The organism is Sinorhizobium glycinis, from assembly GCF_001651865.1.
In the GTDB taxonomy this organism is placed as follows: domain Bacteria; phylum Pseudomonadota; class Alphaproteobacteria; order Rhizobiales; family Rhizobiaceae; genus Sinorhizobium; species Sinorhizobium glycinis.
Map to the genome: position 1 here is coordinate 1 of NZ_LPUX01000066.1, position 57,671 is coordinate 57,671.

General features: G+C 60.5%; 44 protein-coding genes and 3 pseudogenes (1 of these 47 running past the window's edge). 20 read left to right on the top strand and 27 right to left on the bottom strand.

The genetic code is table 11. The features are described from left to right. The first annotated feature begins 181 nt into the window (after positions 1-181). Positions 182-3,634, top strand: a complete 3,453-nt coding sequence (locus AU381_RS24105) for an NACHT domain-containing protein (protein WP_144051999.1) — start codon at positions 182-184, stop codon at positions 3,632-3,634. A gap of 133 nt (positions 3,635-3,767) precedes the next feature. Here the strand turns inward: AU381_RS24105 and AU381_RS24110 are convergent, their stop codons facing one another. Then, the gene (locus AU381_RS24110) at positions 3,768-4,295 is read right to left on the bottom strand and encodes a hypothetical protein (RefSeq protein WP_015633601.1); all 528 of its coding nucleotides are present in this window, start codon (positions 4,293-4,295) and stop codon (positions 3,768-3,770) included. Positions 4,296-4,551: 256 nt separating this feature from the next. On the opposite strand from AU381_RS24110, the gene AU381_RS30370 reads away from it, so the two are divergent. From AU381_RS30370 to tnpA, 6 genes and pseudogenes are all read left to right on the top strand, one after another. Further along, on the top strand, positions 4,552-4,704 hold the full coding sequence (locus AU381_RS30370; protein WP_014857766.1) for a hypothetical protein: 153 nt from the start codon (positions 4,552-4,554) through the stop codon (positions 4,702-4,704). 140 nt (positions 4,705-4,844) lie between these two features. Then, complete coding sequence (locus tag AU381_RS24115; protein ID WP_015633602.1) at positions 4,845-6,038, top strand: radical SAM/SPASM domain-containing protein; 1,194 nt, start codon at positions 4,845-4,847, stop codon at positions 6,036-6,038. A 42-nt stretch (positions 6,039-6,080) separates the two neighbouring features. Beyond that, positions 6,081-6,986 (top strand): agmatinase family protein, encoded by a 906-nt coding sequence (locus AU381_RS24120; RefSeq protein WP_219731943.1) that lies wholly within the window; start codon positions 6,081-6,083, stop codon positions 6,984-6,986. 30 nt (positions 6,987-7,016) lie between these two features. Next, complete coding sequence (locus AU381_RS29010; protein WP_014857769.1) at positions 7,017-8,621, top strand: hypothetical protein; 1,605 nt, start codon at positions 7,017-7,019, stop codon at positions 8,619-8,621. A gap of 18 nt (positions 8,622-8,639) precedes the next feature. After that, positions 8,640-9,878 (top strand): ATP-grasp domain-containing protein, encoded by a 1,239-nt coding sequence (locus AU381_RS24130; protein ID WP_014857770.1) that lies wholly within the window; start codon positions 8,640-8,642, stop codon positions 9,876-9,878. A 408-nt stretch (positions 9,879-10,286) separates the two neighbouring features. Continuing rightward, positions 10,287-10,613, top strand: a pseudogene (tnpA, locus tag AU381_RS31275) (IS66-like element accessory protein TnpA); the annotation flags it as partial. A 65-nt stretch (positions 10,614-10,678) separates the two neighbouring features. Here the strand turns inward: tnpA and AU381_RS24140 are convergent. The 3 genes from AU381_RS24140 to AU381_RS24150 all read right to left on the bottom strand — a co-directional run bounded on the left by AU381_RS24140 (position 10,679) and on the right by AU381_RS24150 (position 14,642). Then, complete coding sequence (locus AU381_RS24140) at positions 10,679-11,620, bottom strand: sensor histidine kinase (RefSeq protein WP_015633567.1); 942 nt, start codon at positions 11,618-11,620, stop codon at positions 10,679-10,681. A gap of 393 nt (positions 11,621-12,013) precedes the next feature. Continuing rightward, the gene (locus tag AU381_RS24145; RefSeq protein WP_014857699.1) at positions 12,014-13,039 is read right to left on the bottom strand and encodes an RcgR family putative quorum lactone hydrolase; all 1,026 of its coding nucleotides are present in this window, start codon (positions 13,037-13,039) and stop codon (positions 12,014-12,016) included. Further along, positions 13,029-14,642 (bottom strand): RcgA family putative transporter, encoded by a 1,614-nt coding sequence (locus AU381_RS24150; RefSeq protein WP_015633565.1) that lies wholly within the window; start codon positions 14,640-14,642, stop codon positions 13,029-13,031. Before AU381_RS24150 ends, AU381_RS24145 begins: the two co-directional genes overlap by 11 nt. A gap of 623 nt (positions 14,643-15,265) precedes the next feature. Between AU381_RS24150 and rctB the strand changes: the two genes are divergently transcribed. Next, on the top strand, positions 15,266-15,613 hold the full coding sequence (gene rctB / locus AU381_RS24155; RefSeq protein WP_420377204.1) for an SMa0974 family conjugal transfer regulator: 348 nt from the start codon (positions 15,266-15,268) through the stop codon (positions 15,611-15,613). Positions 15,614-15,647: 34 nt separating this feature from the next. Here rctB and AU381_RS24160 read toward each other — a convergent pair whose 3' ends face one another. From AU381_RS24160 to traA, 3 genes are read right to left on the bottom strand one after another with little or no spacing between them, the layout of a single operon-like run. Continuing rightward, positions 15,648-18,122: a zeta toxin family protein gene (locus tag AU381_RS24160; RefSeq protein WP_014857694.1), complete on the bottom strand. Its 2,475-nt coding sequence runs from the start codon at positions 18,120-18,122 to the stop codon at positions 15,648-15,650. Positions 18,123-18,124: 2 nt separating this feature from the next. Then, positions 18,125-18,394 (bottom strand): hypothetical protein, encoded by a 270-nt coding sequence (locus AU381_RS24165; protein WP_014857693.1) that lies wholly within the window; start codon positions 18,392-18,394, stop codon positions 18,125-18,127. Between the two features lie 30 nt (positions 18,395-18,424). Beyond that, entirely contained in the window at positions 18,425-23,044 is a 4,620-nt protein-coding gene (gene traA, locus AU381_RS24170) for a Ti-type conjugative transfer relaxase TraA (protein WP_015633563.1), read from the bottom strand. A 224-nt stretch (positions 23,045-23,268) separates the two neighbouring features. Between traA and AU381_RS24175 the strand changes: the two genes are divergently transcribed. Genes AU381_RS24175 through traG form a run of 3 tightly spaced genes read left to right on the top strand, consistent with a single transcriptional unit; the run spans position 23,269 to position 25,695 of the window. Next, complete coding sequence (locus AU381_RS24175; RefSeq protein WP_015633561.1) at positions 23,269-23,556, top strand: TraC family protein; 288 nt, start codon at positions 23,269-23,271, stop codon at positions 23,554-23,556. Further along, complete coding sequence (locus AU381_RS24180) at positions 23,546-23,785, top strand: conjugal transfer protein TraD (protein ID WP_014857690.1); 240 nt, start codon at positions 23,546-23,548, stop codon at positions 23,783-23,785. Before AU381_RS24175 ends, AU381_RS24180 begins: the two co-directional genes overlap by 11 nt. Next, positions 23,776-25,695, top strand: a complete 1,920-nt coding sequence (gene traG, locus AU381_RS24185; protein ID WP_014857689.1) for a Ti-type conjugative transfer system protein TraG — start codon at positions 23,776-23,778, stop codon at positions 25,693-25,695. Before AU381_RS24180 ends, traG begins: the two co-directional genes overlap by 10 nt. 30 nt (positions 25,696-25,725) lie before the next feature. Here the strand turns inward: traG and AU381_RS30460 are convergent, their stop codons facing one another. After that, complete coding sequence (locus tag AU381_RS30460) at positions 25,726-26,121, bottom strand: hypothetical protein (RefSeq protein ID WP_014857688.1); 396 nt, start codon at positions 26,119-26,121, stop codon at positions 25,726-25,728. 359 nt (positions 26,122-26,480) lie between these two features. Here AU381_RS30460 and AU381_RS24195 point away from each other — a divergent pair, with 359 nt between their 5' ends. Beyond that, entirely contained in the window at positions 26,481-26,789 is a 309-nt protein-coding gene (locus AU381_RS24195; protein ID WP_014857686.1) for a WGR domain-containing protein, read from the top strand. An 81-nt stretch (positions 26,790-26,870) separates the two neighbouring features. Here AU381_RS24195 and AU381_RS30375 read toward each other — a convergent pair whose 3' ends face one another. The 8 genes from AU381_RS30375 to AU381_RS24235 all read right to left on the bottom strand — a co-directional run bounded on the left by AU381_RS30375 (position 26,871) and on the right by AU381_RS24235 (position 36,288). After that, positions 26,871-27,038: a hypothetical protein gene (locus AU381_RS30375; RefSeq protein ID WP_015633560.1), complete on the bottom strand. Its 168-nt coding sequence runs from the start codon at positions 27,036-27,038 to the stop codon at positions 26,871-26,873. Positions 27,039-27,372: 334 nt separating this feature from the next. Beyond that, a complete protein-coding gene (locus tag AU381_RS24200) occupies positions 27,373-27,696 on the bottom strand; it encodes a DUF736 domain-containing protein (protein WP_014857684.1) in 324 nt (107 codons plus the stop codon). Between the two features lie 615 nt (positions 27,697-28,311). Continuing rightward, positions 28,312-28,710 (bottom strand): type II toxin-antitoxin system VapC family toxin, encoded by a 399-nt coding sequence (locus AU381_RS24205; protein ID WP_014857681.1) that lies wholly within the window; start codon positions 28,708-28,710, stop codon positions 28,312-28,314. Further along, positions 28,707-28,973, bottom strand: coding sequence for a type II toxin-antitoxin system Phd/YefM family antitoxin (locus AU381_RS24210; RefSeq protein WP_015633558.1), 267 nt, complete (start codon positions 28,971-28,973; stop codon positions 28,707-28,709). Before AU381_RS24210 ends, AU381_RS24205 begins: the two co-directional genes overlap by 4 nt. Positions 28,974-29,057: 84 nt before the next feature. Further along, positions 29,058-29,999, bottom strand: coding sequence for a DUF2493 domain-containing protein (locus AU381_RS24215; RefSeq protein ID WP_015633557.1), 942 nt, complete (start codon positions 29,997-29,999; stop codon positions 29,058-29,060). A 381-nt stretch (positions 30,000-30,380) separates the two neighbouring features. Further along, positions 30,381-31,421, bottom strand: a complete 1,041-nt coding sequence (locus tag AU381_RS24225) for a DUF7146 domain-containing protein (RefSeq protein ID WP_015633556.1) — start codon at positions 31,419-31,421, stop codon at positions 30,381-30,383. Continuing rightward, positions 31,418-35,854, bottom strand: coding sequence for a strawberry notch-like NTP hydrolase domain-containing protein (locus tag AU381_RS24230; RefSeq protein ID WP_014858018.1), 4,437 nt, complete (start codon positions 35,852-35,854; stop codon positions 31,418-31,420). Before AU381_RS24230 ends, AU381_RS24225 begins: the two co-directional genes overlap by 4 nt. Positions 35,855-35,973: 119 nt before the next feature. Continuing rightward, positions 35,974-36,288 (bottom strand): hypothetical protein, encoded by a 315-nt coding sequence (locus tag AU381_RS24235; protein ID WP_014858017.1) that lies wholly within the window; start codon positions 36,286-36,288, stop codon positions 35,974-35,976. A 501-nt stretch (positions 36,289-36,789) separates the two neighbouring features. Here AU381_RS24235 and AU381_RS24245 point away from each other — a divergent pair. From AU381_RS24245 to AU381_RS29910, 3 genes are all read left to right on the top strand, one after another. After that, a complete protein-coding gene (locus AU381_RS24245; protein ID WP_014858015.1) occupies positions 36,790-37,470 on the top strand; it encodes a ZinT family metal-binding protein in 681 nt (226 codons plus the stop codon). Positions 37,471-37,775: 305 nt separating this feature from the next. Continuing rightward, positions 37,776-38,966: a DUF1173 domain-containing protein gene (locus AU381_RS24250; RefSeq protein ID WP_014858014.1), complete on the top strand. Its 1,191-nt coding sequence runs from the start codon at positions 37,776-37,778 to the stop codon at positions 38,964-38,966. A 94-nt stretch (positions 38,967-39,060) separates the two neighbouring features. Next, the gene (locus tag AU381_RS29910) at positions 39,061-39,270 is read left to right on the top strand and encodes a hypothetical protein (RefSeq protein WP_037462502.1); all 210 of its coding nucleotides are present in this window, start codon (positions 39,061-39,063) and stop codon (positions 39,268-39,270) included. On the opposite strand, the gene AU381_RS24260 is transcribed toward AU381_RS29910, so the two are convergent. The 6 genes from AU381_RS24260 to AU381_RS24285 form a co-directional block, all read right to left on the bottom strand. Further along, positions 39,260-39,562 (bottom strand): hypothetical protein, encoded by a 303-nt coding sequence (locus tag AU381_RS24260; protein ID WP_014858012.1) that lies wholly within the window; start codon positions 39,560-39,562, stop codon positions 39,260-39,262. The two genes, AU381_RS29910 and AU381_RS24260, sit on opposite strands and share 11 nt — an antisense overlap. A gap of 123 nt (positions 39,563-39,685) precedes the next feature. After that, positions 39,686-39,970, bottom strand: coding sequence for a hypothetical protein (locus AU381_RS24265; RefSeq protein WP_141322091.1), 285 nt, complete (start codon positions 39,968-39,970; stop codon positions 39,686-39,688). Next, positions 39,931-40,662 carry a hypothetical protein gene (locus AU381_RS30845; protein ID WP_223843485.1) on the bottom strand — a complete coding sequence of 244 codons (732 nt, stop codon included), beginning with the start codon at positions 40,660-40,662 and terminating at the stop codon, positions 39,931-39,933. The genes AU381_RS24265 and AU381_RS30845 overlap by 40 nt, the downstream gene beginning before the upstream one ends. A gap of 90 nt (positions 40,663-40,752) precedes the next feature. Next, complete coding sequence (locus tag AU381_RS24275) at positions 40,753-41,943, bottom strand: hypothetical protein (RefSeq protein WP_014858009.1); 1,191 nt, start codon at positions 41,941-41,943, stop codon at positions 40,753-40,755. 157 nt (positions 41,944-42,100) lie between these two features. Then, complete coding sequence (locus AU381_RS24280; protein WP_014858008.1) at positions 42,101-42,523, bottom strand: antirestriction protein; 423 nt, start codon at positions 42,521-42,523, stop codon at positions 42,101-42,103. Between the two features lie 208 nt (positions 42,524-42,731). Further along, positions 42,732-44,888, bottom strand: a complete 2,157-nt coding sequence (locus tag AU381_RS24285; RefSeq protein ID WP_014858007.1) for a ParB/RepB/Spo0J family partition protein — start codon at positions 44,886-44,888, stop codon at positions 42,732-42,734. A 1,006-nt stretch (positions 44,889-45,894) separates the two neighbouring features. Between AU381_RS24285 and AU381_RS24290 the strand changes: the two genes are divergently transcribed. Further along, positions 45,895-46,101 carry a hypothetical protein gene (locus AU381_RS24290; protein WP_015633553.1) on the top strand — a complete coding sequence of 69 codons (207 nt, stop codon included), beginning with the start codon at positions 45,895-45,897 and terminating at the stop codon, positions 46,099-46,101. Between the two features lie 88 nt (positions 46,102-46,189). Here AU381_RS24290 and AU381_RS24295 read toward each other — a convergent pair whose 3' ends face one another. Further along, entirely contained in the window at positions 46,190-46,714 is a 525-nt protein-coding gene (locus AU381_RS24295) for a helix-turn-helix domain-containing protein (protein WP_015633552.1), read from the bottom strand. Between the two features lie 30 nt (positions 46,715-46,744). Between AU381_RS24295 and AU381_RS24300 the strand changes: the two genes are divergently transcribed. Beyond that, complete coding sequence (locus tag AU381_RS24300) at positions 46,745-46,981, top strand: VapC50 family PIN domain-containing toxin (protein WP_015633551.1); 237 nt, start codon at positions 46,745-46,747, stop codon at positions 46,979-46,981. A 39-nt stretch (positions 46,982-47,020) separates the two neighbouring features. Here AU381_RS24300 and AU381_RS24305 read toward each other — a convergent pair whose 3' ends face one another. Both AU381_RS24305 and AU381_RS24310 read right to left on the bottom strand, forming a co-directional pair. After that, positions 47,021-50,284 carry an error-prone DNA polymerase gene (locus AU381_RS24305; protein ID WP_014858003.1) on the bottom strand — a complete coding sequence of 1,088 codons (3,264 nt, stop codon included), beginning with the start codon at positions 50,282-50,284 and terminating at the stop codon, positions 47,021-47,023. Continuing rightward, positions 50,284-50,736, bottom strand: a pseudogene (locus AU381_RS24310) (DNA polymerase Y family protein); the annotation flags it as partial. The pseudogene AU381_RS24310 and the gene AU381_RS24305, both read right to left, overlap by 1 nt. Here AU381_RS24310 and AU381_RS24315 point away from each other — a divergent pair. After that, the gene (locus AU381_RS24315) at positions 50,699-51,841 is read left to right on the top strand and encodes a hypothetical protein (protein ID WP_244520128.1); all 1,143 of its coding nucleotides are present in this window, start codon (positions 50,699-50,701) and stop codon (positions 51,839-51,841) included. The pseudogene AU381_RS24310 and the gene AU381_RS24315 sit on opposite strands and share 38 nt — an antisense overlap. Positions 51,842-52,300: 459 nt before the next feature. Here the strand turns inward: AU381_RS24315 and AU381_RS24320 are convergent, their stop codons facing one another. Both AU381_RS24320 and AU381_RS24325 read right to left on the bottom strand, forming a co-directional pair. After that, positions 52,301-52,642, bottom strand: coding sequence for a DUF429 domain-containing protein (locus AU381_RS24320; protein WP_014857992.1), 342 nt, complete (start codon positions 52,640-52,642; stop codon positions 52,301-52,303). A 480-nt stretch (positions 52,643-53,122) separates the two neighbouring features. Further along, positions 53,123-54,099: pseudogene (locus AU381_RS24325) on the bottom strand (3'-5' exonuclease). Positions 54,100-54,895: 796 nt separating this feature from the next. Between AU381_RS24325 and AU381_RS24330 the strand changes: the two are divergent. Beyond that, positions 54,896-55,687: a hypothetical protein gene (locus AU381_RS24330; protein WP_234892836.1), complete on the top strand. Its 792-nt coding sequence runs from the start codon at positions 54,896-54,898 to the stop codon at positions 55,685-55,687. Between the two features lie 94 nt (positions 55,688-55,781). Further along, positions 55,782-57,671: the 5' portion of a UvrD-helicase domain-containing protein gene (locus AU381_RS24335; RefSeq protein ID WP_244425033.1), read on the top strand. It continues 792 nt past the right edge of the window; the window shows 1,890 of its 2,682 coding nt (coding positions 1-1,890); it begins with the start codon at positions 55,782-55,784; the stop codon falls past the right edge of the window.

Genomic DNA, 57,671 nt, shown 5'->3' on the forward strand with positions numbered 1-57,671 from the left:
TGTGCGCATGCGCCACACTCGCATACGCACTCGCCAAAGGGAATCCCATACGGACTCTTATGTTAGGCGGATACCACTAGCAAACCCTTCACGTGGGAACGAGGGCCAGTCATGGCACGAAGTCGCGACGTTGGACTGCGCGATAGTCCTCGGTTCTGCTGGTGCCGGCAAGACGCGAGAGTTGCTGGAATTGGCAAAGGAGCTACGTTCCGCTGGCACCCCTGCCTTCGTCTTTAGGATTGAGGCACTTTGCCGCCTGTCCGCGGAGGATTCGTTCTCACCGCACGACGAAGCATCTCCGACGGCCTTCGCGAGGTGGAAGGTGAAACGCGGCCCGGCAGTCGCCCTTCTTGATGCACTTGACGAAGCGCGCTTGCCTGATGCTCGCAATACCAGCGCTTTGGCGGATGCTTTGGCGCGTCTCTCACGCGAGGTAGGTTCCGCAGGAAAGGAACTGAGGGTTATCATCAGCTCTAGGGCCAGCGAGTGGCAGGGTGATGGCGATCTGCGGGCGATCGAGACGGCAATCAAGGGCTTTCGCGTCTCGGATCCGAGTCAAGAGGCACAGATTAAAGTAAAGACGCTTCGCCTGCTACCTCTTCGCAAGCCTGATGTGAGGAAAATCGCCAAGCACCGTGGCGTAGATCCCGACCAGTTCGCGGCAGCAATCGACAGAGCTAAAGCCGCCAATCTCGTGTCGCAGCCACTGGACGTGCAGCTTCTCCTCGATCTGTGGTTAGAAGCAGTTGGGGAGGGCAAGGAGCCGCCCAGCATCTTTTCGTCAAGGCTGCAGGTATACGAAGATATCGTCAGATTCAGACTGAGGACCGAGAGCGGACAGGAGCGTCGATCGAACCTTGACCCCCTGCTGGGACGGCAGGCATGTGAAAAGCTTGCCGCGATCTCCGTCCTATCGGACGTTCAGGATTTTACGTCCGAGCCGGACAAACCGATGGCGATCCACGCGCTCTCGGCATTATCGAGCGACGCCGATCGCTGGACGGAGATGGATGTGCGCCAGCTTCTTTCGTATGGGTTGTTTCAGCCGTCCATTTCCGGACGAGTGAGGTTTGCCCATCGGGAGTTGCGTGACTACCTCGCTGCTTGCTTTTTCCGCCGGGCGATCGGCCAAAATGCCGGATCGCTCGACGTAGTTAAGCCTCTCCTTGCAGAAGGCTTGGGATGTACCGAAGTCCCTCAATCGACCGAGCACGTCTTGGGATGGTTGGCGACGATCGATCCGATCGCGAGGAGGATTGTGACCAGGATCCGACCGTCGCTTCTTATTGAGACCGGCGATCCGACACGGCTCACGGTTGACGAGAAGTCACGTGCCATTGCTGCACACGTCGCTGCATACCGGGAGCGGCTTTATCGAGGCGAATGGTTTTACCAGGAGGATGTGCGGGAGTTTGTTACTCCCGATCTGGCACCGGCAATCGGAGAGCAGCTAGCGATCGCAACTTCACCTGAGGTCCGTGAGTTACTCGTCGAGATGATCAGATTTGGCCAGATGACGTCAATGGCCGCGGACCTGCGGACAATCGCCTGCGATCAGACCGAAGGTCTTCGCGTCAGGGCGGAGGCTTGTCTTGCACTGGCGGATTTGAACGATTTTTCATTTGCCCATGATGTACTTGCGGCTGCGCTTCTGTCGACCGCTCCCAAGCACGAGGATACGCAAAGCGCGCCGTCGTGGAACTTGTTCGTGGCCAGTGCTGTGCGATACGTCGTGCCCGCCGGTGTTTCTCTCCTGGATGCAATCGCTCTCGTGGATCGCTTCCGCCGGGAAGCCAAAAATTATGCATCAGCCACCGCAATGTTGCTGGAGGGGCTGGTTGCCGAACTATCATTGGATCAATTGGGGAACTGGCTTCAGATTTTCCTTCGGTTCGCGCGCGCTCCGCGAAAGAGTGACCGGGATATGATGCCGACGATCCAGCCGAGGTTCAGGATGCTTGGCGCCCCCATTTGCCAGGCATTGGACAGGCTGCTGCAGCACGGTGGCGAAGTGTTGCCAAAGGCGGTACGGCTCGAAGCACTCGAATTTGTCTTCGGTCTTAACGGAAGGCAGAGCTATTCGCTGCGCGAGACCAGCTTCGACAAGCTCGCGACGACCATCCGTCCGTTGAACGACCTGAAGATCGACCTAATCTTGATGCGCCTCGCTTTGTTCGAAAATATGCAGAGTGAATGGTACGTGGCGCGCCAGGCAGTCGGCCCGCTCAAGATCGATCGAAGCGATAAGGCAGTCGAGGTATTCAATTCGAAAGATATCGAGCGCCTTGGCGCCCTCATGGCCGAGGAGCAGACTGAAAGGGATCGGGATCTGTATTTCACCTGCGCCCAATTCGTGTTTGACGAGATCCGGGACGCTGAAGAACGCAAACACGCAAACGCCATTCTTAGAAACCTTGCGCGGACCCATGGCAGCAGCGAGTTAAAGCGCGCCTATGGCCACCTAGCGCCGATAAGACGGCTGAAGCATCAGTTTCGTCATAAGGACTGGTACCAGATCAAACACAGGTTTCACGCTAGTGTCGATTCAGTGATCGATGCATGCTGGAAGCTCCGTAACGGAGCAACGTTTCTCAGGGATTTCCGTGGTTTGTCCCAGGGGCGCAGACCTGGTTATCTGGCTTGGGCGGTAAACAAGAGTCCAAATGACCTTGGTCCAGCAGTCATAGAACGCATGCGCGAGCGCCATGGCCAGCTGATTGCGGGATTGTTCGCCTCCGGCTTCAAAAGGTACTGGCGAGAAAACGGGATTACCTACCCCGCACAAAGCGACTATCAGGCCATGATCGGATTGACCGGCCTTGCCCTGCAATCGCTGAGCGAACTGGCGAACCTGTCCGATGACTTGATAGAACGGGCCTTCACCTACGGCTTTTCTAACATGAACGGCTTTCCGGACTGGATGCCGGCTCTTATCACGTTGAAGCCCGGAATTTTCGTGACCGTGGCGACGACCGTTCTCACGCAGGACATTACCTCGAGCAGTGAAGAGAAGTTTTCCTCGGACGGGTTCAGTCGCATAGCCTATTCCACCTCTGCAATCCGTGAGCTTACAGCGGCACCACTGTTCCAACTGCTTCAAACCGCAGGGATCCCCGAGAATCGTCGCGACTTGGAAATGGCTCTCACGATAATTGCCCGGAGTCATGCGGTCTCGGCCTCACAACTATCACCGATTCTCCGCCAGCAATTCGCAGCCCATGTGATAGAGTTTAGGTTCGCCGAAGCGTGGCTCTGGCTTGATGCCTTGTTCGCTATTGATTCGGCAGCTGCCTGGTCTACATGGATCGCGACCTTCGGAGCACTATGGAGCCCGTCCAGCGCAAGCCTGTTCAAGCGCTACATGGGGCGCGAAGAGTTGTCCAACTCACGTGCCGAAGAGCGCGCCGAGGAGCGGGACGCACTTGATGCCGATGCTCAAACACTGTGTCATCTCATCAAGGCCGCTTATCTTGTTTGGCCACCAAGCAATGACCCCGTCCATGAAGACGCCTACTCGCCCGGCATTGACGACAAGGCGACATCCAGACGCGGCTACTATCTAAACGGGCTGGCGGCGCTTGGTAACGAGGATGCGTTGCAAGCCCTCGATAGGTGTAGCCGCTTGCCAACATAACGGCTCGTGCTCGCCAACATCGGCATTTTCTGCTCAGATTATCTGACAATGGAGAACGTGCCCTGCTCACGCTCTTTGCCAACGTGCTCGCCAACATCCGAGGCTGCTCGCAAACGACGGCCACGTGCTCAGATTAATTGCCAGCGAGAGCGTGGGTCAAGCCGGCACGCCTGCCTGACGCAGTTGCTCGGTCAAGGCCGAGTTGATCGACGATGGCGCCACGGGCTGCGAGGCCATTTGGATAAGCGGTCTCTATTGCGGGTTCCGGAAACGGTGTCCGCCATACGCTCAGCCCAGCCGCAGTCGAGGGCAGCGAAGGCAATGGGCGATCCCCGCCGGTGACCGCGGCGCGGGGGAGCCCAAGCTGGTCTGCCAACCGCACCACCTTGTCGAGCCGCTCTTCGGTCCGGCTCTTCTGGTATTTGCGATAGCGAAAGAGGGGAACCGCCCCGCGCGAAGGCTGGAACGGCCCGAGGCGCTTGCCCTCATGCTCGACGAACAGTTCCAGATCGAACAGGCCCCAGAGCAAGGTCACCGTCTCGCCGGCAAGTTCGGGCTCGACCTCATAGGATGCGCCTTCGACCGAAACGGTTGCGTCTCCAGCGACCGTCCGTCGTTCCGGCTCGCGCGCAAAGGCGCAGAACCGCTCCCACGAGCACATGGCTCGCACCCCGTCAGGCGGAAGGTTTCCGCCTATAAGTTTGTAACCCCCAAAAAAAAAAGGGATGCTACCCAAAATAGCGCAGTAACAGCGTATACCCGTCAAATTTGAGGATTGCAATTTTTCCTACATTTGGTGCTTATTTTTAGCGTGGTTGGCGAGTTGGCTTCTTGCCGGCATATACGGTGGGTGATGCCGCGCAATTGGATGCCTATCACGATCTTTGATTGCAACACTCTAACCAGGAGGAATTTCCATGAGCGATCTAAAGTATGGCAAAGGCGACGAGGCCGAGGCCCTCAAGCTAGCAATTAGGGAACTTAGCGAGGCCCAGAAGATTGTCCATACCGCGCTGATTTCTGAGAAACTTGAGAAGGTCTCCAAGCTGCTCGCCACCGTACAGGTTTAGAGTTGGTTCAAGTATTGGGTCCTTGCAGATTGTGTCGAGGACCCATGCATTCACGGCATCTCCACACGAGTTGGCGCAGGCTCTCGCCGGGTAGTCGAGGCGATTTGTGACGCTATGTCTTTTCAAAACGGGGGGAAATGATGTCCATTGGTAAAGCGAGCACGGCTTACGCTGATCTACCTCATATTGTTGCTGCGCGAGAGCGCATCGAGAACCTTTGGGCTGCCGGCACTGACTATTCCAAGGACATCGTTGACGACGCACGTTCCAATAATCGTATGTTGCACCTCGACCTGGACTTGACCGGCGAGTGCAAGCTCAATTGCTTTTATTGCGACCGGACGCCCGATAGATACAATTCCGTACCCAACCGTGTTGAACTGACAACTGCGGAGCGCCTCGATTTGATCGAGCAGGCCCGCAACCTCGGTGCCACCACTGTCGAATTTCCCGGTGCTGGTGAACCTATGATCGATGTGGGATTTTGGGACATAATTGCTGGTGTTCATGGTCATGGGATGACGCCCGTCATATTCACGAGCGGCTACCATCTTGACCGTTCGGCAGCTGACCGGCTTTTTCAGCTCGGGGCCACTGTTTTTATCAAGCACAACTCAAGCGATACGCATATCCAAGATAAAATGGTTGGCTTGGCCGGCTATGCCGAGAAAGCCAACGCAGGCCTTCATTACCTTCTCGAAAAGGGCTTCAACCAATCGATACCAACGCGTGTAGCAGTTGATATGGTTGTAACGCCACAGTTTAACGAGTCGAAAGATTTCGAAGAGGTCGTCGAACTCCATCGGTGGTGCCGAATCAATAATGTGCACAACTATATTGTGACCCTTATACCGGAAGGCCGCGCCGATAGGGCTGCCATGATTTTAGAGCGCGAGCGCTCTAACAATATGCTCGAGGCTGTACGCAAGGTAGACGAGCAAGAGTTCGGCTTAACCTATAAACCCTCACGCCCAATGTCAGGCGGCTACCGCTGTAGACAAGTCAACGTCGGGCTATTCGTGAATTTATTTGGCGAGGTTTACGACTGCAACGGCCTTGGCCGTTTCTTGGGGCACGTTCGCTGCGACAGCTTGGAAACAATCTGGAACTCAAAGTTTGCCAGACATGTTCGTACCCCGGTTCAAGATGGATTTTGCCTGCTGCGGGAACGTGTTTGGGACTCAGTACAGTCATCTGGGATGGAGCGTAAACTTCACCTTTATCGTCGATTCGAGGGCAGGCACGGAGCGGACGAAGTGGTGGAGCGTGGCCTGCATGCCATGCATCAGGGTGAGGAAACCCCGACCGTCGTTCCCAGCGCGGGGTCCGTCTAAGTGCAAGTTACATCTTCTGTACCAATCGTAAACGATCCGACTGTGCGGTGGATCCGGGATTGTTGGGTTACCGCGCAGAGCGCCCCACACGATTCTCCAGCTTTTGGATTCGTTAGCGTGCCGTTCGACTTTGCGGTCAGTCATCGCCCTGGTTGTCGTTTCGGTCCCGAGAAAATTCTTTCGGCACTCAATACGTTAAGCGCATATTGCGTCGACAAGCGGGTGTCGTTGGACAAGACGTCCTTCGTAGAGTGTGGATCGGTCGATGCGCTGCACTCTCTCGAGCAGTCATACTCAAACATTCGAGCTGCCATTGCCGCACTGCCGCGCAGATTATTGCCAATAGTCTTGGGTGGTGACCACTCTATTACCGACCCAGCGATACGGGGTGTTCGTGATAGGCTTTCTGGGGCGCCAATGGGGCTGATTGTTTTTGACGCCCATTTCGATTCGCGCGAACCAATACCAGGCAAGGAGCATTCCGGGCATTGGATGCGGACGCTGTCGGACGTGATTGACTATCGCAAGGTTGTCCAGATGGGAATCAACGCTGCGATTTATTCAGAGGCATACATGCGCGAGGCCGAAGCAGCCGGGGTCCTGGTGATGACACCTTACGACATACGTCGAGTAGGTTGGACTGTCGCTCTGAGAACCGCAATCGAGCATGGGACCGCTGATGGGGCCGGAGTATACATCTCCGTCGACATTGATGGCATCGACCAGGCCTATGCGCCGGGTACGAGCGTTCCCAATTGCGGTGGTCTTCTTGCCCATGAGGTTTTGGATGCGGTGTTCGAGATCGCGGTTAACGCACCAACGCTCGCTCTCGACATCACTGAAGTGAGTCCGCCTTTGGACCGAGATGATATGACCTCGCGACTTGCAGCGCAGATCATCATGAACTTCATGGCGGGTGTTGTCCGACAAACATCAAGTGGGACCTAGTTTCGCTTCAACAATCATTTGAGGTTTCAAATGGAAGAGGATATCGTGTTGGTGGCGCCAAATTGCGGCGCGTTCGCCAAGCGCCAATTTCCAAGCCGGAGATTAATCGCAATTCTAGATGAGGCGCAACTTGACGCTTTCTTGGCTTCATGTCGGGCATCGTCGCTCACCTTCTGTGGCACCTGGCGGCAACTCACCGTGCGCGTTTCTCGCGCCTTGGCGCAGTGGGCGATACAAGAGCCGGAACGAGGCTGCGGTTTCTCCCTCGCCACCAATGTATCACCCCAAATGCGCCCGCGCAGGCCATTAGATGGCAATCGAGTCTACGAGATTATCGACGGGTTTCCTGCGACCGAACATAATGCGGCGGGAAGGCAGGTCATTGATTCGAATTTCGTTATTGGACGTCTATTGGACCCAAACCTACCCGCACCATCAGGCGTTGTGATAACAGGCCACGGTAGCGAATATTGCATACGGCTCGATTCAAGGTGGTTCAGCACATTCAATACGGCTTTTCTTACTGACCCCATCATCCTTCCATCTTTCAAGTTGGGAGACGTGATTTTTCTGAATTGCTGCTCATCTCTAAAACTGGGCGATTCATGTGTTCCCGAATCGTATTCGCTGGCGGCACTTCTCTTCAGTCTCGGCTCTGCGGTGATAGGCAGCTTCCGCAACTTGCATACTTCGCCGCATTACGCGGCGGTTTTTGCACAAGCACTTCTACAAGGAAATAGTCTTGGTGAGATCGTAAACCGTCTCAATGCTGAGTCGAATCGCTTCGAAAGAGGAGTGGCATTTCAATTGCTTGGCGATCCCCTCCATCGCTTGAGCCCTGTCAATATACGGCCTTCGATCGGTCCTCTGCAATCGAGGCCGCCGCAACTGCCTTTGCCTTCTTCCTTAAGGCGTGCGCTCGAGGACAATCTTGGGCTCGAACTTTTAAGCGCTGCTCTGACGCGCTGGATACCGGAAAGTTCCGCCCTAGCTGAAATTCACGCGAACGTCAAAGACCTAACAGAATCTGCCGGAAGTACGGATCATGCTTGGCACATCACGGGGCTTGGTGAGGAAGAAGTAGCGCAGCTCGGTCAATTTTTCGAACATCAACGACACGCTCTGCAGCTTGCATTAATCACAGCTCTCGCTCAATCTATCCAGACGACTGGATGGATCCAGACGCGCTACGCAACCTTCTGTCGCAGATTATCCCCTACCACCCACACCTGCGCGCGATGCGGAGGTGTTTCTAACTGGACACGTTATGAGCCGTTCGCCTCATACTTGCCTACGGTCCATCGCGAAGAATGCGACCATTGTGGCACCACGCAGGAACGGATCGGCGATGGACCGCAGTTGACCATTTTGACTGTCCAACCCGAAGCTTCGTCCGTCGCGATTTCGATACCCACTCCCCCGCAGAGGTCGCAGGGGCTTCTGCTGTTTCATCGCATGCCAAGCTTCGCCCCGATACCTTGGCCGCAAAATGGCGGGAAAGTTCATATCCCCTATACGGCACTGAGTTTCCTCGGCCGGTTAACGCTCGTCGCTGCGGTCCTTTCTCCCAAATGTCTAGCGCTGCAGTACCACACCTTCTTTGTTTGCCCTGATTTACCACACGAAATGGTGTAATAGGCATCAGCAGTCACCATGAAGCGCGAGATCATATTCGTTGAAGCGAGCACCACGGGAGCTGGTAGTCGGGCACAGCAATTGGCCCATGCCGAAGGCCTCAATGTGACACTGCTCACGCGGGACAGAGGCCGTTACGGTGCGGACGTATTGTCCTCTGCAGATAATATTTTCTTCTGTGACACCAACAAGCATGCCGAAGTGGTCAGGATCGTGCGTCAAAGAGGTCTAAATTCCTCTATAGCAGCTGTTACGACCACGGCCGACATGTATGTTCCCCAGGCTGCACTTGCTGCGCAGGAAATGTCCCTCCCTGGTCTAGGCTATGAGGCTGCACTTCGCGCAAGAAACAAACACCTGATGCGACTGGCATTGGCAGAGCGTGCCCCCGAGCACAATGTTCCATTTTTTCTGGCACTTAACCCAGACGAGGCCGTGGCGGCGGCGCAGCAACTGAATTACCCTTTGGTTGTCAAACCCCAAGAAGAGAACGACGGGGTTGGGGTTAGGCTTATTCACAACGAGAGCCAACTCACAGACTATATGGCGACCGCGCGAAGCTTCACGCGCAACTCCGCGGGCCAAGGTTCACCTCCAGGGATCTTAATGGAAGCATATATTGCTGGAACAGAGTTTAGTGTCGAGACGATCCAGTTTTGTGCGGGACCCTGCCAAGTCATAGGAGTGACTACCAAAGAGATGACTGGGCTCAAACGCAACCATTTCATCGAGGCGGGCCATAGCTTTCCCTATGTTGGGCCCGAAGCTGCCGCTCTGGCCGCAGCTACGTGCCGCGTTCTCAACGCCCTCGATATCTGCCATGGAGCTGTGCATACCGAATGTCGCGTGGATGGCGAAGATATCAGGATTATGGAGATCAATCCGCGACTTGCGGGAGGAAAGATCGGCAGCCACCTCATCGAGATGGCAACTGGATTAAGTGCGGTGCAGGCAGTGCTGGATGCTGCACTTGGCAAAACTCTCGAATGGCGTTGTGCCGAGAGCAAGGGGGCGGCCATTCATTTCATCTGGACGGAACGCCCCGGGATTTTTCGTGGGATTAAAAACACTGCGCAATTGCTGGCCATGCCGGGAATTGTATCGGTCGCGCCAATCGCGAAGTTTGGCGCACATGTGCGACCTCCCACCAGTAATGGTGACCACGTTGCGGAAATTCTAGCTGTGGGACAAACAGCCACAACGGCTAACGCACGTGCGAAAGCCGCGCACGCAAGTGCGCGCCTGATTTTGGACTAAAGGCGTGAGCCGTAAATCTGTTGTTGTATGTCGGTTGCGTGATTCATATGTGGACGCCCCCTATGGCAAGGGCTTTTTGTCGGGTGGTTTGATCGGTTGCTTTCATATGTCCGGCCTGTTTGTGCGGTATGAAGTTGGACCGCTGGCCCTGATGGAAATCCGCCGATGAGGACCCTGATCAAGCTGGCGCGCGTTTGAAGCGCATTGAATCAGACGGGTTGGCCTCACCATTGGCTCGATCGTTACACATCATCGACTGCCGTTACCAATCCCGGTTCTCTGGGATTGAACTCAGGCGATCATTTCATGGGCCCGATAGGCTTCCTTGCGGTATCCCCACGGTGACGGCCGTCTTGTGATGTGATGCCGAACATTGGAAGTCCTGGTGGTAGCACTGGGAGTAGTCCTATGACGAAGCAGCATATTGAGGTGATCACGTCGGTCGAGCGTCGCCGGCATTGGTCTCGCGAAGAGAAAGAACGGCTGGTAGCGGCGGCGTTAGAGCCTGGAACCGTTGTTTCGGATGTGGCGCGCTCGGCCGGGATTCATGTCAGTCAGCTATTCCGGTGGCGCAAAGAGCTCTGCCAAATGTCAGCGCCGTCCGTGCCTCCATTCATTCCGATTGAGGTCGTCGCGGCGTTGCCAGCGCCTGATCTTCCAGGCGCTGCCAAGGCGGAACGTCGCCGAAGTCGCGAGCCCTTCCTCGCCGGCGGTCTCGTGTTCCGGACGGCAGCTGATACTGAAAGCGCCGGCGCCCTGTTGACACGCCGGGCCGCATTGTGCCGCCCGGCCGCCGCCTGTCACTTCTGGATCACTCCCGTGGCCAAGGGAGCTTTCAGGGTCCACGACACGTCCTTTGGAGCGACTGTCAGATCCGCCGTGCCACCGAAAGCGGCCGGAACAATCGACTTAAGAATGACTGACCCGAAGCCTTGACGTTCTGGAGGCTGAGCGGGTGGTCCCTTGCGCTCCGTCCATTGAAACTCGAAAAGCTGCGCCCTCGGATCAAATGACCATCGAACATCGACGATGCCGGTGGGCACGGAAAGTGCGCCGTGCTTGACGGCGTTGGTCGCAAGCTCGTGAACCGCCATGCCAAGGTATTCCGCTGGAGCCGGTTCCAGGCAAACCTCCGGTCCTTGAATGTCAATCTGGGACATGCCCTCCGTCGTGAGGAATGCGATCTGGGACTGGACAAGATCGCGGACAGGTGCTGCTTGCCAGCGTTCTTTCTCAAAAACTCGATAGGACGCGGAAAGTGCCGCGAGACGATCTTCCAATGCGTCCTGGAAATTCGAAACAGAATCGCTGTGCTTACCAAGCTGCCGAGAAATGGCGCAAATGATAGCGAATACATTGCGAGCGCGATGTGTCAGTTCCTTGACGAAAAACTCTGTTCGCTCCGCCAGTTCGCGGGCCGATATGTCGATTACGGTTAGAATGACCGCGACCTCCGATGTTTCGAGCACCACGGGGTTCATGGCGATATGGACGGTCACTTCCGTGCCATCCTTCTTGCATGCGACCAGCCGCCGCCCCTCCGCCATCGGCCGCGAAAGGACGCATGATGGTGGACGTAAACATTTCGGAAGAGGTGCTGACCCGCCTTCGCGGCCGCGTCGCTTTTCTGGCTCAATCTGGCCCATCACCGCGCGGATCACCGGAGCGCGCGACCGGCTCCGTCGAGCTGAGCGCTTGATGTGTAAACTCTTCGATCTTCCGGAAACCGGGCGTTCGCCCATCTGGTCTCCACTGCTGCCCGTAACCGGGTTCGAGCCAGCACCGCGCGGGCCTTGGTTCGTAAAGGCCGATCACTCCGTGCCGGTCGCCGGTGCGTGGAACGCCGGTGTTCCATAATTCAGCTTATGCGATATGTTATATCATTACACACGTCGATCAAATTGCAGCCCAAGGAGCTACCTTCACTGGAACACGATCGATACCGGCCGCGTGGTCGATGCCCTGCGCGAACGGGCAAAGCTGTACCCGAGCACCTGCTTTCCAGCCTGTCGCCCGCTCACCTGGGAGCAGGTGAACCTGACCGGCGATTAGGAAGACAAGCCTGCTCTTGACAAAACCGGCCTCGGCGCCATCCCGTTCGCCCTTCGATCCGCCTATCGTATATCGGTGCCCCTTTAATGTTCAGGGGCCGGTTTGTCAGCACACGATAGAAACCGCTTCAAGCTCAAACCGGCCAGTAAAATGTAAGGCGGCATGGCAAGCGAATAGTGGCCACAGTTTAATTCTAAAATATTTGGCTTAGCTCCGGCGTCCTTCAGCCTCTGCATGAATCTCTCCGACAGCTCTGGCAAGACCACTTTGTCTCTCTTAGCCAACACAACCTGAAGGTCGAGATCACGCTGTGCCAAACGATGCGCGTAATTCTCCATGTTAAGTGGACCCCAAGCCCTTCTTAGATTGCTCAGCTCAATCTCAGGCTCAAGGCTATCGCGTATCAATCGTGTCGCGCGACCCGTCCAAACCATATCCGCAAGACTCCCCGCGGTCAGAAACAGCGAGGCTTTAGACACAGCCGAGTCGTGCGCCGCAATGATCCCCGCGACCCAGGAGCCCAAGCTCATACCGAGAACCGAAATCTCTCGATAGCCTTCGCTCTTCAACCAACGTATGAGTTTTCGCCCATCCCATACTGCCTGCCTTACAGCTTGGATCGTTCGACCGAGATTCGCACTGAGCATATAATCGGCGTGCGAGGAGCCCGGACGTCGGCGCTCGAAATGATAAGGCATAGCAATCTCAACAACCGTGATGCCACGCCGTGAGAAAAATTTGGCAATCTGACGATTTCGCACGGCTGCATTCCAATGGTGAAAAATCACCAATGCCTGTTCAAGCGACCCGCTTTCTGTGATTTTTGCCCAGACGACGTTGTTGTCTTCGACGTCAGTGGAAATGTCAGATGGAAATTTGAGCCACCCGTCTTGCCTTTCAAAACCCTGGTTACTCCCGCCCGGCTCATCGAAATAGGCCGGATCAGTCACGGCCTGGTCCGCAAGAACACAAAACTCCTCGATCGTCGCTACGTTCTTCGCGTCTGGAAACGCGCGTTCCGCGTCAAGGATGAGACCCGTTCTTCGCTTCCCTTCCTCGCCGCGTCGCGCCCGCCTCTCATCCCAACGGTCAAGCCAACTATGATACACTCTGATTGTTTCCTAACTCACTCGCTCGCCATTGCCCAACCCCTGGATCAAACAGGCCGTACATCGCAAGCAGCACTCCAACGCCCATAAGGATTGAAAAGCCAGCGAATACGTCGATCAGCAGGTAGCTAGCAAAGAGTAACGCTACGACCGCCGACATCCTCCACAAAGGAAAATGACACCGACGTCCGACACCTAAACGGATGGAACCGTACAGAAAAACAACACAGGTCGAGATAGCGATAAGTAGGCTGCTGTAATGCGTCGGCATTCTATAGCGAACCCCGTCGCTCACATTGTTGCGTACCTGGAAGGCTGAAAACATATCGCCGACCAACCAAGCCACAATATTCTTTCCATTCGACGTTAGGTAAGAGCTTTGGGCCTTCATGCATATGGCGATCAGAATCCCCAAAACAGTGCATCGAAAAATTCCGCGCATCACCCGCAGGCTGACTTCATTGACTTCGTATGGATAATCCACTCCCGCCCAGTTCTTCGATGCCTCACCAATTTTCCAAAGGTCGTGAACCAACGTATGAAGCAAAATGAGGCCTGCGAAGAACAGATAGAAGCACAGACACATGTAGAGGTAAGCGAGTCCCGTGAATACAATCGACGTCGGCACTGATATGACTTCAGGGCGCACAAGTGCCAGCTTGCCCCAATCGACCGCATAGTTGCCACCGCCGTTGATCAACGGGAGCAAGCAGACGCCGACCCATTGAAATAGACCGGCGAACAATACACAGATGAAAAAGACCGCCCAATATGTGTACGACGAAGCTTCAACGTTGCGCTCCCAAGCGTCGTCGCTTTCCATCCGGTCGGCCTGCGCTACAAGCTTTAAGCGCCCTTCATATTTCCAGAAGACCAGCAGCTCAATTGCGAACGCAAAAAACAGTGGGAGGAGCACCATGAAGACGAATGTCCAATTTGGTGCCCAAAGAAATCCGACCTGCTTAACAATGCCATCCGCACGGCCGTAAGTAGCGTTGTGAATCCCCGTAATATAAGACAAAAACCCAAGAGCGGTGGCACCGGCAAATACCGACGCCGGTAAATCCAAGGGAGATCCGCGACTAAAAAGCGCCTCTGATCTCCTCGCCAAGCTGAAAGGCCGACGCGGCTCCTGGGCGTGCGTATCCTGTGTCAGCTCCGACGGAGACTCCGTCTCATCATCGGCGGTCGCAGTACGCTCCAGATCTGGAGCGTACTGCGCATCGCTGTTTTCCGCTTTCTTTGAATCTCGCCTCTTGGCGGTTAACCGAGATTGCGCCGCGCTAAGTTCTATCTGCCATTCGCTTGTGGCCGCCGGATCATCGCACCCAAAAATCCTTGCCAGCCAACGAATGTTGGCGGTGCTAATTCCCTTGTCGTTCTCTTGAAACCAAAGCTGCACCGTTCGCAGATCGACCCCGATCCGGTTGGAATCGATCTGTGAAATCGCCTCTGCAAGAAGCTCGGGCGTCCATGGGCCTGCGGGAAACCCATCACTTCCCAACGGCCGACCCGCCCCCGCCGCAGCTAGTTGTTTGAACAGCTCTTTGAAATCGCTCCCGTCTTTCGACGGAGGAAGAAAAAACTTTCCATTCTTTATCAACGGCTTACGGGCCCTGATTTCGTTTCGCTTCGCTAGAGTTCGTTTCCTATCGTGCCTCTGCCGTCAATCTACCGCCATTTCTGTTGAACGCAACTTTGTGGCGCTTCCAAGATGAAGCGTGCAACTGCTGGAAGGAGGGATTCTTTTGCGATCGGTGAGGCACTCAACCATGCCAACTTTGTCATCGTCAGCGCTTCGGCGTCCTGTAGAGACCGACAGCTTATCAACTTCGGTGCGGTCGCATAGCAGGGGATTCAATTCTTCAAGACTGCGCACGGCTCTGAGTGCGTTAGCCTCCGACGGTATTTCTTATACAGAAATCGCGTGACCTTCGGTTGGGACAGGACACAAAGAAGAAAGTGCGGCGGAACCTGCGGTTTCCCTTGGTGAGTTGATGGATCCTCATATCGCGGCGCAACTGGCGACTGCGGATGCAGTCGTGCGTGGGATCAATGCAGGGCGACGGGAGAGGTTACGAGCGTCGCCTATGCGCCGCAAGATCAAGGTGGCCGAGCCGCTCAACCGGCGCGCGCGCGCACCCGCACCGCTGTCGGTGTGAACCAAACCGAACAGTCGTATCCCAATAGGAACCCAGGTCATGGAGGTGGCTCCTGTACAGACATATCGCTGAGGGGTTCGTGCGGACCCCACACGCAGAGTGCCTCGCTGAGAACGTCTGCGCCCGATCTAGCGCCTATTGCCGGTCGATCGGCGCCCACAGCACCGACAAGCTTCTCGACTTTGGCGCCGCACGCGCAATCCTGAGAGCGACCGATGAAGCGCTGCACTTCCGGGTGGAAGCTGAGGACTTCGTCATCTTCTCCAGCATCCGGACGCTGTTGCAAGGAAGCCTGGCGACCATCACGACAGTTCCGGATGCAGCCGTCGAGTGGCAGCCCGCTGGCAGCGTGCCCTTCAGAGCGATCCGCGAGCGCCTTGAAAATCGGCAAAACTGGCCGGGCGGACGATAGCCCGGCCGACCTTGTCGAGCCAGCCTTCAGACCGTCAGGATCGAATATCCAGCTGGTTTGCCCGTGCGATTTCCCGGCTCTGTCGCAGCGACCTGCCCTGCAGCGCCCTGGCGCGCTCGTGGACAAGCCGGAGCGAAGCGGCCTGCTCATGGCTTACTCCAAGCGACGACGCGAGGCCGACGACATTGCCTCCCTTCAGGTCTGCTTTCTCTGCTGGAGAGAGCCGTTTGGTGATCGCGAGCGTCACGGTCTCAAGCTCGCGGCGCAGCGTTGGCTCGGCATTCAGTCGACGGACCTGCTCGTGACCTTCGGCGTTCAGCACTTTCGATAGCCCTTCTGACGGTCGTGGAATTTCCATCCGTTGCCGCGCTTGCTCCTCGCGATGCTGTGTCACGATCTGGTGCCGCTCGAAATCCACCGCCAGACCATAATCGGCAAGGGCTGTCGCAAGCCGCGGCGCATGTGCCTCCGCCGTCTGGCGCTCAGGGCTCGGACCCCGCAACCGTTTCCGCCCCTCCCCGGCCATGTCGCCAAGGCCGCCCGCACGAACATCAGTGCCGGCGGCCGCACCGCTTCGCGCATCGGTGATCCGGTCGACAGCTGCGGAAACCGCTTGGCTGCTGCCGAACACCAGCCGCGACAGGTTCTCGATCTCGGCGCGCTTGTCGGCCAGGCGTGACGACGCGCGCAGGCGATCGGCGACCTCCGGCTCGGTTAGGTCGGGCAGTTGCCGCGCTGGCACGAGGGCACCGGATTGCGTGGCAGTCGGATCCTGCAACGGCGCACGACGCACACCGTGACTGCGTTCGTTCTCGGCAATCCCGCGGACAAACTCATCTGCTGCTCGGCGCTGTTCCGGATCAAGATGACCATGCCGCGCCGTCTCCGCCAGAACCGCCTTCATCATGGCTTTCGCTCGCGCCCGGTTGGCGAGATCGGCCGTTCGTAGCCGAAGATCGTCCCGCATGGCGCGAAACGGCTCCCCCTTCTCATCGATGATCGCGGTGGCGATGACGGCGCGCTCGGCGATTGCGAAGTTCCGGTCAAGGCGGCGCCGGGCCAGCGCAATTGCCGCCGCATAACCCGGTTCAATGACCCCTGTCATCGCGGCGTCGGCCGACATTCCGCCGGTCGCGACCGCGTTGGCAGCTCGATCGAGCGTTTTGCGCATTCCGGCGGCTTCGAGCCAGGAGTCCATGACATTGGCCATACGCGATAAGCGATCTGTTCGGCTGAACACCTCGCGATCGACGGCGACACGATTGAGCACGACTGCAAAATGATCCGTGAGCCGCCGACGCGCGCCGTCCGGCGTTTCCACGGCAAGATCGGCCGGCAGACGGTGCGCCGCCGGAAACTCTTGGGTTCCGCGCTTGTCCTGGACCATGGCGCGCGTCGCGACGAATTTCCCGTCCTCCGGCAGAAGGCCGAGATCGCGAGCAGCCTCGACCAGCTTCAAAGCCATGTAGGTCTGCGCAAGACGGCCGGACGCATGGGCTTCGATGTTTCCAGCGGGCCGGCGCTCGGCGTCGCGCACCGCGTTGTCATAGAGTTCCACGAACAGACCCAGCCCATCGGCCTGGCTCTGGAAAATCGTCCGCCCCCGCCGAGAACCCTCGTCGCCGTCGGCGGCGCGGCGTTGCGTGAGCAGATAGTTCACATCCTCGACGGCGCGGGTCCTCACCGCGGCAATCCGATCGTCCGGGGCGTTTCGCTCTTCCATCCGGCTGACCACATAGTCCCAGTCGTCGGCAAAGCTTTGGAGCTCAGGACGTGTCATCGGTCGAGACTGCTCCGCTTCCAGCGCCTGCCTCGCACCGACCGCGCGCGACCAATCCCCGTCCCGCATCTCATTGTCGTAGAGGATCCTGCCGCCGCGTGTCCGCACTTCCACGCGATCCACCAGGCGCTCGCTCTCCAGCTTGTCCAGGCTGACCCGAAGCCCGGTGACGGCGGCGTCATGGACGTGCTGCGGCGGAATTCGCGCCGCGTCGCCCAAACGCAACATCTCCTCGAACCGATAGTTATTGCCCTGCCAGCTGAGGCGCGGGTTGACCGCGACGGCACGGGCTTCGACGTCATAGCCGGCATCACGCGCCACCCCGATCACGCGGGTGACGTTCTCCGGGGTCCGCATCGTGGTCTCGAAGACGATGTTGACCTTTCGCTCCGCGGCGGCGGCCAGCAGCTTCTCCGTCCAGCGACCAGCATCACCTTGAGTAAACTGTGACGCTGTCTCGGGATCTTGCCGCTGGAAGGCAAGGAACTGCGGGTGATAGGAGCGCAGATCGTCGCCGACGATGCGGATTGTCGATCCGTATTGCTCGAGCTCCGCATGGCTCGCGATCAGGACCGCCGTCTTGCCCGCGCCCGGCTGTCCGCCGAGCAGGATGAGCCGCGGGCGCTCTGCTGGCCGCATCGTCTCCGGCAGATAATCGGGCAGAATGTCGTTGCGGAAAATACTCTCGTTCCTCTCCGGCGAGAGCGGGCCGGATGCCTCCGCCACCATTGTCAGAATTCCGCCCAGAAGCGGGCCTCGTCCTGGACGCGCGGACCCCAGAGCGCGATGAGGTTTTCGATTGCATCGCGGTCGCCGGCGCGGATGCTCTGCTGCAGTTCAATGAGCTCCCGCCGGCGCCGGCGCAGTTCCTCTGCCGCGCCGGGCTCCTTGTCTTCAAGCTCGTAGACGCGGGCCGTGACGATGGCGCGCGCCTGGTTGACGATCTCGATGGCGATCTCGGCGCGGACGATCGCGTCGTAGGAGGTTTCCGGTTCAGGCATTTGTTTCTCCTTCTGCTTTCTTGAATATCCTCATCGGGTGACACCGCGGGCGCGATCAATGACGCGCCGCTGACGCTCCGAAATGATCTCCTGACTGCTCTGCAGGCGAACCGTCTGCTGCAAGACCTGCAGCCGATCTCGCATCGCCTCGAAGGCGCGGCGCTGGGCCGGCGACACGCGATTGATGACGTCCTTCTCACCGCGCAGGATGGCGTTTCTGCCGAAGCGCTCATCAAGCGCCCGGCTGACCCCGGCGAATTCCTGGCGGATGCGCGCATCGAGCGAGCCCGCGGCGACGTCGAGCTTCCCGTCCTTCTTCTTTATCTCCGCCGCCAGTCGCTTGAGCGCGTCCTCGGCCGCTTGCGACAGCCCGGGAATGGCGATCGCCATCCGCCGTCGCTCTTCCGCGATGGCCTGGGTCTCGGCATCGACGGCACTGGCATAAGACGCGCCGAGCGAGCGGACACGGCTTGCCACTTCCGGCACCGCCTGCAATGCCTCTTTTCGCTCGCGTCCTGTGGTAAGCAGCTTGTCCATGATGCGGTCGGAGCCGCGTAGCGCACCGTAGGCGGCGGGATCGTTGCTAACGGCCGCCGCGATCCGCTCACTGGCAAAGCCCTTCACGACCAGCTCCTCGATGTTGCCGATCGCGTCTGCTGGATCTCGCCAGACGCGTGTTGCCGTCTCAACGAGGGCGGCGCGGTGGTGTCCGTAGTGAGGAGCGGCGAGCGCTCGCTCCTTCGCTTCATCGGCGACCGTCGTCTTGAACTCCGTGACAGCTGGAAGCATTGGAAGCACGGCCATCGTCTCCTTCCCCCACTCGACACTGGCGCCGGCAACGATCTTCGACCGATCCTGTCTTTCGGCAAGATGCTGTTCCTCGACAAAGCGCCTGATGACGGCGAACAGGCGGGCGAGCTTCTCGCGGCGCTCGGGGGGAATATCCTCCGGCATGCGTTCGAACATATTGCGCTCGGCGACTACATCCGCTTTCGCGGTGAAGGCGCTCCAGCCGAAGCGTGCGGTCAGCGCCTCATTGACGGCCTTGACCTCCTGGACCAGCAAGCGGTCCTCGACGGCATAGGCGAAGGCCGTCTTGTAGGCATCGGCCCCGCCGCGGTCGCAGACCGCCTCGATTTCGACCAGACGCGCCATCGCCGTTTTCGAGAGCGCGGGAACCGACAATGACATATGCGCGCGCCGCTGCTGCTCGCGGATACCGAAGCGCTCCGCCTGCCTGCGGAACTCGGTCGAATGAGCGCGCGCCAGAGGTAGCAATTCCGACACCGCAGCCGTGGCCGCGGTGCGGTCGTCACGCGCGGCGCGGCCATCGACCATCAGGTTGGATCCCCGCAGACGGCCCAGGCGGTCTGGCACAGACCCGAGATTTTCGGCGAGCTTGCGTGGCTCGATGGCGGTGTCCGATGCCAGTGCATTCAGCGCCGACAGCGCGCCATCTGGGTCGAGATAGATTTTCGCCAGCACTGGGCGCAGGACGGCCTCTCGCTCCTTCCACCGCTCCGAGGAGAGCTGAGCAAGACGTGCATCCTCCTCGACACTGCGGGAGAATTTCGTGGTGGGCGGCATCAGATATTTCCCAACCAACGGGATTCCCGCCGAAAAGGATGCGGTCCGTTCCTCGTTATACGAGACACGCCGTTCGCGCTCGATCGCAAAGCCGAGCGCAACGCTCGCCCGCTCCCAAAGCTTCGCCACCTGCCCACGCTTTTCCGCAATCCACGCCAGCCGCCGGGAAACACCCTCCTCCATCCCGGCCGCGACCTCGGCGAGCGTGTCGATACCACGCCGCCGCGCGAAATCGCGGGCGTGCGCTTGATAGACTTCCTCGCTCGCGAAATCGAGCGTCGTCGTCTTGGCGCCGGATCGCCCAAGGCGCTCGACAAGCTGCTTGAACAGTTCCAGCCGATGCCTTTCCCGCTTGATCCTCTCCTGGCGCGCATCGGCGGTTTCGACTCGGTTCGCGGTCCAGACATTGCGCTCGACCTCACGTTCCTCGAGACGCTTCTCGCCTGTTTCCTCGTCGGTGACGGGAATCTTCACAATGACCTTCTCGACACCGTCCTTGCGGAGCGTGACGGTATCGCCCGTCGAGACGCTGCCCTCCTCAAGCGCCTTCGGCAGACTCACGCCCCAAAGTCGATGGACGGTTCCGTCGTCGGTCCTCACATCGGCGTAGGGGCTTTCCTTCGCTTGCCTCTCCTGGGGCCGGAATTTCGCCTCACCAGTTTCAACCAACTCCCCGATGACGCCGGCGGCATGATCGACGCGCGGCTTCCTCCCCCACTCCGGCCTCACCTCGAAGTCCTCTTTCGCCACATAGAGATCGGCGCGGTGGCGATGGCGGGTCATCGCCACATAGGTCAGATGCTGATCCATCATGCCGGTGGCGAGCACGAAGGTCCGGTCGACGGTCGACCCTTGAGACTTATGGATGGTCGCAGCATAGCCATGATCGATATTGCGATAGCTGTCCTCGCTGATGACAACATCCCGGCCGTTGTCAAGGCGCACCGTCAGCAGCGCACAGCCGCGTTTGTCGCCGGTCGAAACGACCGTGCCGAGCATGCCATTCTTGACGTATTGGGGCCCAAGCCGCCGTGCCCGCGGTTCGATGAAGCGGGCGTTTTCGAGGAAGATGATCCGGTCGCCGGCGGCGAACTCACGAGACCCACGCGCCGTCTGGAATTCCCGCGCAGCAGTCAGTGCGCCCTCGTCGATCATGACCTTGCGCAGGGATTCGTTGAGCTTCCGAACATCCTGGTTGGTGTGGGCGAGAACAAGCAGCTCTTCGCCGCGAAGCCGGCCCGGATGTTCGCCCGCGGCGGATTTCTGAAGCAGGTCACGGCGGGCATCGGTCCAATCGGAAACGATGCGGTCGACGATCTCGGCACGGGTTTCGGTCTCTACAATGTGGCCCTGCTGCGCGTAGGCATCAAGGCCCTCTTCGACTTTGCCGCGGGCGAAGAGACGGGATGCATCGCGCGCCCACTGCTCGCGCTGGCGGCGCACACCGGCAAGTTCCGCGAACCCGATCCGCTCGGTGATCGCCCGGAAGGCCGCGCCCGCCTGGATAGGCTGCAGCTGCATGGCGTCACCGACCAGAACAACCTTCGCCTGCGCCTCTTGGGCGATCTTCAGGACGCGGGCCATCTGCTGGGAGGAGATCATGCCGGCCTCGTCGATCACCAGCACATCGCCCCGATCGAGCTGTTCACGCCCCCCGGCCCACGCCAGTTCCCAGGAAGCCAGCGTGCGCGACCTGATGCCGGAACTGTCCTCCAACCCTTCGGCCGCCTTGCCGGCAAGCGCCGCACCGATCACCCGCCGGTCCTCGCTTTCCCAGGCGACGCGCGCGGCAGCAAGCAGGGTCGACTTACCCGCGCCGGCAAGACCGACCACAGCGGCCATGCCACTGTCGCCGGTGACGTGACGGACGGCATCGACCTGTTCCGCGTGAAGCTTGAATGGCTCTTCCGGATCGGCCGTTTCGACGTTTCGGATTGCAGCCGCAACTTGTTTCGTGGAGACGCCAAAGCCCTTGCGCTCCGACAGGGCCTGCGCCGACTGCGCCATGTCATATTCGATGCGCAGGATCTCTCGCGTGGTGAAGACCGCCGGCTCCGACGCCCTGCCAGTCTGCGCGTCAACCTCCTGCGGCTTCAGCAGCACCAGATCGTCCGAGGCCATAAGCCGCGCGCGGATATTGACGAAGTCCACTGGATCGTCGACGTAGCGATGCAGCGCCTTGGCGATATCCCTCTCTTCGAAGGTGGAGCGTTCGCTGCCGAGCTGCTTCAGCAGAAGCTCGGGATCGGCGATCAGCCGGTCGGCCATCTCCTGTCGGCGCGCAAGATCGGCCGGCGCGAAATACATTTCGACGCCCTTGCGCGCGAGCGCCGCCTTCTCCGGCCCGAGATGTTTCTGTGCGATGCCGTGAAGGCCCTGCTCGGCATAGGAGCGGCCGTCGAGCCGGATCTCATGCCCGGCAAGCGCAAGATGCCGATTGGCGGTTTCCGCCCAGGCGATCTTCCATGCCTTCATGGTTTCCTTATCGCCGGCCCAGAGCTGGTAGACGATCTTTCCGTTCGGCCGGTCCGGCGTGACGACACGCAACGGCTCGCCGTCTTCGCCAAGCACCGCCACCTTCTTCGGCCCGAACCCCTCCTCCGTCAGGGGCCTGAGCGTCGTCATCAAATGGATATGCGGATTGCCGTCCTTGTCGTGATAGACCCAGTCCGCGACCATGCCTTTGGACGTCAAATTGTCCCGGATGAACTCGCGCACCAGGGCGATGTTCTCCGCCCGGGTCAGTTCTTCGGGCAGCGCGATGATCAGCTCCCGGGCAAGCTGCGCGTCCGCTCGTGTCTCGTGAGACTCCACCGCATTCCAGAGCGCCTCGCTCGCCTTGGCGACGGATTGTCGGTCGATCGCCGCCTTCAGCCAGCCCGGGATCTGGTCCGGCAGCGCCAGTTCCTCATGCACCAGTTCAGAGGCCCCACCCCTGTAGCTGAAGGACGTGCCGGCTTGCTCGTCCATCATCCGGGCGCGATGGCGATAGGCGGCGGCCGAGACGATGCTTCGCCCCGCTCCCCTGCTGATCACCTGCGCTCTGACGAACATGATCGCCACGACCGTCTCCAGACCTCTCCGAGCACGTCGCGCCAGCGACGTATATTGCGCCCTCAAACCGATCGGACCGAAGGGCCGATACCGCTTCTCCGGAAGACGGCCATCGGCCGGCTTTCCGGCTGCGACGTTTTCGGGATGATACACACTAGCCTAGTTTACTATCATTTTCCAGATAGTATAATCGACGCCGATCAGATTGCTCGAACAGGAAAGGACATACCCGAATGGCCGCAAAATCATCGATTTCCGATATCGACGCCCAGATCGAAAAGCTGCGCGAGCGCAGACGAACGCTGATAGTAAAATCCGCCGAACGGTTTGCACGCGCCGCGACAAAATCAGGTTTGGCGGAGATGGAGATCGCCGACGAGGAGCTCGACGCGGTCTTCGAAGAGATCGCCGCGCGATTTCGCAAAGGGGAAAAGAAGGGGACTGCTGGCGCAACTGCTTCGCCGCGTCGACCGCCAAATGGCGGGTCTGGAACGACGGCGGAGGTTTCTCATGACGGCTGATCGCAAAAAGGAGGCCCGCGAGAAATTCCTGCTTGGCGGCATCGTCGTCAGGGCGGGACTGTCGAACGCCGACCGGGCGTTTCTGCTCGGCGGCCTCATCGAACTGGCAAGCGTCGCGCCCGGCTCTGCCGAGCATCGGCGGCTGCGCGATATCGGCGAGGAAGCCTTCAAGGCTCCCGCGCTGGATGCGGGATCATCCGGCATCGCGGAGGCGCCGGAATGGCACTGAAGGCAAAACCGCATCCGAGCCTGTTGCTCGTTCTGGTGCCCGTCGCCGTCACCGCCTTTGCCGTCTATGTCGTCGGCTGGCGCTGGCAGGCTCTTGCCGAAGGCATGTCGGGGAAAACGCAATACTGGTTCCTGCGGGTCTCGCCGGTGCCGGCGCTTTTGTTCGGGCCGCTCGCCGGCCTCTTGGCCGTTTGGGCCTTGCCATTGCACCGGCGAAGGCCGGTCGCGATGGCAGGCCTCGCCTGTTTTCTGACGGTCGCCGGCTTCTACGCGGTCCGTGAATTCGGCCGGCTCGCCCCATCCGTGGAGAGCGGCGCGCTATCATGGGACCGGGCACTGTCCTATCTCGACATGGTCGCTGTCGTCGGCGCGGTCGTAGGCTTCATCGCGGTGGCGATCGCCGCGCGTATTTCCACCGTCGTGTCCGAACCGGTGAAGCGCGCCAAGCTCGGAACCTTCGGGGACGCGGACTGGCTGCCGATGTCGGCGGCGGGAAAGCTGTTTCCGCCGGACGGCGAGATCGTGGTCGGCGAGCGCTACCGCGTCGACAAGGACATCGTCCATGAACTGCCCTTCGATCCGAACGATCCTGCCGCATGGGGGAAAGGCGGCAAGACCCCGTTGCTGACCTACCGCCAAGACTTCGATTCCACGCATATGCTCTTCTTTGCCGGGTCGGGTGGATACAAGACGACGAGCAATGTGGTGCCGACGGCGCTGCGTTATACCGGGCCGCTGATCTGCCTCGATCCTTCCACCGAGGTCGCGCCCATGGTGGTCGAGCACCGAACCCGCGTGCTCGGCCGCGAGGTGATGGTGCTTGATCCGACGAACCCGATCATGGGCTTCAACGTGCTCGATGGCATCGAGCACTCACGGCAAAAGGAAGAGGACATCGTCGGCATTGCCCACATGCTTTTGTCGGAAAGTATACGCTTCGAAAGCTCGACCGGCTCCTATTTCCAAAACCAGGCGCACAATCTCCTGACCGGCCTGCTCACCCATGTGATGCTGTCGCCCGAATATGCCGGCCGGCGAAACTTACGCAGTCTCCGGCAGATCGTGTCCGAGCCGGAGCCCTCGGTGCTGGCGATGCTGCGCGACATTCAGGAGCATTCCGCGTCCGCGTTCATCCGCGAGACGCTCGGCGTCTTCACCAACATGACCGAGCAGACCTTCTCCGGCGTCTATTCGACGGCGTCGAAAGACACACAATGGCTCTCGCTCGACAGCTACGCCGCGCTCGTCTGCGGTAATGCGTTCAAGTCGAGCGATATCGTCTCGGGCAACAAGGACGTGTTCCTCAACATCCCGGCATCGATCCTGCGCTCCTATCCGGGGATCGGCCGCGTCATCATCGGCTCGCTGATCAACGCCATGGTCCAGGCCGATGGCGGCTTCAAGCGCCGGGCGCTGTTCATGCTCGATGAGGTCGATCTCCTCGGCTACATGCGGGTACTCGAGGAGGCGCGCGATCGCGGCCGCAAGTACGGCATTTCCATGATGCTGATGTACCAGTCGGTCGGCCAGTTGGAGCGGCATTTCGGGAAGGATGGCGCGACGTCGTGGATCGACGGCTGCGCCTTCGCCTCCTATGCCGCGATCAAGGCGCTCGACACGGCGCGCAATGTTTCGGCGCAGTGCGGCGAGATGACGGTGGAGGTGAAGGGAAGCTCCCGCAACATCGGCTGGGACACGAAGAACAGCGCATCGCGCAAATCCGAGAGCGTCAACTTCCAACGCCGGCCGCTGATCATGCCGCACGAGATCACCCAATCGATGCGAAAAGACGAGCAGATCATCATCGTTCAGGGCCACAGCCCGATCCGCTGCGGTCGGGCAATCTACTTCCGGCGGAAGGACATGAACGAGGCCGCGAAGGCCAATCGCTTCGTCAAGCCGATCCCGTGATGAGCCGCCAGCCTCACATTGGGAGAAGCCCTATCGATCGGAACGGCGATACCGGGCGAACGGGTCCTCCGCGCCAGGCGGCGTGAACCAGTCGAGGAAAATCGTATAGCCGATCGCAAAGGCAACGAGCCCGAGCGCCATCAGACCGAACGCCCAGAAGGGCATGCCGTTCGCCGCTTCGGGATGGGCGTAGACGACGATCGACATCGGCACCATGACGATCGCCGTGAGCATCATGAAACCTGTGAACGGGCGGAACATGCAAAGGATATAGAAGGCGAGATACCACGCGCTGTAAACCGCCGCCCTGACGACGCCGAAGGCGATCGCGAACGGAAGCCTGACGATGAACCGAAGCGCGCGGAAAGTTCCGCTTCGGATCGTCGCGCCGGTTTCGCGTTGAGCGCTTTGAGGCTCTATCGACATGACGGGCTCCTCGGCGAGAGACTGTCAGGTTCCTGAGAGTCTATTCGCACCGTGGGATCAAAGCAAGAACATGATCGATGTCATTCACGCAACCGACGGGGAGCGCAAAGGGTATTCCCTTTGCTATGAGGCGGCCGGTCGATCCGGCCGGATTATTCCGCGAGAGGGGGCGTGACCGGAGGCGGAGACCTTTTTGCGGGCTCCGTGAGCGAAGCGAATAGCACCCGGTCGGCCGTCGGCCGGCTCGCCCAAACAACGATCTTCAGCCTCGACGATCGATCACGAAAATGAATCGGAGGAGGCCGACCGATTCATAAGTGTCGTTGGACGCGAAAGCCGGGACGGGCGATTCTTACGCCATGCTCACTCAGCCCTATCAGCTCTACATCGAACGCACGGATGCGACGAAAAACATGGCGCGCTTCTACGCGCTCGCGATCGAACCGACGCTGTTCGGTACGCCCTGCCTCACGCGGCGTTGGGGACGCATCGGGACAGTCGGACAGGCCATGGTGCATCACTTCGACAAGGAAGAGGATGCTGTCCGCTTGTTCCTCGATCTGCTGCGGACCAAACGGGCGCGCGGCTATCGACCGAACACACGTGTTCGGCGTGAACACATGGCCCGCGGGTTGCCCGCGGCGAGCGTACCGGATCCCTACCGGTGATCACTGGTACGAAGCGGAGCCCCGGGTCGACGCGCCGGTCGATCCGGCGTGCCGGCCCAGGCGCGAGGGCAAACGCCCCCCTCAGAAGGGCGGAGCGGCGTCGATGGCGCCCTCCTGTTCGGCGATCGCCGCCGCCAGTTCGGCCCCAGCCAGTTCCAGCTCCACTTCGATCTGGCGGCGTTCGGCGGGGTCCGCGTTCCTGAGCTCGGCGCGCAGTTCTTCAACCTGAATTTCGAGTGCAATCGTCATCGTCGTCATCTCCTTGGATAGTGTGAAAGATGACGCCCGGGGTCGTGAGGATCGGGCCGGGTCAAGGATCGCGTGAGCGACCGCCGGAGGCGGCGAGCGGAGGAACCGATTTTCTGACGGTGCCCTTCAGGGCACCGGCTGAAAATTGGAGGGGCCGCGATGTCCTTGAGGCGGCGCGATGCTCACGGCAGACTTGGCTATCTGAGCAGACAGGCTTTCCTCTCATGTGGCACGGCAGGAGGAGCAAAAGCGGGCTCGATGCCCGTTTTTGCTCCCGATGCTGCGCGAAACGATGAAGCCGGCCCCGATTGCTCGGGGCCGCTCGCTTGGCTCGTCAGTTCGGATTGTTCCAGAGGATCACCTTCTTGCTCGGATCGCCGCCGGGTGCCGGTGCCAGGTTGCCGAAGATCACGCCGATCTCGGGGGCCTCCAGCTTCACCGAGAGGTATTCCTCGCCGGTCTGGCGGGCGATGCGGTTCCAACCCGCGCCGATCTCGAAGCCGGTCTTGCGGTGGATGACGCGGTAATCGGGGGCTTCTTCGCTCGACTTGCTTGCGTTCGGGACGATGGCGATCGGGGCGTTGACCCGGATGGTGGCGAAGACGCCTTCGAGGATGCCGTCGGTCTTCTGCGTCAGGGTTGCGATCGTGGTGGCCATGGTACTGTCTCCTTCGGTTGCTCGGGACCATTCCCGATGGCGCGCGAAGAGACGGCCGACCTGCTGCGGTCAGCTCGGCCGAAATTTTTGCAAAATTCTATTTTCCGCCGAGAGAAAAGAACCGAAATCGAATTTTGCAAAAATTTCGGCCGAGTCTTACCCCTTTAGGGGTTGGCCGCAAAAGCAGGCGGTCGTCTATACGAGCGACATAAAACGGGAATGGTTCGGGGCAACTGAAGGACGCGACAAACCATCATAGCCGCCCGGCCCAGCGCTGCGGGGTATCGGCCGCGCATCCCTTGAACGTTTTGCCTCCAAGCCAGTCAATCGGGTACCCTCGCCCGCTCCCAACTACAGCAGGCACACGTCCCCTGTCGATATCATCCCTTTGTTGATCCGAGAGGTGGACACGGGGACGGTATGCCGCCTGCAGACCGTGCGGCAATACCGGGTGAAGCTGATCGCGTGGGCATCAGATGAGTGATCTTTCCCCCACTCGTCCGTCCGCGCCCGGCCATCTGAGCCGTCGGTGTTCGCCAGGCACATCGCCACGGGCAAGCGCGCCATCCGAGCGATCGGAGCCGGCTTGGTCAGCGGAACCAAGCCCGTCGGAGATCACGAGACAACTGGATCCGAGCAAGTGACGAACGGAATGCCATAGAGTGCGACATTCTGATCCTGGGAAACGAAATGCGCTCCCTCCGCCATGGCCTGCGCCACGAGAAGATGATCGAAGGGATCGCGGTGATGAAGCGGAAGAGCCGTAAGAGCGATAAGATGCGCATTTGTAATATCCAGCCGGTCGAATCCCTGACCCGGCAAGATCGCAAGAATCTCTTCTATATCGGCATCAAGTTTGCCAATCCGCAGCTTCACGGTGATTTCCCAAAGGGAGACGGCACTGACGAGGACGTCGTTCTCAGGATCGCCGATAAGGCCTCGCGCATGATTCCCCAGCTTCTCGTCGTCGTTCAGCCACCACAACAAGGCATGCGTATCGAGCAGCAGCCTCACGTCCCATCTTCCATGGACTTTAGAACATCCTCCGGCAGGCTGTCGAAGTCATCGGCAACTTTGATCTTTCCGCGCAATGCACCTGGTTTCCGTATGACGACGTCTGACGACGGCGGTCCGATTTCCGCAACGACCTTATGATGGGACGTCAGGACGAACCTCTGCCCGTCTTCGACCTGCTTGAGGAAGGACGTCAGGTTGCCGCGAAATTCCCGCACGCCGACGCGGCGGGGAGTTGATGTCTGCTGCCGGGATTGAGGCATGGCGAGGCTCCGTTTCAGTGGGAAATGTGTACACAATTTTCAAGAAATGCAAGCATCGCCTTAGCCATGTGGGGAAATGGCGCCTTAAGCGCCATCCCCCGCAGCCTGCCAGACCGGGATGCCGAGTCGGCGAGCTTTGTCAGCGAGATTGCCGGTGATGCCGGAGCCGGGGAAGATGATGACGCCTGATGGCATGACCGACACCATGTCGTCGTTGCGGCGGAAAGGTGCCGCCTTGGCGTGCTTCGTCCAGTTCGGCTTGAAGGCGATCTGCGTCACCTTTCGCGCCTCGGCCCAGCAGGCGGCGATACGTTCGGCTCCCTTCGGCGAGCCGCCATGCAACAGCACCATATCGGGATATTTGGCGAGAGCCTGATCGAGTTTCGCCCAGATCCGTTCGTGATCGTTGTAATCGATGCCGCCGCCGAAGGCGATCTTGGTGCCGGCCGGGATCAGCACCTCGGTCTCGGCGCGGCGGCGGGCGGACAGGAAATCTCTGGAGTCGATCATCGCCGCGGTCATATTGGCATGGCTGACCTTCGAGCCGGTGCGCGGGCGCCATGCCGATCCGGTCTGGGCTTCGAAGAGATCGGCGGCATAGTCACGCATGAACTCGAAGGCATTGCGGCGCTCGAGGAGCGTGATCCCCTCGGCGATGTGACGCTCGAGCTCGACGCTTTTCACCTCCGAGCCGTCCTGCTCGCTCTGTCCGCTTCGCTGCGCATCCTCATTGCGCTGAAGCTCGCGCTGAATGCGCTCGCCGGCGCGGTGGAAGAGGTTGACCGTCGACCAGAGCAGATCTTCGAGATCGGGCTCCAACCGCGTGTCGCCGAGCATCTCGAACATGGCGTCGAACATCGCGGCCAGCGCCGACTGGACCACTGGCTCCTCGGGCAACGGCCGCGGGTCTGGTTCGTCATGGAAGGGGCGATGGCCATAGATCTGCATCTCGTAGATGAAGCGGTCGGTCGGGGAAGAGGCGTGGTGGGGTTCGAAGGCGTCGTCGATGGGAAGGGACAGGTTCATGATGGTCTCCGTCGGTTTGGGCCGCGCCTCTCGCGGCCTGACGGCGATCCCTTCCATGCGGCGGGCAGACCGGAACCGCGGCGTGCCTCACGCCGCGGCCCAGCGAAGCGCCGGGCGGCTGAGGGAGGGTTTCTTGGCCCGCGAGGAGCGCCGGCTTCAGCATCGGCCCGAAAAGTGGGAACCGGTTTTCGGAACAGCCGATGCGCCAAGGAAGTGCCGGCGCGGGGAAGAAACCCGACCGACCCGCTGAAGGCCCGACAGCCGTCTGGTAAGGGTCGCCTCTCGGCAGGCCCGCGGGCGCGCGCCTACCCGAACGGCGACCAGCATGGACCGGCCTTCCCTGCCACGGCGCGCCCTCTCCCGCCTTTCCGTCCAGCAGCATCAGGTGGGCAGGAAGGCCTGGGCATCTTCCGGCGCGAGCTGGGCTCTCAGATGCCCAGTGAGCCGGTCGGGTCCGAGCCGGCGCAGATCCTCGTTGAAGTCGCCGAGTTCGGGGGTGAGCACGAGCGGCAGGATCCCGAGCGCCTGCGCGCGGCGGCTCAATCCCTCGATGCCATGCCGGCCGGCCGCATCGGCATCGGCAGCGATGTAGAGCCGCTGACAACCATGGGGCAGCCGAAAGGCGGAAAGGTGATTGGCGGTCAGCGTCGCGGCCATCGGCATGCCCGGCATCACGTGCGCGAGCGACAAGATGCTTTCGAGCCCTTCGCCCGCGACTATCACCGGCACGGGCGCATTACCGGGAAAACGGAAGCGCACGGCATTTCCGAGCAGCCCGCCGAGCGCGCGGCGGGGATCGTTCACCTTCGCCTTTCCGTCGCCCCCCGGATCGAGCCAGGTGCGATGCACACCGGTGATCGCGCCTGAGGGATCGGTCACGGCTGCGATCAGCGCCGGATAGCTCAACGTCCTGCCGGTCACGAGGTCCCGGTAAAAGCACGAGGGATGGAAACGGAGCGCCTGGTGCTGAGCTGCCCGCAGGATGCCCCGCTGGCGCAAATAGCTGTCGGCCAGTGAACGGCCAAGCGGCTTCGTCATCCGGAACAAGCGTCTTGCGCGTTCGCCTGCCGGTCTATCGACCGGCGGATCGGTGTGGGCGTCGCCCCTGCGGGACGACGCCGGATGGGGAAGGCTTAGGAAACGCCGCACCTCGTCTGCGACATCACGGAAGTCCACCAACCCGCAGGTTTCTCGAACGAGGTCGAGCAGATCGCCATATTGAGAGGTTGCTGCATCTGTCCACCGCCCAGCACGCGGGCCGGAGAGATGGACATAGAGCGACTTGCCCTTGCTGTTGGCGACGTCGCCGACAATCCAGTAGTTGCCGGCCCGATGGCCGGCGGAGAGGTAATGACGGCAGACCGCCTCGGCGTCGCGCGCGAGACGATCGGCCAATTGAGAAGCGGACAGCATGGCGATCATACCGGTCCAGTGACATCGACGATCGGATGCCGTTCGATGAGGCGAGCGACGATCGCCGATCCTTCCTCGGACGTCGGAATGAAGAACCTGAGCTTCCAGGCGATCATCTCTGAGAACAGACCCACGGATTTGAGCCTGTCCCGCATCCCGTCGGTGAAGCCATTGAGTTCGACACGATAGTCGTTCATCACCCGAACCCGGCGCAACGTCATATCCCCTGCGAGGGCAACGACCGAGGAGCCGCCGAGAAGCGATTGCCAGACCTGGTCGGCGTTGATGACCTCCGTCTGATCGAGCCCGAAATTCCGGCAAAGTCGGGAAAGGCCCTCCGAAGAGATCAAGCGGCCGACGATCCGCTCGCCCTCGTCGGTCTCCAGACGATAGACGCGGCAGAAATCCTGCGGCAGCAATTTCCAGATCGGCAATAGTAGACCGGAGACGACATGCATGGTCGTGATGGAAAACTCCGGGAGATTGGCCACTTCGGCATCCCATGCGGCTGAGAAGATCTGCTCGTCCGCTTCCTCCCAGTTCGTTTCTTCGAGCTGGCGCACCTCAAACCGGATTTCGTCCATCGGCCGGATGAGCGCGACGCGCGGCTGGACTGAACCGTCATCAAGCATGACCGAGCGGGTCGGAACCTGCACGGCCGGGCGGCCGGACTTGCCGTTGACCATCAGCTTGACACGTGGGTCACGGCCCACAAGTTTCAGGGCGTCGGCCAGCAGCAGCGGCGTATTGCGATCCATGCGCTCGATCGTCAGCAGATGCGACTGCGCGCCTGTGACCGGGTGGGTATAGACGAGTTGCCTAGCCTTCACCGTCATACGGTCCGCTGTCAGCGTCTCCAGCCCCTTGTCATAGACACCGGCGGCGATTGCGCCCTCGATCCGGGCAGCCAGCAACTGTTCGAAGGCGTCGAACAACAGGTTCTGCATAGCAACCGTCAGCGCCAGCATGCGGTTGAGGAAGGTGTGGATCGGCGGCAGTTCGTCCTTGAGACCACCTTCCTCGGCGGTCAATGAAAGGCCCGTAATCGTCTCGAATTTTTCCAGCGAGCAGCCATCGATCCCGCTACGGTGGATGAGCTTGTAGAACTGCCTGAGCGCGTCGCGGGCGTACTGGGATTCAAGATTGTCCTCGCTCCTGAACATCCCCTGCCCGCCGGTCTGGCGCTGACCCCGGGTAATCGCGCCGAGTGTGTCGAGGCGCCGCGCAATCGTTGACAGGAAGCGGCGTTCCGCCTTGACGTTGGTGGCGATCATGCGGAAGCGCGGCGGCTGTGCCTGGTTGGTGCGATGACTGCGCCCGAGACCCTGGATCGCCACATCGGCCCGCCAGCCGGCTTCAAGAAGATTGTGCAGACGCAGGCGTTGGTTCTTCGCGCCGAGATCAGCATGATAGGAGCGTCCCGTGCCGCCGGCTTCGCTGAAGATCAGGATCGGCTTTTCGTCATCCATGAAGGCGCGGGTCTCGTCGAGATTGGCGCTGCCCGGCCGACTTTCGACGGCGAAGCGGGCGATCGAGCCGCCGTCGTCGCGGCGGACAATCCGGCGCGTGCGCCCGGTGATCTCGGCAACGCGATCCGTCCCAAAATGCTGGACGATCTGGTCCAGCGCGGTCGGGATCGCCGGCAGGCTGCCGAGCCGTTCGAGCAACGCGTCACGGCGCACGACTGCTTCGCGGCACAGGACCGGGTTGCCCGCGGCGTCATAGACCGGCCGCGACAGGAGGTTGCCTTCGGCGTCGGAATATTCCTCGAAGAGCTGGGTCGGGAAGGAATGGTTGAGATATTCCGCGACGATCTCGCGCGGCGTGACGTCGACCTGAACGTCGCCCCACTCTTCGGTCGGGATCTCGGCGAGCCGGCGCTCGGTGAGCGATTGGCCGGTGGAGATGATCTGGACGATCGCCGCGTGGCCCTCCTCCACATCTTTGTCGATCGCGTTGATCAAGGCCGGTGTCTTCATCGAGGTCAAGAGGTGATTGAAGAAGCGCTGCTTCGAGCTCTCGAAGGCGGACCGGGCGGCGGCTTTGGCGTTTTTATTGAGCGTTCCCTTGCTGCTGATAATACCGGAGGCTTCGAGCGCTTCGTTGAGATTGTTGTGGATGATCTGGAAGGCCTCGGCATAGGAATCGTAGATGCGGACCTGTTCCTTGGTCAGTTCATGTTCGAGGATGTCATATTCCACACCTTCGAACGACAAGGACCTTGATGCGTAGAGCCCCATCGCCTTGAGGTCGCGGGCAAGCACTTCCATCGTCGCAACTCCGCCGTCTTCGATCGCAGCGATGAATTCGGATCGGGTCGAGAAAGGAAAGTCGGCGCTGCCCCAGAGGCCGAGGCGTTCGGCATAGGCGAGTGACTCAACCTCGGACGCACCGGTTGCGGAGACATAGACGACGCGGGCATCGGGCAGAGCGCGCTGCAGGCGCAGACCGGCGCGGCCCTGTTGCGAGGCGGCCTTTTCGCCACGCTCGGACTTGCCGCCGGCGGCATTCGCCATAGCGTGGCCTTCATCGAAGATGATGACGCCGTCGAAATCGTTTCCCAGCCAATCGACGATCTGCTGGACGCGCGATTGCTTGCCTTCGCGCTCGTCGGTGCGCAGCGTGGCAAACGTCACGAAGAGGATGCCCTCCTCGAGCTTGATCGCCTCCCCCTGCCGGAAGCGCGACAGCGGTGTGACCAGCAGCTTCTCCTGACCGAGCGCGCTCCAGTCGCGCTGTGCATCCTCGATCAGGGTTTCGGACTTCGAAATCCACAAATGGCGACGACGGCCCTGAAGCCAGTTATCCAATATGATGCCAGCAGCCTGGCGGCCTTTGCCGGCACCCGTGCCATCGCCCAGAAACCAGCCACGGCGAAAGCGAACAGCACCTTCGGTCTCGGGCGTGACAGCCTTGAGATTGTCGAAGCTGGCATCAACGGACCAGTGGCCGGCGAGATAGCCGGAATGAGCCTCGCCGGCATAGATCACGCTTTCAAGCTGGGCGTCGGACAGATCGCCATCGGTGATGATGCGCTTCGGCAGGTGCGGCCGATAGCTCGGCTTGGGCGGCGCGACCGATGCCATGGCGACGGATTCGACCAGTTTGTCCGGGTGGGGCTTTGCGTCCGGGATATGGATCGCCTGCAAGCGATAGGGTTCGTAGATGCCGTCGGCGACGTCGACGCGGGTGTTCGGCGCTGCATCGCGCAGTTCGTAGTCGAGCTCGACAACCTCGTCGTCGATACGGAGGGGCGGCGGGGATGTCGGTTGCTGTGCACGAACAGCCGGAGTTGTCCGACTTGCCGGAGCGATCACCGCTGCGGGACGGAAGGTGTCGGCGGCCTTGCGGGCGGCCATTTTCGCTGCGCAGGCGCGTACGATTCCATTGGAAAGCGCGCCGATCGAGTTGGGCGCGGTCGAGGGCGAGCGGGGCGGAAGGCCCGATATCCATGAAAGTAATGTTTCCAGATCGGGAGCGACACCGTGCGAGGCGATGAGGCTCTTGGGATCGGCGGCGGCGATCTTGTCGATCACCGTCAGCCGCGTCTCCATCGTCGTGCCGTGCCGGGCATAGACAGAGCCATCGATCGCGGCGCTGAACAGAACCGTGCCGCGCTCTTGCAGGCGGACGAAGGCGTCGTGCCATTTGGGATTGTCGGGTGAAAGGCTGGAACCGGTGATCGCCACTAGCCGGCCGCCAGGGGCAAGCCGCGCGAAGGCGGAGGCAAGATGACGCCATGCGGCGTCGGCCATGCGCCCTTCGACATGAACGCCGGCAGAAAACGGCGGGTTCATCAAGACGACCGTCGGACGAACCGAACGGTCGAGATAGTCATCGATGTGGGCGGCGTCGTGTTGCGACACCACCGAGCCTAAGAAGAGTTGCTCCAGCAGACCGTGGCGAACCGGCGCATATTCGTTGAGAGAAAGGCGCGCATGCGCGAGTTCGCCGAAGATCGCCATGAGGCCGGTTCCGGCAGACGGTTCGAGCACGGTATCGTCCGCCTTGAGGCCTGCGGCGTGGGCCGCGATAAGGCCAAGCGGCAGTGGGGTGGAAAACTGCTGGAGCTGCTGGCTTTCCTCGGAGCGGCGCGTATGGGTCGGAATGAGCGACGCGACCTTGGTCAGCATCGCCAGCGCCGCCTTGGGCACGTTCGTGCGAGCGGAAATCGCCGCGCCGAACTTGCGCAGAAACAGGACCTGCGCGACCTCGGTCGCTTCATAGGCGTCTTTCCATGCCCAGAAACCTTCGGCGTCGGAACCGCCGAAAGTGTCCGTGAGGATGGCGCGCAAATCGGCTGCGCCGATGGACTGCCCGCGTTCGAGAAACGGCAAAAGCTGATGGCCGGCGAGGAGAATTTTTCCTGCACGGCCGGCACGGTCGGCGGGAGCGAGCGACGTAGCGGCCGCGTTCGCGGCGCGGGAAGAGGTCACGTTCATGGGAAATCCTGTCGAGAGCCGGAAAGACCGGCCCGCCCGGACGCTCTCCAAACCCCGGCAGGCCGCCCCTTTCCCGCCCCTCTCTCCCTCCCGGGCGGACGGCGGCCAGCGCCCGGCTTTCAGCCGGGTGCGAGCTTCAGGTTGCCGAAGGCCGCAATGCCGGCGACCGACATCTCATGCAGAACGGCCTTGCCACCAGCGGCAATCCAGTCTGCGGCCTCCTCTGCGCTAAGCTGATGCACGTGAACAGAATGGCGCTCGGCAGTCGCGCGCTGTCGCTCGAAGGCTTCCTGATCCTCGAAGGCGTAGAGCGTGTCTCCCGGGCCGTCCCAATAGACGAGGGCAAAGCGGACAGGCCGTACGACCTCTGAGCGGAAGTTCAGAAAGACCGGCGCGGCGGCCGAGCGGGGGCGGTCGATTGCAGGCATGGTCATGATGCTCTCCTGAAAACGCGGCAAGGCCCGGCGCTCCGTTCGGAGCACCGGACCTGGTTGGAAACAGAAACGTGGAATCGACAGCGTTCGGCCCCGACGGGTCAGGGCGGGCCGGAGGCGACGCCGTCGGTAAGAACCTCGCCGGTGTGGCTTCGAGGAGCTTCAGGGCGGCCGTCGACAGCGACGTACTCGATCGTGAGGTGAGGGAACCCCTTGCCGTCCGGCGCCACATGGTCGTTCGGGCCTTCAACTCCGATGACGATCCCAGGGACCCGGGACGGGACGAGGCTCTCTCCCTCGCTCGCTTTGGTGGGCCCTCCCCCAATGCGGCCCTCCTCTCACCCCTCCGGGCGGCGCGTCCGACCGCAATGGATCGCGGCACCGCCAGGCCGAATGGCTCTTGCGTAGCCCCCGGAAGCAGGTTAATCGACGTGTTGTAATGTTATTACATACCAAATCGCCGGACACGATCCGAACCGGATAACCGAAAGGCTCCAAAGAATGCAGAAGACCATCAAAAAACTCGGCTACGCACTCAGTGTTTCCTCAGCGCTTCTTTTCGCGGGACAGGCTCTTTCCGAGGGGACGTCGGGCGCCCAAACATCATCCGGGCACGATCACGCCCAGAGCCATTCCCATGATGCGAAAGGATCCGTGTACGAAGGGTATTTCGAGGACGATCAGGTAAAGCCGCGCGCGCTTTCGGACTGGGAAGGCGATTGGCAGTCCGTCTATCCCTATCTGGTCGATGGCACGCTGGACCCGGTCTTGGCGGACAAGGCAAAGCACGGCGACAAGAGCGCCGGCGAATATCGCGCCTATTACGACGCTGGATATAAAACCGGCATCGATCGGATCGCCATCGAGGGCAGCAACGTCACGTTCTTCCGCGGAAAAGAGTCTATCAGCGGAAACTATGAAACGGACGGCCATGAAATCCTCACCTACAAGAAGGGCAATCGGGGTGTCCGCTACGTCTTCAAGAAGACCGGTGGTGATGGTACCGCTCCGCAGTTCATCCAGTTCAGTGACCACATCATCACGCCCGAGAAGGCGGGCCATTACCACCTCTATTGGGGCAATGACCGTGCCGCCCTGCTGAAGGAAGTCACCAACTGGCCGACCTACTATCCGTCACACCTGAACGGCAAACAGATCGTCGACGAAATGCTAGCTCATTGAACCTACCCGAAACGTCGGCTGACGGGCTGGAGTGCCCAGATGCCTGAGTTCCCCGGCGCGGGCGAGGAACCGATCCTGATCGGCCTCGCCACGCCGAACGCGGACCGGGGAAGTCGTCATCGACGACGCCGTTCACCCCGCCCATTGGTTCCAACCAAGCTGCGTTCCCCCGGCGCGCGCCGACGGCAGTCTCCGCGACCGTCGCGACCAGAGCCCGAAGGGCGCACGGGTTTTTACTGTCTGTTTTTTGATAGTAAGATGGACGCTACCCGTGTACGTTCGGCCGGAGCAAGAGGAGAACCAAGGTGCGTAACTTCACGATCGGCGATCAGACAGTGGGAGAATCCTCGCCGGAGTTTCGGGCGCTGCTTCCGCACGCCTACGAGCAAAGGCTTCGCCCGATGTGCATGTGCAAGGAGCCCCCGGTTGCGATGTATATCGCGCGCCTGGAGGATCAGTATCTCATCAAACGCATGCCGCTTTCGGGGCGCGACCACGATCCTGCGTGCCCCTCCTATGAGCCTCCCTACGAGCTATCCGGCCTCGGCCCCCTGATCGGCAATGCGATCCGGATCGATGCCGGCGGCAAGGCAGACCTGAAGCTCGATTTTTCCCTGACAAAACGCGGGCCACGATCGGCGCCCGGCGCACCGGCTGAAGCAGCGGAGCCGGGCATACGCAGCGAGCCCAAGAAACTGTCGCTCAGGGCGATGCTGCATTATCTCTGGGAGGCCGGCGAACTGACGGAATGGCGCTCGACGTGGACGGGCCGGCGCGGCTGGGGCCGGGTGCGCACGAGCCTCATCAATGCCGCCTCGCAGATGACCGCAAGGGGCGGTCCGTTGAGCGACATGCTCTTCGTTCCTGAGGTGTTTCATCCGGACGACAAGGACGGGATCGCTGCCCGGCGCGCCGCCGCACTCAAGAGCATACAGGCGACAGGTTCGGGACTGCGAAAACTCATGATGATCGTGGCCGAGGTGAAGGAGTTTTCCGCAGCCCGCGAGGGGCACAAGATAGTCGTACGGCACCTGCCCTTCCCGCTGATGATCGAGAATGGCGCATGGAGGCGACTCGCAGCGCGCTATGAGACCGAACTGGAACTGTGGCACTCGAGCGAGGCATTGCATCTGATCGTCATCGCCACCTTCGGCGTCTCGACCGCCGGCATCGCGTCGGTCGAGGAGGTCGCCCTGATGGTGGTCAACGAGCATTGGCTGCCGTTCGAGGACATCCACGAGCTACGGCTCTTGGAAAAGCTCAGCCACCTCAAGCGAAAGAGCGTCAAGGGCCTGCGTTTCAACCTACCTCGCGACGCGCCGATCGTATCGGCGACATTGCCGGAACAGAAGCCCGCCCCTGTCGCGATGTTCATCATCCCGGCAAGCGCCGGAGATGAATACGAGCAGGCACTCACCAATATGATCGACGCGAGACCGGAGATTGTGCCTTGGGTCTGGAGGGTGGCCGAGGGCGAGATGCCGCGACTTCCTTGATACGGGAACACGGAGCTGCGGGGCGTTGACAGGGCGAGACGAATAAGAACACCTGCGGCATTGACACCTATCCGTCTTTTTCAATCGGACCATCGTGAAGCCTGAAAAGAAACCGTTCGTCGTCGAGATCAAAAATCGGCGTCGCCTGTCCCGAAAAGAACATTCGATCTGGGGAAAAATCGACCTGAAAGCCGCTGGCGATCAGGTCGACGCCGAGCAGACAGCCGGTGAGAGTGATTTGGCAATGTCCATGCGGCCGTCCGAGGCTGCGACGGATCAGAACGCCACCGACATCAGCGCCTGATCGCATCGTAGACCAGCTTCGGTACCACCCATCCGTTCACGTAGAAATATCGCTTCGCCCGGAGACGCGCGATATAGGCGTCTTGCTCCTTGTGGGAGGCAAGACGGTTGAAGTGTGTCCGGGAATAATCGATCATTCCATTCCCTTCAGTCAGTTCCAACGGACCTTCCGCGGCCAAGGCTTGGATGTGGGATTGGAGCGTTCTGACAACGCCGTCGTAGCGGTACTTCTTAGCCAGGGCGGCCTTCAGCCGGCCCGACTGCATCGGAGAGAGTCCATCGGTGGTGAACATCAGGTATCTCCTCGATTCTCGGCGCGCGAACGATTCCGGGGAACTGACCTCGGCCAACGTCTCGGCGCATCTGGGTGGTTGCAAGCGATTAGCTCGGGCCGGCAGCTTCGCCTGGCCGGAAAATCACAGGCGCCGGAAAGTGTTGCGCGTAATGACATCCTGCCGTCGGCGCTTCACCGTCGCGATCACGTCTTGAAGGAAATCGTCCGGCTCCCCGTTGCGGTAAGGCCCGCTCTCCGACCAGACCAGCGTGTCCACCATTGCCGGGATGAAGTGGAAGTCGAACGTGAGGCCATCTCGCTCCAGGACGCCGGAAAGGTCGGCATACGCGTCGAGCGCAAGGGGCACGATCTCTGCGGCGCGGGATCTCATGGCCTGCCATCCGACCGCGTCCCAGACCTTGGACATCTGGACGATCCTGTCCGAGACGGGCCGGCGACCCTCGTGCAGCCCCCGGAAATACAGCATGGCTTCCCATATACAGAGAGCAGCCCGACCTCTCTTGCGGTGAACAGACGATCTGCATCGTCGCCGGCAGGAGCACGCAGACCGTCACTCGGCGCGAGCGACGATAGGGAAAGCTCGAGGGCCCGATCCTGCTGCCGGAAACGGGCCAACAAATCCTCGCTGCTGGTATGATGGATAGCCTTGGCGGTGATCAGCGAAACGCTGGCGCCGAAGGTTTCCGGGCGTTGCGAGGGGTGGTTCGTCCACTGGATCACCACCACTTCGCGCAGCCTCACTGACCGCGCCACGATGGCCTGCACCACGAACTGCCACGGGAATTCGCTCAAGTCGATGTCGACTGACGCTTCCGTATCGACGTTGCCGGACAGGGCTGGCAGAAGGGCTATGATGCGGCTGGCAATGAAGATGTTGAGCGCACTGTCGACGTGTGGCGCCGATGCGCGAAAGGCTTCGATTAGTTCGTGTCGCGTCACGCGGATCGGATTTGTCGCTCCGAAATCGGTGAACAGGACAAGGCCCGCTTCTGTTTCGCTGCATTCGAGCATATTGGTCAGAACCAGCATTTCGAGCGGTGTGATGTCGGCCAATGGGATGGGCGGGTGGCAGATGATCCTGGCTTCGATATTGGTCATGGCATTGCCTTTCGGTGAAATGCGAAAAGCCCGGCGCAATGGCCGGGCGATGAAAGGGATGGATGAGAGGCGCGAGCGAAGAATCCGCAGTCAGGCTGCGCTTTCCAGTAGCTTCCTCGCCTTGCCCTCCAGTTCGAGCCGCGTGTCCTGATGGGCTTTTCCGCGGGCAAGTGCCGTGATGCCCTGGACAAAATCGAAGATGCTCTCCGGTGGCCTCCCTTCTTCGGAAAGCACCGTCTCGATGATCTTGCCGGTTTCGGCCTTGGAGAAGCCGCGCTTGCGGAGGAAATCCGAGCGATCCTCGTCATTTCGCGCAACGACCCGTTCACGTGCGGCGCGAATGCCGGCGATGAAGGGCGCGGGCGAGGAATTGGCGAAGTTCGTCAACGCCGGGGCGGCTTCATGGGCAAAACGTTGCGCCGCGAACTTCGAGTGCCGGATGGTAATTTCCTCGAAATTTTCGGTGCCCCACAAATTGCGATTGGCACAAACCGCCCGCAGATAGAACGATGCTATGCCGAGTGTCTTGGACCCGACTTCGGAGTTCCAGGCATAGAACCCGCGGAAGTAGAGATCCGGCTCACCGTTCGGCAGGCGACCAGCCTCGATCGGATGCATGTCGTCGACGAGGAACAGAAACACATCGCGGTCGCTGGCATAGAGCGTGGTCGTATCTTTGGTGATATCGACGAACGGATTGTGGGTCATGGTTGACCAATCGAGCACGCCCGGTACCTTCCAGATCGTGTCGCCGGTTCCGTTGCCGGCGATGCTCATCACGGCGGCGACCAGATCTTTATCCCAGATGCGGCCGTATTCGGGGCCAGTCATCGCCCGCAGCTCGACGCGGCCGTCATCCATCTCCAGTGTTTTGACCAGTTCGGAGTTGTGGTTGAGGAGCCCGTGCTGAAGATTGATCGCGGCCAGCGGCGCAGGCAGTTGCCGCATATAGCTCGCAGGCGCTCCGACCAGGCTGCAAAGCTGACCGTAGCTCCAATGCGTCGGTGCAATCGGCTCACGCCCGCCGGGAACAATCAAGGCAAGACGCTCGGCATTGTCACGGGTGGCTTCCACGCGGACCTCCACGCTTTCAACCGTTCGAACACGGGCGCGATCGGTTCTGGCGCTGACCGCGCGATGAAGATCGGAGAGCGACAGATAGCGCTCATCGTCGGGACGCGAGAACCATTCGGATGAGACGCGGCCGATGCGTTCGCCGCGGGAAATATCGACCTTGAAGCCGGACGAGACCGGCCGCGGGCTGGAAATCATGGTGTTCATGCTCAAATCTCCTGAAACGAAGAAGCCCGGCTGATCGCTTTCGCGACAACCGGGCTGGTGGGGTGGATGAAGATGGCTCGCCGCCGAAGCGCCTGTCCGACGCGGCAAGCAGGCGGGACGCTCGGGTGCGCCACCCGAGAGCGGCGCGTATTGGATCTCAATCGATCGCCTGGAATATCTCGGCAGCTTCCGGATGGTCGGCCGAATAGGCGTAGAGACGGCCGTAGCCTTCAGAGAGATGTTCGGACTGATACTTGAAGGAGAGATGGGAGAAGGCGAACAGCGTGGCGATGATGCCGGCGGCCTCGGCGGACACCTCCCCCTGAAATCCGGTAATGTCGCCGATGATCCGAAACCGCGATCTGGATGTCGGAGCGAGAAACAGCGGCTTGCCCTCGTATTCGTAGAAATCCCAGAAGCCGCCGCCATAATCGAGCGGGCTCAGCCGCTCCATCAAGCTATAGACTGCGTTCTCGGCGACGATCATGAGTGAACGACCGAACAGGGTCGGCAGGAATTCCTGACGACGCGCTTCGGGGACGATGGTGGCGCTTTGGGGCGCAATCACGGGTGTCGACATCGATTTACTCTCCAGAGAGGCGACAGGGTTCAGGCCGGACAACCCCCTCTCCATCGCCCGGCCTCAACCCTCCCTGGCCCCTCTCTTCCCTCTCCTGCCGATCCCAGCCGCCCCTTCCCGGCGAGACTGCTCTGTCTCCAACGTTCAGAAATCAGAAAGGCCCGACACAGTGGCCGGGCCTCCAATTGAGCAATGGGTTTGGGAACGATTATTCCGCTGCTTCGAGGCGCTCGCCGTCATGCTCCGCACGATCGACGGATGCCTCTTCGGCATCGGCGCCTTCCGTCAGGAAGGCCGGCAGTTCGACGTGAGCACTTTCCACGGCATTGTCATCGATAATCCCGTCCGCATCCGCCACGGGGGCAGCAGCGGCCTCGGCCGGGATCTCGTCGACCGGGAGCCGCAGCACTTCAGGGAGCCATCCGCTTCCTTCCAGCAGCCGGGCGGCCTCACGCGCCATGTCGGGCTTCTTGAGGTGATCGATGAGTTGCGCCGACTGTTCGCCCTTCGCCTCGCGAACGGCTTGCAGGATATGTGCCTTCGTGACGAGCCCGAGATAGTTGTCTACCGTCGGCGTCCAGCCTGCCTCGACCATGCTGAAGCCGATCGAGTGGGCAAGCTGCTTCGCATGGGCGACTTCCCTCGAGCGCCGGTTCCAGGCTTGGATCGTGGCGTTCAGCGACAGGGAGACGCAATGGGCAAAGAGCGCCATGCGGCTGGCCTCGTCGAGAGCGATCAGATAGTCCCAGACTTCGTCGGCATTGCCGGGAAGATCATGGCCCCAGGACTCCTGCCGCTGTTCGATCTCCTTCGCCCAGACCGTATCGCCGAGCCCCTGCGTCTGGCTGAACGCGGTCTGCTGCGCGGTGATCTCCAGGCACGAGTCCGACCCGTATCTGTAGAAGGTTTTCAGGACGAACACATGCAGGGCCGCGACAAAGGCCATCACCGGATCATTGGCAAGCGCGTTGCGAAGCGCGACAGTACGGGCGGCCGTCAGATCCTCGATGATGCGGTCGGAGAGCGGACGAATCTTCCCGTCATCTTCCTCCGGTTCCTCGATACCCACAGGCTTGCCGTTAATCGAGACCCCGCCTGTTGCAGGAGCAGCAACGACATCGTCACCGCTTTTGCCGTTGTCGTCGCGATCATCGACATCACTGCCGGCCGTCTCGACGACAGGTTCATCTTCGGGCCGGACGAACCCCCGTTCGATCTTCAACTCACCATTGACGGCAAGCGAGATGAAGGCGCCACCGCGGGCGACTTCTTCGGGATCGAAGACATAAGGCCGATCGTTCAGGGCATCCAACGCGTTGCCGAGTTCCTCAAGCCGGGCTTCGGTTTCCTCGGAATAGTCTTCCGCCGCGGCATATTCGGCATCGCGCCTGTCATATTCCGCCTTTAGAGCGTCATGGCGTGCAAGCTCCTCCTCGGTGTACTCCACCCGTTCACCGTAGAAGCGGCGGAGGCCGGAGGTGTGGCCATAATGAAAGTCAAAGGCGGCATTGACCCATTTCCAGCCCTCTTCGGTCTTCAGCGCTTCGGCGTCGGCGGCCAGTTTCTCGAGCACGAGCTGTTCGAGCAGCGCTGGGTCCTGCAGCCACCCGCCATTATCCTGCTCGAACAGGTCGCGCATAACGACACCGCCGGCAGCCTCATAGGCGTCGATGCCGACATAGACGGCGCGTCGATCGGATGCCCGAACCGCGGTTTCGGTCAGCATCCGGCGGATATAGTAGGCGTCCTGATTATGGGACCGCGAGATCGTGTCCCAAACCTGCTCCTGCCGGAGGTGGTCATTGGTGATCGAAAATGCCATGACCTGGCCGAGCTTCATCTCGTCATTGGCATAGAGCTCGAGCAGGCGGGGCGAGACGGCGGCCAGCCGCAGGCGCTGCTTCACCGTCGCTACCGAAATGTGGAAGCGGGCGGCAATCTCTTCCTCGTCGAGCCCCTGCTCGCGCAGCGCCATCATACCGCGAAACTCGTCCAGCGGATGTAGATCGAGGCGCTTGACGTTCTCGGCAAGTGAATCCTCGACTTCGAGAGTTTCGCCTTTGCTGACGATGCAGGGAATTCCGGCGGTTTTGGACAGCTTCTTCTGGTTGACCAGCAATTCCAGCGCGCGGTAGCGACGGCCGCCCGCCGGAATACGATAGATGCCGGTCTCTTTGCCGTCTGCATCGACTTCGGCGCGAACATTGAGGCTGGTCAGAAGTCCGCGATGGGCAATGTCTTCGGCGAGCTCCTCGATCGATACGCCCGCCTTGGTCTTGCGCACGTTCTGCTGGCTGAGAACGAGCTTGTTGAAGGGTATGTCGCGCCCGGCGTTGAGGGTGATTTTCTGGTTGGCCTGTGCCATATCGTTTCTCCGTAGCGGGCTGGCCGGAGCCTCTCTCCGACAACCGCAACCCACCGCGAACGCCCCTTCCCCCTCTCCCTCCTTGCCGGTCCGCAACCTTCACCGTTCCCGAATGGCACCCGCCTCATTGCAAACCGCAGATGACTATCTTCCGCCCCGCCACCGCCATTCCCTATCCTACTCGCGGCCATCGGTCCCAGGGAGTCCGTAGAAGAAGTCAGGGGTATTCGCGCGGGCGGACGAAGAGATTCCAGGACAGGTTCAACGGGATGTCATAGATTCGGGTCGGAGCAGTACGCGCTGCTTTGGGGCGTCGAAACCCTGCTAGCGGTTGGTGCCACCCGAAAGGCGGAATTCTCGACACCCGGGGGCGGCGTGATTACGGCCGTTCAGCGAAAAATCACCGCGGGCGACACCCTCGGCCGCTGCAACCACTTCGCCGTCCCGACCGCGTTTCAACACGTCGACGCCCGTCCGGCCATCCAATCAAGCTTTGCGATGGAGACCTTGAGTTCGCACCCGCGAAAACGCATAGCTGCACTGCACAATAAGTGATAGCCGATCGCACAATCTATGGGCATAGTGCCTATAGCTGATGCAGATTGATGGCTTCTCCTCCCAGTGCCATCGCGTCGGCTGTTCCCCTCTGAAGGTTTAGGTACCTTCACACTTCAACGGGCCTCGGTTTTTCCGGCGGCCCGATTTTTTTATGCACTTTGGCTCAAAGCGTGTCCTGAACCGTCAGAGGTCAGTTCAATCCCAATCGTTGAGCGTCCCAGGAAAGAACCGGAGGAAAGGCGGCGGCCTATTTATGGGAGAACGAGGTGACAGGATAAATTGACTCTGCCGTCTTCGAGCGATGGAGCGGACCGCCTCTTTCACAAAAAACAGACCGCACTGCTGCGTCATTCGTTTACCCGAGCTCATTGTCAAAACGACCCGACGGCCTCCATTATCCGCCGAATTCGCTATAAGGCATGCACTCGACCAAATCAGGGGAGAATTCATGGAAACCGTGGAAATCACTGGCCGCAGCGACTTTGCTCTGTGGGCGATCCAGCGCGCGCAGGAAATCGTGACGGCCCAAGGTGCTGCCTTTGCAATGGCGGCGCGTGACATGAACGAAGAGGCCCTAGTGGAAACCGCGGCCGCGCTTGGCAAGGCCATCAGTGACGCCATGCTCGAAGTTTTCGATGGCTTGATAGGTGAGTGAAGGGCGTGAGGGGGAAAGCGATGCGTCCGTCGCACTGCCGAAGTTTCGATACAAGCTTTGGTGAGTAACGGCTGACAGAGTACAGTATTCACGCTCGAGGTGAGCGACGCTTGGTTTCGAGCTCGTATCCGCCGACGTCCTCGCTCAGCGACGCCAACCGATCGAGTGCCGACGCCCGCTTAGCATCTCGAGCGGCCTTGAATGCCGCAACATCCGTAGCCCGCAAGCGCCGGTGACTGCCCACCTTTTCCGCAGCAAGCTCGCCGGTATCGACCAATCGGACGAGATATTGCCTGGAAACGTTGAGAATGTCCGCTGCGGCCTGCGTCGACAGCATCTCTTCGTCAGGTAGCACCGTCACCGCTCGTCCCTCGGCGAGGAGTTCGGCGGCCCGATACATGACCTCGGCTAAGGCATTAGGAAGTTCCTGGCGCTCGCCATCCACATCAATAACCTGAACGATGCCTTGGCGCTTCTTCGAGTTGGCCAGCAATAGCGATGCGACGCGCGCAGCAGCCGACCTCTCGGGTGCCGGAATGGCATTCGAGGTTTTGGTGGAATTTTTATCCGGCGATGTGCGATGTGATACGGCCATGCCGACAATATGACGCATAAACGCTAAGCGGTCGAAGCTACGGTCATCGTGACGTCGAACATCCGCGATTTCGGCAACCTTCCCGATGGCATTGTTGCCCTGACTCCTGATGAATTCCTTTCGCAAATCTTCGCGAAAAATCCAACGGAGGTACTCGAGGCGATCACAGTTCAAGCGGCTGCGTACCGGCGACCAGCGCTGACCATACGGGAACTGATCGAAAGACTTGCGCTCACGTCACCTGGTTTCGCCGAGCAGGCGCTCGAAGCTCTTGATGACCGCTGATCTTAGTTTGTGACGACCAGGAGCCGGCGCGCCGGCGCTCTACTGGAAATTCCGGCTCTTGATCTTCAGTGTATCGATATGAAGATCCGGTGTGAACATATCCCTCGCCCGAACTCCCGGGACCGGTCGCTCGCGGGAATCGGGGCTCCCGGGAGAACCATGGGCGAATTCGTCGCCGCGGCCGGTCGGCGGCCGGAATGTGCCGTCGCGCTCGGCAAGGCTCGACAGATCAGTCGAGAGATCGAAGAGCTGCTGGGCGACCAGGTGCACCACGTCCCCTTCCCGCTGGATCCTGCCGTTGATTGCCATCATGCTGGCGCCGAGGACTGTCCGGCGCGACCGCTCGAAGAGCTTCGGCCAGACGACGACGTTTGCCACACCGGTCTCGTCCTCGATGGTGATGAACATCACGCCCTTTGCCGACCCTGGTCGCTGTCGCACCAGCACCAGCCCGGCCGCCATCAGCCATTGCCCGTCGCGCGCCGTCATCGCTTCGGCGCAGGTGACGATCCGACGCTTGGCAAGGTCGCTCCGCAGGAAACTCAAGGGATGATGCCGGAGCGTCAGCCCGATATGGCTGTAGTCCTCGACGACGTTGTGGCCTTCGGTCATCTGCCTGAGCTTGACTTCCGGCTCCTGCTGCTCGGCAATTGCCCGAGCCTCCCGTTCGGCCGCCGCCGTGAACAGCGGAAGCGGTTCGTCGCGCAGCGCCTTGATTGCCCAGAGCGCATCACGTCGCTCGAGTCGCAATGACGGCCGGAAGCCATCGGCTTCGGCGAGCTCGACGAGCGAGGCGACCGGCACGCCGCATCGCCGCCACATGTCGTCGACCGATGCGAAGGGCTCGTCAGCACGCGCGACGACGATGCGCGCCGCGTCGGCAATCGCCAGACCGCGCACCAGACGCATGCCGAGCCGGACTGCATGCCCATCACTGCCTGCAATCGGCTCGAGCGTGCAATCCCATCGCGACCGATTGATGCAGACGGGACGGACCTCAACGCCGTGCTTCCTCGCGTCGGCGACGATCTGCGCGGGAGCGTAAAAGCCCATCGGCTGCGAGTTCAGAAGCGCCGCACAGAAGACATCCGGAAAATGGCATTTCACGTAGTTGGAGGCGTAAGCGATCATCGCGAAGGACGCGGCATGGCTCTCGGGGAAGCCGTAGGAGCCGAAGCCTTCTAGCTGCGAAAATGTCTTCTCGGCGAACTCCGGCGAGTAGCCGTTCTTGATCATTCCCGAGACGAGCTTGTCCTTGAAGCGTGAAACGCCGCCCGTGAACTTGAAGGTCGCCATGGATTTCCGGAGTTGGTCGGCTTCGCCGCCCGTGAACCCCGCACAGACCATCGCCACCTTCATTGCCGACTCCTGAAACAGTGGCACGCCCAGCGTCTTATGGAGGACCGCCTCCAATTCGGGTGTCGGGTACTCGACCTTCTCCTTGCCCTCGCGCCGGCGCAGATACGGATGGACCATGTCGCCCTGGATCGGGCCGGGGCGGACGATCGCCACCTGGATGACGAGATCGTAGAAGGTTCTGGGTTTCATGCGGGGCAGCATGGACATCTGGGCGCGGGATTCGATCTGGAAGGTGCCGAGCGTGTCAGCCTTGCGGATCATCGCGTAGGTCGCCGGGTCCTCCTGGGGGATGGTCGCAAGGTCGAGATCCTCATGCTTGTGCTCGTAGATCAGGGCGAAAGCCTTGGCCATGCAGGTCAGCATACCGAGCGCCAGCACGTCGACCTTCATCATTTTGAGCGCTTCGACGTCATCCTTGTCCCATTCGATCACCTGCCGGTCGACCATGGTCGCCGGCTCGATCGGCACGAGATGATCCAACCGGTCGTGGGTCAGGACGAAACCGCCGGGATGCTGGCCAAGATGGCGTGGCGCGCCCATCAGCTGCTGGGCAAGTCGTAGAGTCAAGGCGAGCCGCCGGTCCTCCGGATTGAGGCCGAGGTCGCGGACCTGGCGCTCGCCGACCGTTTCCGACCAGGACCAGATGCCGGACGACAGCGCCTTGATCAGATCCTCCGGCAAACCCAGCGCCTTGCCGACATCGCGGATGGCGCCCTTGGCACGATAGCGCGTGACGGTCGAGCAGAGCGCCGCCTTGTCGTGGCCGTAGGTCTTGTAGATCCACTGGATCACCTCCTCGCGCCTCTCGTGCTCGAAATCGACATCGATATCGGGCGGCTCGTCGCGTTCCTGGGAGACAAAGCGCTCGAACAGGAGATCGTTGGTGTCGGGGTCGATCGAGGTGACGCCGAGCACATAGCAGACGGCGGAATTGGCGGCCGATCCCCTGCCCTGGCATAAAATGCCCTGCGATCGGGCATAGCGGATGATCGAGAAGACGGTCAGGAAGTAGGGCGCATATTTCATCGTCTCGATCAGAGCGAGCTCGTGGCGTATCGTCTTCTCGACATTCGCAGGAAGCCCTTCGGGATAACGTGTCTTGACGCCCTCCCAGGTGTAGTGCTCAAGCGACTGCTGCGCCGTCATCCCCGGGATCAGCGCCTCCTCGGGGTACTGATAGACCAGCTCTTCGAGCGAAAACCTGCAGCGCTCGACGATCTCCATCGTCCGCGCCAGCGCTTCCGGGTAACCAGGAAAAAGTCGAGCCATTTCCTCCGGCGGCTTCAGATAACGGTCGGCATGCCGCTCGCGCTCAAAGCCGACGTCGTCGACGGTGGTTCTGGTGCGGATGCAGGTGACGACATCCTGCAGCTGCCGGCGGCCGGGTTCATGAAACAGCACATCATTGGTCACGACCGTCTTTACCCGGTGCTTAACGGCAAGGTTCGACAGCTGGTGCAGTCGCAGCTGATCGTTGGGGCGGCGGCGCAGGCAGAGCGAGACATAGGCGCGATCGCCAAAGACCTCGGCCATCTTCCTGAGCTGCACGGCGCAGACGTCGTCCGGCATGTCCGGCACCAGGATGCCGATCAGACCTTCGGCATAGAGCGCCACGTCGTCCAGATGCAGCACGCACTTTGCCTTCCCGCCCCGGCCCTTGCCCAAGGTCAACAGCCTTGTCAGCCGCGAATAAGCGGCACGATCGGTCGGATAGACGAGAATCGACATGCCGTCGGCCAAATCAAGCCGACAGCCGACAATCAGCCTGAGTCCCGTCGCGCGCGAGGCTTCCAGCGCCCGCACGATGCCTGCCAGGCTGTTGCGGTCGACAATGCCGAGCGCTTCAATGCCCATCAGTTTTGCGGTCGCAAACAGCTCCTCCGCCGAGCTCGCGCCGCGGAGGAACGAGAAATGCGTGGTGACTTGCAGTTCGGCATAGCGCATCAGGCAAACATCCCGTGCAGGAACCACTTATGCGATCCTGTTTCCGCGTCGACGCCGTCGCCGGCTCGGAAAATCCAGAAGCGTTCACCGACATCATCCTCAACGACGAAGTAGTCGCGGACCGCAACCCATTCGGAGCTGCGTTTCCACCACTCGCCAAAGATCCGTTCCGGTCCGTCGGCGCGCTTCACTCGCCGCCGCTTGCCACGCCAGGTGAACGAGACGGGCGGATGGTCCGGCAGAAGCGCGATCACTTCGATCGGTTCGGGACGCGCCAGAAGGCGCGGCGGCCTCGGCCAGTTGAGCGGCCAGGTGGCGCCGTCTTCCGCCGCCGTCGGCGCGATCCGCTGAACGCTGCGCTCGGGGACGTCGCTTGCGACCGGCGCCACGCGGAAACTCCGCTGTCCGCCGCGATTGCCGAGTACATCGATCAGCGGCGTCACGTCGGTTAACCAACGCCTCTCCGTCGCTGAATACATCGAGTGGATCACCGAACTGAACGGAAGGCTTGGCGGCGGCGGCGGGATAGCAGCGTCGCAACTCGACATCATTCAGCACGCGCGCACCTTGCGGCAGCTGCCGGAGCACATCATTGCCGCCGGCTGGCACAAGCAAGCTTATCGCCTAGCGCCGCGTGTCCGGTGGAGAGCGGGAGCCGCCGCACCTTGGACCTATAGGATCGTCACCGATCTCGAACTCGCCAATTTCCAGGTGAACGGAGGGCGTTCCACCATGACCTTCGATGTCGTCTCGGATACCTTCAGCGGAAGCATTTCCTTCAACCTTGGTGGGGGAGCCTTGTTCACAAAGGCCGGGGCAAGCGATGTCGAAATTGTCACAGGTTATGACGAGTGGACGGACCTGGCGTCGTGGCTATCCCATCATCCTCCAGTCTTTTACGCGGCCGATAAGTCGTCATTCATTGGTGTCAATCTTATTGCTGCAGCAGCCGATGTCGTCACACAGCTTCGCGACGGCGATGCCGACGCTCTCGCGTGGGACAACTGCAAGATTGACATGGAGTTCGGGCCAGACCAGCCTGATGGACGGCTGACTGTCCATCAGGGGCTGGAGCGGCACCTGTGCGCATCGGACGATCTCATTGCGCTCGTTTATGACCACCGCAGCGGGGAAGCAGCTGACTATATCGCGTTCGTGCAAAACCCGGACGGCTCCCTTATTGTCAGGCTCTATCACTGCAAAGGCGCGGGCGGCGCACCCTCTGGCCGGCGCGTCGGCGATGTGTATGAAGTGTCCGGCCAGATGCTGAAATCAATCGCCTTCTGCGATGCCGCGGTGCTTACTCAGCACGTTGAACATCGCATCAATCCGGGTCATCACCGCAACCCTTCACGTTTTGTGAAAGGTGATTTCAACGCCATGAAGCGGGCGCTTGAGACCACCCCGCCGACGGGACTGACGTTTGAAATCTTCGGCGTGCAGCCAGGGATATCGAGGGCAGCCGTGGATGCACACCTCGCCGACTTGATGGTTTATGGATTGGACTACGCTCAGCGCGGCGGAGCCGCCAAGGCTCAACGGCTGACCAGCGCCTAAGGTACTTGCCATGTTCGGTGTGACGATCGGCGCTCACCTCTTAGATCGGCATTATCTGCCGCGCATCCGGGTGATTGCAGTTGAAAGGAATCGAACCAGCAACCAACCTCCTGGACCTAGATGCATGGAAACATCGGAAGGTCGAGACAGTACCAGCCTGGGTACTCACCGCGACGCGCCGTACAGGTGGCTACCGGCGAGACCCGCCTTCCCGATCAGCAATCGCCTTGACGACCTCAAAGTCCATCGCGGCACGCCGTTCGATACGGGCGACTTCGCTCGCACCTTTGGCCCAATGTCAGTATTCGCCAAGTTTGCCTTGAGCACGTCTGCGGAGCGCCATTCGTTGCGCCTCGTAACGAGCGCCAAACGGATCCGATGCAGCTAGCTGCTTCGCATCCTCTTGCCATCGGCGAAGGATTGCACGCCGGTGTTCGATCCATCGCCGCAAGAATCCGATCATGACTGACACCGCCGCGACGCGAGAAGCTCTGACCGGGGTATCCAGATCGCCGAAGTGTCGTCACCGAATGGCACGGCGATTCCCTCGAAGACGCATATCCCGACCCACGCGCAGATGACGGCGTCGAGCATATCCTCAAAGGCTTTCAGCTGCCACGGCGCCGCGTCAAACGGCGGCAGCACCAGTCTTTCCGAAACGCCCTGTACCTCCCCGTCGAGGGAGGTGACGATCGACCGCCAGGTTTCGAAGAGTCTGTTGCGCCGACTGGCAGGGGTTTCCGTTGGCCAGTAATTGCGGGTCTTACCCTGCTTGTAAGGCAGCCGCTTTTCGGCACGCATCAGTTCGACCAGGGCTGGATGCGGGTAGACCTCCAGCAGGCCCGGCGAGCAAACCTCTTTCGTCAGCAGCCCATAGCCGCAAAGCGCAAATCCGCTCCGCAGGTCATCGCTGATTTTACCGGGCCTGATCGCGCTCGGCGTATGCGTGCTACAATGACGGGCGCCATAGGCTGCCGAGACCAGATTGTCCGAAACCCGGCGCGCCGTAATCGGCTCCTGCGACAGACGAGATCCACGGCTGAGCCCGCAATTTTCCCGGCCGCGGCAAGGAGAGCGGCGGCCTCTGCGACCGAGCCGGATGGACGGGACGTGGAGATCCGATCATCTTCGGCGCGATCCAGAAGGTGGCGATAGGACGATCCCGCGAAGATCAGGCGCCAATTGCCGACCGCGGCGGAGACCAATGCGACACCGCTCGGCTGTGCCGCGGTCCAGGCTGCATCAATACCCAGAACGGTCGTCATCGCCCCTCCCGACCATTCAAACAGCCCGGAAGCGGTCGAACGCTGTCAGATATTTGACCGCTGGATCGGCATCCCAGCGATAGATCTCCGTCCGCAGGAAATGCAGCTCCTCTTCCAGCCTCTCTTCTGGCAATTCCGCCCACCAGGACTTCGGACGGCCGTCGGAGCCGTCAGACCAGCGGTAACCGCGCGCCTTGAGCTGATCCTTCATGTCGAACGGGCTGTTCTCTGCATAAATGCGAACCCGCGATCGCTGGCTGGCCTGATAGAGTTCCGCAAATGGCGCCGCAGTGGGGCCGGGCCGTGTCTGCCCGAGCACCTCCAGCAGTGCGAAGCAGTCATCGACCGCGCGGTGGCCATCGTGGAAATAGCCCGACTGGCCGATCAGGTAACCGAGCTTGCTTCCCTCGAAGCCGCGTGCCGACCAGTCGATCTCAGAAACCGAGCAAGCCCAAGCCTTGTTGCAAAACATCTGCGAGAAAGCTTCGCAAAAAGGTCGATCGAAGCCGGCATTGTGAGCAATGATCAAGTCGGCAGGCTCAGTGAGGGATTTGAGGCAGGCAACGTCGATCACCTGACCGGCGACCATATTGTCGGTGATCCCGGTGAGGCGGGTGATTTCGGCGGGGATCGGGCCAGTTGGCTGCTGAAGTCCGCCATAGACGCCCGTGACGTCGCCAATCGCGCCGCGTCATTGAAGGTGAAGGCTATCACGCCGATTTCGATGATTTCGTCGGAGCGATGATTGAGGCCGGTGGTTTCGATATCGAGAATGACGCCACGACGCGGAAATTCCGGCCTCGGGGGCTCGACGATCGGCCGCGGTCGGAGCTTTCGCAAGATGCGATAATTGCCGGTCGCTTGCAGATGACGGGCCATGGCCTCGTCATCCGAACCAATGCCCTCCTGCCCACTTTTTGCAATAACCTGCGGCCTGGCAACCTGCGCGGTAGGCAGAACAGGTGTTGCAAAGAAGTCGAGTTGCGAGGTCATTTTATTCCGATCCGATTGCGGCATGGCCGCGCACAATACGCATCGGCGTCGGGGCAAGCAACGACGACCCTGATCAGGCGCATTTCGCGCGGAGTTTGCGGCTAGGGAACTGCGAACAAGCGCTATTTAAAGCAAGGAAGTACTTTAGGCGCTGACGTCGAAAACGTAGGATGCTGACCAACGATTTGATGATTTTGAGAGCAGCCATGGACAATAAGGCGCAACAGCCAGACCGAGAACATCACTTCTACGTCTCAACCGCCAAGTTTCTATTCCACCACCCTCAGCACGGCGTTGTCGCTATCCGCGATCCGATACGACTAGCGGACGCCAAACGGCATGGGCTGAGCCCCATCATACTTTATGGGCTCACCGTTGCCGGCCTGCCGATCCGCTGGCTGACATTTTCCACCATGGAGAAGCACAAATCGTTGCGCGACGTGCTGCTGACGGCATGGGGAAACGCAGAGGGTTTGCGCGGTCTGCCGGATATTCTGCGTGTGAACCGCCATGTGGCACAGGCCGATCCGACACTGGCGGCGGATCCAAGATCGGCATCCGGCCTGAGGTTGCGGACGCCAAGGATAAAACAGTGCCCGCATCGTTGCGCTCAGCCCAGGATGCCTCCCTGTGGCTGTCAAAAAGACACGACCCGGTCGGTCTGTCGCTGGTCGCGTCCGTCGAGACCCTTTGTCGCGATGCACACGAGGATCACGATTGGAGGGCGGGTCGCGGTCCTCTCAGACTCAGCAACAGAAAACTCGAGGAGAAGATCGAGTCTTGGCTGGAATTGCCGATGCGAAAGCCGGCAGACATTCTCCTCGAAAAAGTGGACTGGGAAGCCGGTGCATGGCTGTCATCCTGGGAGACCTCACTCCCACCCGATCGGCCGCGTTATTTCAAACACGACGGATTTACCGGCAGGATATGGCTGCTTTCGGGAGAAGACCCATCAGAGGACGTCGATGACGACGACGACATCACGGCCTACGAAGAGTACGACAATGCGGCCGAAATCGCCAAAAACCTGGTCGCCTGCTGGCCCAATTCGCCCAGAGAGATCGCCACCGCAGCCGGGATTACCCTGCGGCAACTCCAGTGGTTCATCTCGGAGCGCTCCCTCCTGGACCGAGCGGCGCGCTTCGACCTCTTACGCCTGTTAGGCATCGAATATGACGAAGGGATGGGCGGCTACACGCCCGCAGGACCCTATGTCCTGATTGCCAGGAAGGCTCACGCGCTCGAAGCGGTCTATCAGGAGATTTCCGGCGGCGGTGATGCTTGCCCTTGCGAGATCGTTCCCACCCAAGGTCAGGCCGACCCGAGCTGGAGATACATCTTGATCAATGCATACGGGACACCGCCGACTTTTGTCATGGCGCCTCGGGGAGAGGCAATCACGGAGCGCCTTCCCGACCTGATCATGAACTACGAGGGCATCCGGCCCGTCTCCGCGTCCCTTTACCGGGATGTCGTCTCGACCTGCGCCCGCGCCTGTCAGACACCGCAGGCCAATGTTCGGGAGATGACAGAATTCGCAAGACGGTATGAACGGCATTGGACCGATTGCAAGTGGCTTTCGGACTGAACTTTCTGGTAGCACGTGAGCTCTGATGTCTGATCGTGTTCGAACACACCGGCCTGGATTTTTTGCCCGACTCCTTCCCCAAGGAAAATGGAAAGTGACGCTGAGCTCGTCGTTGCCGGCGGCCCTGCAGATCAACGTGAACGGCGCCGACAATCTTCCTTGTCTGGACGTCATAGCCATTTCCGTCGGCAAGGCTTTGCTGTGGCATTCGGTCGAAGTCCGGTCTCGCAATCGAATCTACAGCCTGCCCTGCCTCGGAGAAGAGGCAGCAACCCGGATTGCGGCAGACCTTTACAGCTTTATCAATAACCACCTCTTCGACTTGATCGGCTCCGACACCGAGCGCCTGAGCGAAGTGGATACGAAACTACAGTCTATCACCGAGGGTAACCGGCAATATCTGGCCCATGCCGACCTGGCCCGTGCGATTGCGAATGTAACAGGTGAAGCCGCGGCCGCGCTTTCGCACCCTCTGTTCGACCCGGAACTGATGCCGGCCACCCTTAAAGCGGCGCTGCCCCGATCGCTCACCTTCCTCACCGATCCGGATGTTCGCCACAGATATAATGATGCGTTTGTCTCGGCTGAGCTGTCGAGATACCGGTCGTTCTACGACAATCTGGATGGCCGGTCATTGTCCGATCAGCAACGCGAGGCGTGCATTCGATTGGAAGACAACAATCTCCTCGTCGCCTCTGCCGGCTCAGGCAAATCCGCCACCATGGTCGGCAAGGTCGCCTACGTCCTCGACAAGCAGCTCTATCGGCCTGAGGAAATCCTTGTGCTCGCTTTCAACAAGAGCGCCGCCGATGAACTGAAAGAGCGGATATACAGACAGCTCGCGGTCGATCCAGGAAATCCGGGATGTAAAGTGATCACGTTTCACGCCCTCGGTCGCGGAATTATCGAAGAGGTCGAAGGCCGTCCCCCTCAGCTTGCCGACTGGGTCGAACATCCCGCCGGCGAGGCCAGAGTGATCGAAGAGATCATAGACGAGCTGCTGCGTTCGGACGCGGAATTCGCCGGGCTTTGGGTCAACCTCCTCGTCCTTCATCCTAAGGCGGATATCCCGGCAGAGGTGTTCGATTCCGAGGCAGACTACGAGCGCTACCTGTCGGTGCGCCGGCGGAAAGGAAATGCGACCGTCGGCACGATGGCCGGCATCTATGTGAAGTCGCTCCAGGAGCAGACAGTCACCAACTGGCTCTGGCTGCACTCCGTCGAGTTCGAGTACGAACGTCAGATCCCGATCAACGAGGGAAACGGGGAAATCCGGTACGTCCATCCGGACTTCTATTACCCCGCCAGCAAAACGATCCATGAGCATCTGGCCATCAACGCTGACGGCACGTCCCCCTTCGCGGACTACGTCACCCATGCCGAAAACAAGCTGGCCGCATACCGCAAGGCCGGGATGGATGTATTCCGGACCACGTCGGCGCAAGCGAGTGATGGATCGCTGATTGCGGAACTCGAAGCAGAGCTTGCGAAACGGGGCATTCGGTTCGAACGTAAAAGCTATGCGGCGATCGTGAAAGCCCTCGAGCCGGTTGTCATCAAGCACTATCACAAGCTGATTGCGATCTGCATCAAACACATTCGCGCCGGCCACCTGACCCTGGACATGCTGCTTGAGCGCGCCAAATCGCTTCACGATCGCACCCGCGCCAGGGAATTTGCGCAGGTCGTCTGGAAGATCACCGAAACCTATTCCCAGAAGCTGGTAGAGGCCAACCGCATCGATTTCGACTCGATGATCGCCAATGCCACGCGGCTAGTGGAAACCGGACAATATGAGAGCCCATACTCCCTGATCCTCGTCGAAGAGTTCCAAGATATTTCCGAGCCGCGCGCGAAGCTGATCAAGGCGCTGAAACACCAGAAGCCGTTCACCAAGATCTTTGCGGTGGGTGACGACTGGCAGTCGATCTATCGCTTTGCCGGTTCGGACATTACGATATTCACGCAGTTCGAGGCGAATTTT

Bases quoted from the DNA above. Each gene is read 5' to 3' on its own strand.
- AU381_RS24110 (WP_015633601.1), bottom strand. From the start codon at position 4,295: ATGTGCTCGTGGGAGCGGTTCTGCGCCTTTGCGCGCGAGCCGGAACGA.
- AU381_RS30370 (WP_014857766.1), top strand. From the start codon at position 4,552: ATGAGCGATCTAAAGTATGGCAAAGGCGACGAGGCCGAGGCCCTCAAG.
- AU381_RS24115 (WP_015633602.1), top strand. From the start codon at position 4,845: ATGTCCATTGGTAAAGCGAGCACGGCTTACGCTGATCTACCTCATATT.
- AU381_RS29010 (WP_014857769.1), top strand. From the start codon at position 7,017: ATGGAAGAGGATATCGTGTTGGTGGCGCCAAATTGCGGCGCGTTCGCC.
- AU381_RS24130 (WP_014857770.1), top strand. From the start codon at position 8,640: ATGAAGCGCGAGATCATATTCGTTGAAGCGAGCACCACGGGAGCTGGT.
- AU381_RS24140 (WP_015633567.1), bottom strand. From the start codon at position 11,620: ATGGGCGAACGCCCGGTTTCCGGAAGATCGAAGAGTTTACACATCAAG.
- AU381_RS24160 (WP_014857694.1), bottom strand. From the start codon at position 18,122: ATGGTGGCGGAGGCATCCGGCCCGCTCTCGCCGGAGAGGAACGAGAGT.
- AU381_RS24165 (WP_014857693.1), bottom strand. From the start codon at position 18,394: ATGCCTGAACCGGAAACCTCCTACGACGCGATCGTCCGCGCCGAGATC.
- AU381_RS24175 (WP_015633561.1), top strand. From the start codon at position 23,269: ATGGCCGCAAAATCATCGATTTCCGATATCGACGCCCAGATCGAAAAG.
- AU381_RS24180 (WP_014857690.1), top strand. From the start codon at position 23,546: ATGACGGCTGATCGCAAAAAGGAGGCCCGCGAGAAATTCCTGCTTGGC.
- traG (WP_014857689.1), top strand. From the start codon at position 23,776: ATGGCACTGAAGGCAAAACCGCATCCGAGCCTGTTGCTCGTTCTGGTG.
- AU381_RS30460 (WP_014857688.1), bottom strand. From the start codon at position 26,121: ATGTCGATAGAGCCTCAAAGCGCTCAACGCGAAACCGGCGCGACGATC.
- AU381_RS24195 (WP_014857686.1), top strand. From the start codon at position 26,481: ATGCTCACTCAGCCCTATCAGCTCTACATCGAACGCACGGATGCGACG.
- AU381_RS30375 (WP_015633560.1), bottom strand. From the start codon at position 27,038: ATGACGATTGCACTCGAAATTCAGGTTGAAGAACTGCGCGCCGAGCTC.
- AU381_RS24200 (WP_014857684.1), bottom strand. From the start codon at position 27,696: ATGGCCACCACGATCGCAACCCTGACGCAGAAGACCGACGGCATCCTC.
- AU381_RS24210 (WP_015633558.1), bottom strand. From the start codon at position 28,973: ATGCCTCAATCCCGGCAGCAGACATCAACTCCCCGCCGCGTCGGCGTG.
- AU381_RS24215 (WP_015633557.1), bottom strand. From the start codon at position 29,999: ATGAACCTGTCCCTTCCCATCGACGACGCCTTCGAACCCCACCACGCC.
- AU381_RS24225 (WP_015633556.1), bottom strand. From the start codon at position 31,421: ATGATCGCCATGCTGTCCGCTTCTCAATTGGCCGATCGTCTCGCGCGC.
- AU381_RS24230 (WP_014858018.1), bottom strand. From the start codon at position 35,854: ATGAACGTGACCTCTTCCCGCGCCGCGAACGCGGCCGCTACGTCGCTC.
- AU381_RS24235 (WP_014858017.1), bottom strand. From the start codon at position 36,288: ATGACCATGCCTGCAATCGACCGCCCCCGCTCGGCCGCCGCGCCGGTC.
- AU381_RS24245 (WP_014858015.1), top strand. From the start codon at position 36,790: ATGCAGAAGACCATCAAAAAACTCGGCTACGCACTCAGTGTTTCCTCA.
- AU381_RS24260 (WP_014858012.1), bottom strand. From the start codon at position 39,562: ATGTTCACCACCGATGGACTCTCTCCGATGCAGTCGGGCCGGCTGAAG.
- AU381_RS24265 (WP_141322091.1), bottom strand. From the start codon at position 39,970: ATGTCCAAGGTCTGGGACGCGGTCGGATGGCAGGCCATGAGATCCCGC.
- AU381_RS30845 (WP_223843485.1), bottom strand. From the start codon at position 40,662: ATGACCAATATCGAAGCCAGGATCATCTGCCACCCGCCCATCCCATTG.
- AU381_RS24275 (WP_014858009.1), bottom strand. From the start codon at position 41,943: ATGAACACCATGATTTCCAGCCCGCGGCCGGTCTCGTCCGGCTTCAAG.
- AU381_RS24280 (WP_014858008.1), bottom strand. From the start codon at position 42,523: ATGTCGACACCCGTGATTGCGCCCCAAAGCGCCACCATCGTCCCCGAA.
- AU381_RS24285 (WP_014858007.1), bottom strand. From the start codon at position 44,888: ATGGCACAGGCCAACCAGAAAATCACCCTCAACGCCGGGCGCGACATA.
- AU381_RS24290 (WP_015633553.1), top strand. From the start codon at position 45,895: ATGGAAACCGTGGAAATCACTGGCCGCAGCGACTTTGCTCTGTGGGCG.
- AU381_RS24295 (WP_015633552.1), bottom strand. From the start codon at position 46,714: ATGCGTCATATTGTCGGCATGGCCGTATCACATCGCACATCGCCGGAT.
- AU381_RS24305 (WP_014858003.1), bottom strand. From the start codon at position 50,284: ATGCGCTATGCCGAACTGCAAGTCACCACGCATTTCTCGTTCCTCCGC.
- AU381_RS24320 (WP_014857992.1), bottom strand. From the start codon at position 52,642: ATGCGTGCCGAAAAGCGGCTGCCTTACAAGCAGGGTAAGACCCGCAAT.
- AU381_RS24330 (WP_234892836.1), top strand. From the start codon at position 54,896: ATGCGAAAGCCGGCAGACATTCTCCTCGAAAAAGTGGACTGGGAAGCC.